The 57,671-nt window shown below is 40.9% G+C and carries 50 protein-coding genes, 1 tRNA gene and 1 pseudogene (1 of these 52 running past the window's edge); 19 read left to right on the top strand and 33 right to left on the bottom strand.

Translation table 11 applies throughout. The features are described from left to right. The 4 genes from HWQ40_RS05490 to HWQ40_RS05475 form a co-directional block, all read right to left on the bottom strand. On the bottom strand, nucleotides 1-824 hold part of the coding region annotated (locus tag HWQ40_RS05490) for a tetratricopeptide repeat protein (RefSeq protein ID WP_292775448.1) (this coding region is incomplete at its 3' end). 181 nt of the annotated region lie to the left of the window's left edge; 824 of 1,005 annotated nt are visible. 573 nt (nucleotides 825-1,397) lie between these two features. Then, on the bottom strand, nucleotides 1,398-2,033 hold the full coding sequence (locus HWQ40_RS05485; protein ID WP_292775447.1) for a restriction endonuclease subunit R: 636 nt from the start codon (nucleotides 2,031-2,033) through the stop codon (nucleotides 1,398-1,400). 140 nt (nucleotides 2,034-2,173) lie between these two features. Continuing rightward, nucleotides 2,174-3,697, bottom strand: a complete 1,524-nt coding sequence (locus tag HWQ40_RS05480; RefSeq protein WP_292775446.1) for a SulP family inorganic anion transporter — start codon at nucleotides 3,695-3,697, stop codon at nucleotides 2,174-2,176. Between the two features lie 465 nt (nucleotides 3,698-4,162). Beyond that, nucleotides 4,163-5,662, bottom strand: coding sequence for an ABC transporter permease subunit (locus tag HWQ40_RS05475; RefSeq protein WP_292775445.1), 1,500 nt, complete (start codon nucleotides 5,660-5,662; stop codon nucleotides 4,163-4,165). A 76-nt stretch (nucleotides 5,663-5,738) separates the two neighbouring features. On the opposite strand from HWQ40_RS05475, the gene HWQ40_RS05470 reads away from it, so the two are divergent. Next, nucleotides 5,739-6,494 carry an amino acid ABC transporter ATP-binding protein gene (locus HWQ40_RS05470; RefSeq protein WP_292775444.1) on the top strand — a complete coding sequence of 252 codons (756 nt, stop codon included), beginning with the start codon at nucleotides 5,739-5,741 and terminating at the stop codon, nucleotides 6,492-6,494. Nucleotides 6,495-6,620: 126 nt separating this feature from the next. Here the strand turns inward: HWQ40_RS05470 and HWQ40_RS05465 are convergent, their stop codons facing one another. After that, nucleotides 6,621-6,821 (bottom strand): hypothetical protein, encoded by a 201-nt coding sequence (locus tag HWQ40_RS05465; RefSeq protein WP_292775443.1) that lies wholly within the window; start codon nucleotides 6,819-6,821, stop codon nucleotides 6,621-6,623. 265 nt (nucleotides 6,822-7,086) lie between these two features. Beyond that, nucleotides 7,087-7,782 carry a lipoyl(octanoyl) transferase LipB gene (lipB, locus tag HWQ40_RS05460; protein ID WP_292775442.1) on the bottom strand — a complete coding sequence of 232 codons (696 nt, stop codon included), beginning with the start codon at nucleotides 7,780-7,782 and terminating at the stop codon, nucleotides 7,087-7,089. A gap of 620 nt (nucleotides 7,783-8,402) precedes the next feature. On the opposite strand from lipB, the gene raiA reads away from it, so the two are divergent. Beyond that, on the top strand, nucleotides 8,403-9,050 hold the full coding sequence (gene raiA / locus HWQ40_RS05455) for a ribosome-associated translation inhibitor RaiA (RefSeq protein ID WP_104909090.1): 648 nt from the start codon (nucleotides 8,403-8,405) through the stop codon (nucleotides 9,048-9,050). Between the two features lie 290 nt (nucleotides 9,051-9,340). On the opposite strand, the pseudogene HWQ40_RS05450 reads toward raiA, so the two are convergent. Continuing rightward, nucleotides 9,341-9,563 (bottom strand): annotated as a pseudogene (locus HWQ40_RS05450) (hypothetical protein); the annotation flags it as partial. Nucleotides 9,564-9,736: 173 nt separating this feature from the next. Between HWQ40_RS05450 and HWQ40_RS05445 the strand changes: the two are divergent. Then, complete coding sequence (locus tag HWQ40_RS05445; RefSeq protein ID WP_099099305.1) at nucleotides 9,737-9,928, top strand: hypothetical protein; 192 nt, start codon at nucleotides 9,737-9,739, stop codon at nucleotides 9,926-9,928. A gap of 248 nt (nucleotides 9,929-10,176) precedes the next feature. Here the strand turns inward: HWQ40_RS05445 and HWQ40_RS05440 are convergent, their stop codons facing one another. Next, nucleotides 10,177-11,034, bottom strand: coding sequence for a sulfurtransferase (locus HWQ40_RS05440; protein WP_292775441.1), 858 nt, complete (start codon nucleotides 11,032-11,034; stop codon nucleotides 10,177-10,179). A gap of 437 nt (nucleotides 11,035-11,471) precedes the next feature. Here HWQ40_RS05440 and HWQ40_RS05435 point away from each other — a divergent pair, with 437 nt between their 5' ends. Next, nucleotides 11,472-12,167: a DUF305 domain-containing protein gene (locus tag HWQ40_RS05435; RefSeq protein ID WP_292775440.1), complete on the top strand. Its 696-nt coding sequence runs from the start codon at nucleotides 11,472-11,474 to the stop codon at nucleotides 12,165-12,167. Nucleotides 12,168-12,378: 211 nt separating this feature from the next. Here HWQ40_RS05435 and HWQ40_RS05430 read toward each other — a convergent pair whose 3' ends face one another. From HWQ40_RS05430 to hpsL, 9 genes are all read right to left on the bottom strand, one after another. Beyond that, entirely contained in the window at nucleotides 12,379-12,963 is a 585-nt protein-coding gene (locus tag HWQ40_RS05430; protein ID WP_292775439.1) for a Uma2 family endonuclease, read from the bottom strand. Nucleotides 12,964-13,078: 115 nt separating this feature from the next. Next, the gene (locus HWQ40_RS05425) at nucleotides 13,079-13,717 is read right to left on the bottom strand and encodes a peroxiredoxin (protein ID WP_292775437.1); all 639 of its coding nucleotides are present in this window, start codon (nucleotides 13,715-13,717) and stop codon (nucleotides 13,079-13,081) included. A 159-nt stretch (nucleotides 13,718-13,876) separates the two neighbouring features. Next, nucleotides 13,877-14,224 (bottom strand): XisI protein, encoded by a 348-nt coding sequence (locus HWQ40_RS05420; protein ID WP_292775436.1) that lies wholly within the window; start codon nucleotides 14,222-14,224, stop codon nucleotides 13,877-13,879. Continuing rightward, nucleotides 14,212-14,631, bottom strand: a complete 420-nt coding sequence (locus HWQ40_RS05415; RefSeq protein ID WP_292775435.1) for a XisH family protein — start codon at nucleotides 14,629-14,631, stop codon at nucleotides 14,212-14,214. The genes HWQ40_RS05420 and HWQ40_RS05415 overlap by 13 nt, the downstream gene beginning before the upstream one ends. A gap of 58 nt (nucleotides 14,632-14,689) precedes the next feature. Further along, nucleotides 14,690-15,865 carry a hormogonium polysaccharide biosynthesis glycosyltransferase HpsP gene (gene hpsP, locus HWQ40_RS05410; protein WP_292775631.1) on the bottom strand — a complete coding sequence of 392 codons (1,176 nt, stop codon included), beginning with the start codon at nucleotides 15,863-15,865 and terminating at the stop codon, nucleotides 14,690-14,692. Nucleotides 15,866-15,886: 21 nt separating this feature from the next. Beyond that, entirely contained in the window at nucleotides 15,887-17,104 is a 1,218-nt protein-coding gene (gene hpsO / locus HWQ40_RS05405; protein ID WP_292775434.1) for a hormogonium polysaccharide biosynthesis glycosyltransferase HpsO, read from the bottom strand. Between the two features lie 81 nt (nucleotides 17,105-17,185). Beyond that, nucleotides 17,186-18,166: a hormogonium polysaccharide biosynthesis glycosyltransferase HpsN gene (gene hpsN, locus HWQ40_RS05400; protein ID WP_292775628.1), complete on the bottom strand. Its 981-nt coding sequence runs from the start codon at nucleotides 18,164-18,166 to the stop codon at nucleotides 17,186-17,188. A gap of 42 nt (nucleotides 18,167-18,208) precedes the next feature. Next, nucleotides 18,209-19,336, bottom strand: a complete 1,128-nt coding sequence (locus HWQ40_RS05395) for an acyltransferase (RefSeq protein ID WP_292775432.1) — start codon at nucleotides 19,334-19,336, stop codon at nucleotides 18,209-18,211. A gap of 362 nt (nucleotides 19,337-19,698) precedes the next feature. Further along, nucleotides 19,699-21,351 (bottom strand): hormogonium polysaccharide biosynthesis protein HpsL, encoded by a 1,653-nt coding sequence (gene hpsL, locus HWQ40_RS05390; protein ID WP_292775431.1) that lies wholly within the window; start codon nucleotides 21,349-21,351, stop codon nucleotides 19,699-19,701. 210 nt (nucleotides 21,352-21,561) lie between these two features. Between hpsL and HWQ40_RS05385 the strand changes: the two genes are divergently transcribed. Beyond that, nucleotides 21,562-21,756 carry a hypothetical protein gene (locus tag HWQ40_RS05385; RefSeq protein ID WP_292775429.1) on the top strand — a complete coding sequence of 65 codons (195 nt, stop codon included), beginning with the start codon at nucleotides 21,562-21,564 and terminating at the stop codon, nucleotides 21,754-21,756. Nucleotides 21,757-21,773: 17 nt separating this feature from the next. Here the strand turns inward: HWQ40_RS05385 and HWQ40_RS05380 are convergent, their stop codons facing one another. Next, nucleotides 21,774-22,550 (bottom strand): glycosyltransferase family A protein, encoded by a 777-nt coding sequence (locus HWQ40_RS05380; RefSeq protein ID WP_292775428.1) that lies wholly within the window; start codon nucleotides 22,548-22,550, stop codon nucleotides 21,774-21,776. A gap of 705 nt (nucleotides 22,551-23,255) precedes the next feature. Continuing rightward, entirely contained in the window at nucleotides 23,256-24,728 is a 1,473-nt protein-coding gene (glmM, locus tag HWQ40_RS05375) for a phosphoglucosamine mutase (protein ID WP_292775426.1), read from the bottom strand. Nucleotides 24,729-25,300: 572 nt separating this feature from the next. Here glmM and HWQ40_RS05370 point away from each other — a divergent pair. Beyond that, nucleotides 25,301-26,017 carry a heme oxygenase (biliverdin-producing) gene (locus HWQ40_RS05370; RefSeq protein ID WP_292775425.1) on the top strand — a complete coding sequence of 239 codons (717 nt, stop codon included), beginning with the start codon at nucleotides 25,301-25,303 and terminating at the stop codon, nucleotides 26,015-26,017. Here HWQ40_RS05370 and HWQ40_RS05365 read toward each other — a convergent pair. The 3 genes from HWQ40_RS05365 to HWQ40_RS05355 form a co-directional block, all read right to left on the bottom strand. Continuing rightward, complete coding sequence (locus tag HWQ40_RS05365) at nucleotides 26,004-26,210, bottom strand: hypothetical protein (RefSeq protein WP_292775424.1); 207 nt, start codon at nucleotides 26,208-26,210, stop codon at nucleotides 26,004-26,006. The two genes, HWQ40_RS05370 and HWQ40_RS05365, sit on opposite strands and share 14 nt — an antisense overlap. Before the next feature lie 134 nt (nucleotides 26,211-26,344). Then, nucleotides 26,345-28,363: a LysR family transcriptional regulator gene (locus HWQ40_RS05360; protein ID WP_292775423.1), complete on the bottom strand. Its 2,019-nt coding sequence runs from the start codon at nucleotides 28,361-28,363 to the stop codon at nucleotides 26,345-26,347. Between the two features lie 23 nt (nucleotides 28,364-28,386). Further along, nucleotides 28,387-29,436, bottom strand: a complete 1,050-nt coding sequence (locus HWQ40_RS05355) for an LLM class flavin-dependent oxidoreductase (protein ID WP_292775421.1) — start codon at nucleotides 29,434-29,436, stop codon at nucleotides 28,387-28,389. A gap of 773 nt (nucleotides 29,437-30,209) precedes the next feature. Between HWQ40_RS05355 and sfnG the strand changes: the two genes are divergently transcribed. The 3 genes from sfnG (at nucleotide 30,210) to HWQ40_RS05340 (ending at nucleotide 33,813) form a co-directional block, all read left to right on the top strand. Next, the gene (sfnG, locus tag HWQ40_RS05350) at nucleotides 30,210-31,307 is read left to right on the top strand and encodes a dimethylsulfone monooxygenase SfnG (protein ID WP_292775420.1); all 1,098 of its coding nucleotides are present in this window, start codon (nucleotides 30,210-30,212) and stop codon (nucleotides 31,305-31,307) included. Nucleotides 31,308-31,458: 151 nt separating this feature from the next. Beyond that, complete coding sequence (locus HWQ40_RS05345) at nucleotides 31,459-32,667, top strand: SfnB family sulfur acquisition oxidoreductase (RefSeq protein ID WP_292775419.1); 1,209 nt, start codon at nucleotides 31,459-31,461, stop codon at nucleotides 32,665-32,667. Between the two features lie 93 nt (nucleotides 32,668-32,760). Continuing rightward, complete coding sequence (locus tag HWQ40_RS05340) at nucleotides 32,761-33,813, top strand: hypothetical protein (RefSeq protein WP_292775418.1); 1,053 nt, start codon at nucleotides 32,761-32,763, stop codon at nucleotides 33,811-33,813. A 79-nt stretch (nucleotides 33,814-33,892) separates the two neighbouring features. On the opposite strand, the gene HWQ40_RS05335 is transcribed toward HWQ40_RS05340, so the two are convergent. Then, nucleotides 33,893-35,518, bottom strand: a complete 1,626-nt coding sequence (locus HWQ40_RS05335) for an iron uptake porin (RefSeq protein ID WP_292775416.1) — start codon at nucleotides 35,516-35,518, stop codon at nucleotides 33,893-33,895. Between the two features lie 653 nt (nucleotides 35,519-36,171). Between HWQ40_RS05335 and HWQ40_RS05330 the strand changes: the two genes are divergently transcribed. The 4 genes from HWQ40_RS05330 (at nucleotide 36,172) to HWQ40_RS05315 (ending at nucleotide 40,528) form a co-directional block, all read left to right on the top strand. Continuing rightward, complete coding sequence (locus tag HWQ40_RS05330; protein WP_292775415.1) at nucleotides 36,172-37,356, top strand: acyl-CoA dehydrogenase family protein; 1,185 nt, start codon at nucleotides 36,172-36,174, stop codon at nucleotides 37,354-37,356. A 13-nt stretch (nucleotides 37,357-37,369) separates the two neighbouring features. Continuing rightward, on the top strand, nucleotides 37,370-38,482 hold the full coding sequence (gene ssuD, locus HWQ40_RS05325; protein ID WP_292775413.1) for an FMNH2-dependent alkanesulfonate monooxygenase: 1,113 nt from the start codon (nucleotides 37,370-37,372) through the stop codon (nucleotides 38,480-38,482). Between the two features lie 498 nt (nucleotides 38,483-38,980). Next, nucleotides 38,981-40,021, top strand: coding sequence for a cobalamin biosynthesis protein CobW (gene cobW, locus HWQ40_RS05320; protein WP_292775411.1), 1,041 nt, complete (start codon nucleotides 38,981-38,983; stop codon nucleotides 40,019-40,021). A 33-nt stretch (nucleotides 40,022-40,054) separates the two neighbouring features. Further along, nucleotides 40,055-40,528 carry an ABA4-like family protein gene (locus tag HWQ40_RS05315; protein ID WP_292775409.1) on the top strand — a complete coding sequence of 158 codons (474 nt, stop codon included), beginning with the start codon at nucleotides 40,055-40,057 and terminating at the stop codon, nucleotides 40,526-40,528. A 92-nt stretch (nucleotides 40,529-40,620) separates the two neighbouring features. Here the strand turns inward: HWQ40_RS05315 and HWQ40_RS05310 are convergent, their stop codons facing one another. From HWQ40_RS05310 to HWQ40_RS05300, 3 genes are all read right to left on the bottom strand, one after another. After that, nucleotides 40,621-40,836, bottom strand: coding sequence for an acetyltransferase (locus HWQ40_RS05310; RefSeq protein ID WP_292731719.1), 216 nt, complete (start codon nucleotides 40,834-40,836; stop codon nucleotides 40,621-40,623). 279 nt (nucleotides 40,837-41,115) lie between these two features. Further along, on the bottom strand, nucleotides 41,116-41,424 hold the full coding sequence (locus HWQ40_RS05305) for a DUF3181 family protein (RefSeq protein WP_289799595.1): 309 nt from the start codon (nucleotides 41,422-41,424) through the stop codon (nucleotides 41,116-41,118). Nucleotides 41,425-41,543: 119 nt separating this feature from the next. Continuing rightward, nucleotides 41,544-41,801: a hypothetical protein gene (locus HWQ40_RS05300; protein ID WP_292775407.1), complete on the bottom strand. Its 258-nt coding sequence runs from the start codon at nucleotides 41,799-41,801 to the stop codon at nucleotides 41,544-41,546. A gap of 124 nt (nucleotides 41,802-41,925) precedes the next feature. On the opposite strand from HWQ40_RS05300, the gene HWQ40_RS05295 reads away from it, so the two are divergent. Next, nucleotides 41,926-42,618 carry a Uma2 family endonuclease gene (locus HWQ40_RS05295; protein ID WP_292775406.1) on the top strand — a complete coding sequence of 231 codons (693 nt, stop codon included), beginning with the start codon at nucleotides 41,926-41,928 and terminating at the stop codon, nucleotides 42,616-42,618. A 99-nt stretch (nucleotides 42,619-42,717) separates the two neighbouring features. On the opposite strand, the gene moaC is transcribed toward HWQ40_RS05295, so the two are convergent. Further along, nucleotides 42,718-43,227, bottom strand: a complete 510-nt coding sequence (moaC, locus tag HWQ40_RS05290; RefSeq protein WP_292775405.1) for a cyclic pyranopterin monophosphate synthase MoaC — start codon at nucleotides 43,225-43,227, stop codon at nucleotides 42,718-42,720. 34 nt (nucleotides 43,228-43,261) lie between these two features. Here moaC and HWQ40_RS05285 point away from each other — a divergent pair. Then, nucleotides 43,262-43,335: transfer RNA gene (locus HWQ40_RS05285), tRNA-Arg, on the top strand. A gap of 39 nt (nucleotides 43,336-43,374) precedes the next feature. Here HWQ40_RS05285 and HWQ40_RS05280 read toward each other — a convergent pair. From HWQ40_RS05280 to HWQ40_RS05270, 3 genes are all read right to left on the bottom strand, one after another. Next, entirely contained in the window at nucleotides 43,375-44,628 is a 1,254-nt protein-coding gene (locus tag HWQ40_RS05280; RefSeq protein WP_292775404.1) for an MFS transporter, read from the bottom strand. A gap of 156 nt (nucleotides 44,629-44,784) precedes the next feature. Then, nucleotides 44,785-45,798, bottom strand: a complete 1,014-nt coding sequence (locus HWQ40_RS05275) for a glycosyltransferase family 2 protein (protein WP_292775403.1) — start codon at nucleotides 45,796-45,798, stop codon at nucleotides 44,785-44,787. A 14-nt stretch (nucleotides 45,799-45,812) separates the two neighbouring features. After that, nucleotides 45,813-46,517 carry a C40 family peptidase gene (locus HWQ40_RS05270; RefSeq protein WP_292775402.1) on the bottom strand — a complete coding sequence of 235 codons (705 nt, stop codon included), beginning with the start codon at nucleotides 46,515-46,517 and terminating at the stop codon, nucleotides 45,813-45,815. 9 nt (nucleotides 46,518-46,526) lie between these two features. Between HWQ40_RS05270 and HWQ40_RS05265 the strand changes: the two genes are divergently transcribed. Then, nucleotides 46,527-47,459: a serine hydrolase gene (locus HWQ40_RS05265; protein ID WP_292775401.1), complete on the top strand. Its 933-nt coding sequence runs from the start codon at nucleotides 46,527-46,529 to the stop codon at nucleotides 47,457-47,459. Nucleotides 47,460-47,655: 196 nt separating this feature from the next. On the opposite strand, the gene HWQ40_RS05260 is transcribed toward HWQ40_RS05265, so the two are convergent. After that, on the bottom strand, nucleotides 47,656-49,212 hold the full coding sequence (locus HWQ40_RS05260; protein ID WP_292775400.1) for an NAD(P)-binding protein: 1,557 nt from the start codon (nucleotides 49,210-49,212) through the stop codon (nucleotides 47,656-47,658). Between the two features lie 149 nt (nucleotides 49,213-49,361). On the opposite strand from HWQ40_RS05260, the gene HWQ40_RS35565 reads away from it, so the two are divergent. Continuing rightward, nucleotides 49,362-49,490, top strand: coding sequence for a hypothetical protein (locus HWQ40_RS35565; protein ID WP_366933914.1), 129 nt, complete (start codon nucleotides 49,362-49,364; stop codon nucleotides 49,488-49,490). Between the two features lie 152 nt (nucleotides 49,491-49,642). On the opposite strand, the gene HWQ40_RS05255 is transcribed toward HWQ40_RS35565, so the two are convergent. Next, nucleotides 49,643-51,283: a metallophosphoesterase family protein gene (locus tag HWQ40_RS05255; protein ID WP_292775399.1), complete on the bottom strand. Its 1,641-nt coding sequence runs from the start codon at nucleotides 51,281-51,283 to the stop codon at nucleotides 49,643-49,645. Nucleotides 51,284-52,100: 817 nt separating this feature from the next. Further along, nucleotides 52,101-53,609: a DUF3131 domain-containing protein gene (locus HWQ40_RS05250; RefSeq protein WP_292775398.1), complete on the bottom strand. Its 1,509-nt coding sequence runs from the start codon at nucleotides 53,607-53,609 to the stop codon at nucleotides 52,101-52,103. A gap of 176 nt (nucleotides 53,610-53,785) precedes the next feature. Between HWQ40_RS05250 and HWQ40_RS05245 the strand changes: the two genes are divergently transcribed. Beyond that, nucleotides 53,786-54,361: a TIGR04376 family protein gene (locus HWQ40_RS05245; RefSeq protein ID WP_292775396.1), complete on the top strand. Its 576-nt coding sequence runs from the start codon at nucleotides 53,786-53,788 to the stop codon at nucleotides 54,359-54,361. Nucleotides 54,362-55,024: 663 nt separating this feature from the next. Beyond that, a partial coding sequence (locus HWQ40_RS05240; RefSeq protein ID WP_292775395.1) for a HEAT repeat domain-containing protein occupies nucleotides 55,025-57,671 on the top strand: 2,647 nt, incomplete at its 3' end.

The raw sequence follows: 57,671 nt of genomic DNA, 5'->3' as shown, positions 1-57,671 counted from the left end.
CCAGAATTGTCTTCTGGCAATGTTAGGGCTTTTTCGTAGGCGGTGATGGCGGCATCTAATTTTTTTTGGTCACTCAGGGTCAAGCCGAGATTATTGTAAGCATAAGTATAGTTGGGGTTGAGTTGAATTGCTTTTTGGTAGGCGGCAACTGCTGCATCTAATTTCTTCTGGTCACTCAGAACATTGCCAAGATTATAGTAAGCAGTAGCATCGTTGGGGTTGAGTTGAATCGCTTTTTGGTAGGTGGCAACTATCCCTTTTTGGTAGGCGGCAACTGCTGCATCTAATTTCTTCTGGTCACTCAGAACATTGCCGAGATTGTTGTAAGCATAAGCATAGTTAGGGTTGAGTTGAATTGCTTTTTGGTAGGCGGCAACTGCTGCATCTAATTTCTTCTGCTCCTTTAGGGCATTGCCGAGACCATTGTAAGCAATAGCCAAGTTAGGGTTAAGTTGCAAAGCTTTCTGATGAGATGCTAATGCCTCCTCTAATTTCCCTTGAGCATTTAGCACATTCCCTATACCCACGTAAGCTTCAGCATCATTAGGGTTGAGTTGTAACGCTTTCTGGTGAGCAGCTAATGCTTCCTCTAATTTCTCCTGTCGCCGCAAAGCATTTCCCAAATTGTTATAAGCTTTGCCATTATTGGGTTCAAGTTGTAAAACTTTACGCCAAATCGTTTCAGCTTGGGAGTTGTTACCCACTGTTTCGGCAGCGTTGCCTTGTTGAAATAGCTGTTCTATATTGTTTTGAGCAACTACAAACTGGGGTGTGGTAGCCAGAGATAGAGTTAAAAATAAAGTAGTAAATATACGGTTGTGCATAATAATGCTAATAGGTTCTCAGATTTTATCAGGACTCACGAAAAACTCGCCAAAAACCTGATGAATCTTTGAGACATACTCGTGAATGAGTCTTTGAACTCCATTAATGAGCCTTTGAACTGCATTAATGAGTCTTTAATACTCATGAACGAGTCTTTGATACTCGTGGACGAGTCTTTGATACTCGTGGACGAGCCTTTGATACTCGTGAACGAGTCTTTTATACTCGCGGACGAGTCTTTTATACTCGTGAACGAGTCTTTGATATTCGCGGACGAGTCTTTGATACTCGCCGATGAGCTTTTAATACTCGCGGACGAGTCTTTGATACTCGTGAACGAGTCTTTGATACTCGCGGACGAGTCTTTGATACTCGTGAACACGGTTTGTAGTTGAGTTCAATATAGACCTAACCCCCAGCCCCTTCCCTACTAGCGTTGGGGAGTAAGATTCAAAGCCTCTCTCCTTTTAGGAGAGAGGAATGGAAGTGAGGTCAAAGTTTATTACATACAAAAGCGATCGCTAAAAGAATTCTTACCATGCGATCGCACACATTAACAGTTAAATTCCCTTTTAAAGCTGACAAATTGCTTTTAAAATCTGTAGCAACTGACTTGAACGCTCTCTTTCCATTAAATTTAATTCTGGCAACAGATAATAAATAGGAGGATTTCCTTGTTCGATATAGACAAACTGATAACTTCTACCATTAGTCGTTAATCCCCAAACTGATTTTTGATTTTCTAAATTTTTATAAGCATACGTGAGTAGCTGAGGCAAACCTGTTGATATATCAACCTGGCTATTTTTAGATTCAATCAACAGTACCCAAAAATACGTTTGAGGTTTTGTATGTTTAGCTTTACTAATAGCTAAAATATCAAATCTACCTTTAATTTTTATATCTTCATCTTCAACTTCAATATCAGCAATATTCTCCTCCAAAACAATCTCTATTGGATAGCGATAAAAACTAGCTAATCTTAGTAAAGGCGCAATTGCAAGAAACTTAACCTGACCTTCAGAAACTTTGCCGGCTGTCAGGTAACGTCGAAAGTCATTTCTAATTTGCAGAAGTTCCTGCTGTTCTGCTTCTATAAGAGGTTTTAAAGATAAGTAGTTAGAAAATGAGTCATTGTACTGTTCTTGAAAGCCAAACAGACGTTGAACTTCTTCTAAGGATAAATTCCGAGCGTTGAGAATTGCCATATTTTTTTGGTTGATTCAGGTGCAACTCAATCCAAATTCCCCATATAAAACCTATCTTAACCCCTCGCTGATTACATGGAATACAAACAATTCGTAGGGTAGGATAGCTGTGCCACCCTACCGTGAGCATAGCTTGAGTGCTACAGAGTAAATGGTTTGCGATTACGATCTATCAGACGATCCCATTGCATAGTTAAAGTGCTTCCCATTTTTTCCTGTTGTTTTGCCCACACCGAAAGTAAATCTAGGCAAGAGTGATCTATATAAGCCAAATCTTGCATATAAACATGCAATTCACTTCCTGGAGGCACAAGTTCTAAAATATTTGCCAATTTTGGTAGCCTCACAAATGTTGCCGCACCTTGTAAATAAATGTCTATTCGCTGATTATCTTCGTGCTTAATAACTTGGATATTCAGCACAGACATTTTGTGAATTAGCAACATTCCTGTCAACAGAATACCAATTAAAACACCTGTGATTAGGTCAGTAACAACAATCCCTATTAAAGTAGCAGCAAATATTACCAGAGGAAAACGCCCATACTTTTTTAACTGGCGAATATGTTCTACTTCGATTAGTTTGTAACCAGTAACAACTAGAATTGCTGCAAGACTAGAAATGGGAATTATTTTGAGCAAGGTTGGGGCTGCAATTACTAAAATTAACAGCCATAACCCGTGAAGCATCGTTGATAATCTAGTTTTAGCACCAGCTTCTACGTTTACAGAACTGCGGGCTATCACTCCTGTCATCGGCAAAGCACCCAAGAACCCACATATAACATTGCCAATTCCTTGCGCCGTTAATTCGCGATCGAAATCGGTTCTTGTCCCGGTATGCAGTCGATCTACTGCTACGGCTGAAAGCAAACTTTCTGTACTAGCAATGAATGCAATCACGATCGCATCTAGCAAAACTGGTGCCTGAATTAGGCGTGGTAAGCTGGCAAGTGTTGGTAATTGAATTGCTTGTGCCAGATTTCCAGGTACATCAACATACTGAATCGGTAATCGATACACTGTAGCTATGACGGTGGCAATTACAACGCCAATAAGCGCACCAGGTATCAATTTTAAACTATTGGGCTTAAATTTTTCCCACAGCAGAAGACTGATAATAGTTATTACACCTATGAGTGCTGCAACGTGATGAACGCTACCATCAATAGGGAACAAAGCTTTGTAAATGCTGTTGGGAATAGAAATTAAATTTTCAATGCCGTGTATACGCGGTTGGTCGTCTAGCATGACATGAAATTGGGAAGCTAAGATTAATATCCCAATACCTGCAAGCATTCCATAGATGACAGCTGGTGACATGGCGCGAAACAGCTGGCCAAGTTTAAATATACCTGCGAGTAATTGGATTAAACCCGCTAGCAGCAGAATTGGCCCAACCATTTCAATGCCATATTCTTTAACTATTTCTGCAACAATCACAGCCAGCCCTGCTGCTGGGCCACTGACTAGCATTGGTGAACCGGAAACAGCACCAACAATAATTCCGCCTACTATTCCTGTAACTAAGCCGCGAGATGGTGGAAGTCCCGAAGCGATCGCAATACCCATACAAAGAGGAAGGGCGACAAGAAATACCACAAATGATGCCGGTACTTCACTAGTAAATGAGGATTTGTCTATGATTGCTTTCAAATTTCTCATTTGCTTCTCCTCTAATGAAAAGTTTTTAATTTTTGGCTGGCAAAGTGAACTGTTACAATCCAGCCGTAACTAGACTTGCATTGAATAGTTCAAACCTATTCACTGAGTTTTAATTGCAACTTAATTGTATTGATGTACTCAGCCCTCAAATAGCAAGCACGAAATCATTAAGTTAAATTGACTTAACGGTTATAGTTACTATTTACATTTCTTAATGATTACAAGTCAATCATAACAATAGTGTTATCTGATTGATATTACATAACTTTTTTATTGGTTTCGCCACAAAACATTAATTAAAATTAAACAATAAATTATAATTAGCCCAAAAAAGGTATAATAAGAAACCCATAATTTAAGTTTCTCAGGATCTTAACGCACAACTGCTAAGTATCCCAAAAATCAGCTTTACAAGTATATTTATTATCATTCTCTGGATTTTGAGAAATTATTTTTGAAAGTCTCTTAGCGCTTGATGGGATTCATCCAAGCTTCTAATCGGCTAAATACTTGGGAAGAAAGTAGCGTCAAACATAAATAAACCACCGCTACACCTGCGTAAATCTCAAAGGCGCGATAGTTATCAGCAACAATTAACTGTCCTTTACGTACTAATTCTTCAAACCCAATCACAGAAACTAAGCTAGTATCTTTCAATAAACTGATAAACTCATTACCCAAAGGTGGAATCATCCGCCGGAAAGCTTGGGGAAAAATTATATAACTCATAGTTTGCACAGAACTCAAACCTAATGATTTTGCTGCTTCTGCTTGTCCTGGTTCAATTGATTGAATTCCAGCACGTACGACTTCGGCAATGTATGCAGCGCTATTCAAACTTAAGGCAATTACCCCAGCACTTAGACGATCAAAAGAAAATGTCAAACCAAGTTCTTGTAAAATTGCTGGTAAACCAAAGTAAATCATAAAAATTTGCACCAGCAAAGGCGTTCCTCGAAAAAAATCTACATACGCCCTCGCCAACCAACGCACAGGTGCAATATGAGAAAGGCGAACAATACCAATTAAGGAACCGCCAATTAAACCAAATACTACAGAAAGTATCGTCAATTGCAACGTTATCAATGCACCCTGCAATAGACTTGGAAAAGCCTGCAAAACCACGTTAATTGAAGTTAATATTTTAGGTGCGCCAGCATTCGTTTGATTTTCAAATGGTGATTTAGCTGGTAGTGATGGTGGTTGAAGTTTAAACCATTTCTGGTAAATTTGGGCATAAGTGCCATTTTTCAGCACCCTATCCAAGCCATCATTTATCAATGTCAAATTCGGCGAGTTTTTAGCTGTAGCAATTCCATAAAACTCCTCCGTCAGCAATTTATGTACTACTTTAATTCCCTGAAGATTGCCCGTATTAATAGCATATACAGTCACAGGTGCATCATTAATTACTGCATCTACATTACCGTTGAGCAATTCTTGCAGGGCTATGGGTGCAGAATCAAAACTGCGAATTTGTACCCCAGGAATACTCTTAGCCTTTGCAGCCCCAGTTGTGCCAAGTTGTACAGCAATTTTTTTATTTTTGAGACTGTCAAAACCAGTAATATCTTGATTGTCTGCGCGAATTGCGATCGCTAACCCAGCCTTAAAATAAGGACGGGAAAAAGAAATCGTTTTCGCCCTCTCCTCAGTAATCGTAATCGAACTAATGGCGGCATCTACCGTTTTAGCTTGCAAAGCTGGGATAATGCCATCAAAAGGCAGACTTTGAAAATCAACTTTAAAGTTAGCAGAAGAAGCAATCGCATTCATCAAATCAATGGAAAACCCCTGCAACTCGCCACCTTTTCCTTGAAACTCAAAAGGTGGAAACGCTGGTTCCGTAGCAACCCGCAAAGTTTTCCCCGCGCTAGAGTTCACAGCACAGCTAATCAGTAATAAACAGCTAAAACCTACGAAGACACATAAATACAGCCAACGCATAAAATCAAATTTAGCCATATTATCTTCTCTCCTTCTGTGCCTCTGCGGTTTCTTAAAACATTACAATCAACTGTAGAGCAGCTTGACATAAGTAATGAACAATACCATCCCTGCGATTATTTTTGACAATATTGAAAAAAACTTTGGTTCCCTAAAAGTTCTCAAAGGAATTACCGGCGAAATCAACCGGGGAGAAGTCGTTGCAGTTATTGGTTCCTCCGGCTGTGGTAAAAGCACCCTACTACGTTGCTTCAACCGCCTAGAAACCATTGACAAAGGGCGTTTAATCATCAACGGAATTAACTTATCCCGACCCACTGTCAACTATAGCCAACTGCGGCAACTACGAACACAAGTAGGCATGGTTTTTCAACAGTTCAACCTGTTTCCCCATCTCAGCGTCTTAGAAAATATGACACTCGCACCACGTAAAGTCTTGGGTAAAACACCAAAAGAAAGCGCCCAACTAGCGAGATTATATTTAGAAAAAGTTGGTTTATCTGACAAAGCCTCTGCTTATCCCGAACAACTTTCTGGTGGACAAAAGCAACGAGTAGCGATCGCTCGTAGTTTATGTATGAATCCCCAAATCATGCTATTTGACGAACCCACCAGCGCCCTAGATCCTGAACTCGTTGGCGAAGTTCTGCAAGTGATGCAACAATTAGCCACAGAAGGTATGACAATGGTAGTTGTCACCCATGAAATGCAATTTGCAAAAGAAGTGGCCCATCAAGTGATATTTTTAGACAAAGGTATTGTGACAGAACAAGGCCCAGCCTATGAAGTGCTGACTAATCCCCAAAGCGATCGCCTACGTATTTTCCTAAGTCGCCTCAACGTTAGATAGTTAGGAGTTAGGAGTTATAAATTAAAAGCTTCTTTTGCACTCAGCACTGGCTCAACGCCCCGCTACCGCTAACATCACTCATCACTCATCACTGGCTCAACGCCCCGCTACCGCTAACAGCACTCTTTAAAGGTACTCGCGTAAAAAATCAAAGGGATCATCTTCCCAACAAGGTTCAGGTATTAGCCAAAATAAACTACTGTGGATATCAGCTTCAATTTCATCACCGTCGTCTCTATCAAATAGTTCTATCAAAGCTGTCCAATCACGTTCTCTGAGAGATGTTATCGATGGGGCATATACCTGGAGATTATTTGAGTAATTCACGCGCAAAGTTGTGCTTGACAGCCGTAAAAAGTTAGTATAGAAATTTAAAAATAATTAGATTCTAGCTTTGACAACCGCAGTTATACCAATTCAAAATTCAAAAAGTCTGATTGAATCTGGCTTTTCAGGTTTGTATCTATCACATTCTTTTTTCAAATCTGTATTAAATAGTTATTTTGATACTATTAAATATAGACTACTCTCATAAGTGTCTCACAATTTAAATAGGACTGCTATAGTATTTATTACATATTACAAGCGGAATTTACTCAGACCAGAAAAATCCTTGAGGCTGAGATTCTACTAATTCCACGCCAAAGACTTCCGCAAAAGATTGTGCTATGTAAGAACGCACTTCTTGGCAGGTGATACCTGGAATCCATTCGGCTAAACTGCCTACAGGTTTGTCAGAAATGCCGCAGGGTACAATGCGCTCAAAGCCTGTCATGTCTGGACAAATATTTAACGCAAAGCCGTGCATAGTAATCCAACGGCTGACTTTAATACCAATAGCCGCAATTTTTCGCCCTTGCAACCAAACGCCAGTAAAAGCCGGAATTCTTTCTCCTTGCAATCCATAAATTGCCAATACACGAATTATTACTTCTTCGAGTTGCCGTAAGTACCAATGGAGGTCTTTACGATAACGTTGCAGATTTAAAATTGGATAGCCCACCAGTTGACCGGGACAATGGTAAGTAACCTCGCCGCCTCGTTCAACTCGATGCACATCATACTGACCTTTGTCAATATCAAATTTGAGAAAGTCTGAGTTGCTTCCTTGTCCCAAAGTGTAGACAGGGGGATGTTCTAGCAAAATTAACACATCATCTAGACTGGGGTCGTGGATGCGCTCAGTCAGAAGCGATCGCTGCCATCCATGAGCTTCCAAGTAAGGCATTAATCCTTGGTTATATAGCAAACAAATGTTTTTGTGTGGTTTATTATTACTATGGATCATGCCAAAATTCAACTGTATAAAGAACTAAATATATTTCAAGTTAGAGGATTAAAATCAACAATTGTCAAGCTTTGCAAAGGATTTTAAAGGAAAGTCAAGGGAAGATGCATTAGAAAATACAAAGTGCTAGCTTGAATATATAACCTCAATAGGTTTTAGGAGGAATTCTCTGCAATAAGCATTATGCCAAGACAATAAGGAAGAATGTACTGGCTGATGACTTTAATACCATTGTTTGCATTTCAAACAGAATCAAACTTCCACAAAGCCTTCTATTCTTGAACAACAGCAAGCAAACCTCAATCGAACGCAGAAGGAGCAAATATCAACAGTTCTGTAAGCATTCCTTTAAAGGAAAAGGTACTCATAGGAGCTATAATTAGATTTCCTCACTCAAGAGTGCTAATTGGATATACAATTAGACATCAGCGCAGAGATGAGGAGGTAAATTAAGGGTATACTTGACAATTCCTCAGATGCAGTAAGCTGAGAGACAGCTTAACAGCAGTAGATACAATATAGTTCACAATTTGTTTTGGCGGGAGTAATAAACCTTACCGCAATTTCTTTTCATACAAAGCAAATTCACACATCCAAAATATTCAGCGGGAGAGTATTACATGAAGCTTGTCATCCACGGCAAAAATATTGAAATCACCGATGCGATTCGTGAGTATGTACATCAAAAAATTGAAAAAGCAGTTAGTCACTTTCAAAGCATTACAAATGAAGTGGATGTGCATCTTAGCGTCGCCCGGAATCCCCGAATTAATCCAAGACAAGCGGCTGAAGTAACTATTTATGCTAATGGTAGCGTTATTCGTGCCGAGGAAAGCAGCGAAAGTCTATATGCCAGCATTGACTTAGTTGCAGATAAAATTGCCCGTCAACTGCGGAAATATAAAGAACGGCGTCAAGACCACAAAACTCATACTCAACCAACAGAAGTAGTTATACCAGAGTCGATAGTAACAGATTTAATTGGCGATCGCACCGCTGAATTGCCCAACGAAGTCGTCCGCACCAAATATTTTTCCATGCCGCCGATGACCGTTGCAGAAGCCCTAGAACAACTGCAACTCGTGGGACACGACTTTTATATGTTCCACAATTCTGAAACTGGAGAGATTAATGTAATTTACGAACGTAACCACGGCGGTTATGGTGTTATCCATCCCCGCAATGGTAACGGAAATACTAACGGCAAAAATGGCAAGGCAAGCCACACTAATATAGTCATGCCGGAAAAGTCGCATTCGAGTAAATAGGGACTGGGGAATAGAGAGATGATGGGAGCAGGGGGAAAGTTGCAGTAAGTCTTTCCCCTCAGCCTCTTTCAATGCCCATTCCCTCATTTCGCAAACTGTTGCAAAGTTTTCAGATATTAGAAAATATTTTGACTTTACAGCTATTTTCAGGTAAATAGACCACGCGGTAGGGGCACAGCAATGCTGTGCCCCTACGATAGATGTGGTTCAAATACATGAAAATTGCTCAAACACTTCTTAATAAATATTTGGCATAGATGAGCTTTTGCCTCCAGAAATTACCTAATACGTGAGCCTTGGAGTAATGTGAAAATTTGCAGTTCGGCTGCTGGGTCGCCGTGGTATTCAAATAGTTGATATTGTCGCCCAGTCATCACAGCAAATTCATCCATGACTTTCTGGGTGATGTCTGCACAAGCTAGATAGTAAGGATTAACAGTTTCTCTAGTTTGGAAATTAGACATCAGAGTTTTGTGTTGTACCGCGCAAAACAGGTTTATTGGAGGATAGAGAGGGCTTCCGCAGTTAGCGATCGCGGATCGGCTGTATTGAGTATTCAAAATAGGTTAAACTGCGTGTAAAAGCTGGCAGAATATTAGTACCACTCCGCAATAAATCTTAATATATAGGTTAAGATAAGTGGATTTTGTCAGCATATATCAGATGACGTTAAGGAGCTAACTATCATGCAAAAAGAATATATGGAAATTTTAGAATCATTAATTAATAAATTGACATTATCCGCAATATTAGAAATGTTAGAGCGAATATGTCACAAAAAAGCGGAAAATCTGAGAACTCATTGGCAAGATGAGACTTCAGCAAAGCTTTGGGATAAAGCTGCTAGACAGATAGAACAGATAAATGTTGATGTTTGATTGAAGAAGAATTCAGAATTCAGGAGTCAGAATCAATGGGTAGGTGATTCAGACCTGCCACTTAATTATTGCACCACTAAATCGAACGCAAGTGCGTCTCTGAAAGAGAAGATTTAGTATGTGTTGTAAGGTTTATTCAGCGTTCGATTAAGTGCTCATGTATTTGCACTGTAGCGACGCAATAATGCTACTCACATTCTCAAGCCAATCTACTATAATTCTTAACCCAAGCGTATTGCTTTATACGCTCATTGCATGACTCTGCTATCAATTGGTAGTGCAAAATCACGAGACCATTCATTCCAAGAACCAAAATAATTTTTAGCAGAAATTCCCGCCTCTTCAAGGGCTATTAATGTATTCGCAGCTCTTGAACCCTTAAAGCAGTAAATGTACACAATAGACTCGGAAGTAATACCTACTGACTGACAAATTTCTCGGATTTCATCTGACGATCGGAACGTGGGAATTTCCGATTCAGAATTCATTAGATGATGCCATTCTAACCATACTGCGTTAGGGATTCTACCTTTGCGAGGACAAAAATCAGGATTGTAGGGAGAAGAACTCAACCCAAGCCATTCGTTGCGATCGCGCACATCTAATTTAATAATTGCTGGATTTTCAATTGCTTGCAACATCTCGGTGGTAGTCACCATTATGTCAGCGTTGGGATGCAATCTAAATATGCTGCTTTCACCCTTCGGTACTTCATCGGTAGTAGGTAATTCTGCCTTGAGCCATGCTCTATATCCTCCATGTAAAATAGATACCTGAGCGCAACCCAAATATTTCAGTAAGAAAGCTGCTCGACAAGATTGACCATAACCTTTATTTAAAGCATCTTCATAAACAATTAACTGTTCTGCACCAGATATTCCTACCCTGCTCATAATTTTTGCAAAATACTCTTGCAATTCCTTTAATCCTGCTGGGGAGGAATTCTCTAAAAGATAGGTAAAAAAATCTCTAATATTTATGGCTTGAGAAATATGAGAAATAGCATAATCTTCTTGACTTCGTGTATCGATAATGACAGTTTGTGAGGATTTTTTTGCTAACAGCGACGTGAGTTCTTGAGGAGAAATGAGGAGTTTTGTATTCACGCTTTCATGCTTCTGTTATTGTACCATTAGGCATTATCGTCCTTGGTAGATTTGCATTTTAGAATGTAAATTACAGAATAATGAATGTTAAATGTTACGAGATAACTTTTGTGGCTGGGTTGTTTTTAAGTAAGAATTCAGAGTTCAGAATTCAGAATTTAGAATTATACATAAATTTTAACTCGGTTAACTGGGCAACTCCGTAACCAACCATCACTCGGTTAAAATCGACCGCAGACTTAAAAGCACTTTCTAAACAGATGGTGTAATGAGCATTAGAGCTATTGCTAGCTTTTGACAATGTAGGTATTGGTGACAACATAGAAATGAGAAACAAGATCCCTGACTTCGTAAAAGTTGTTGGGGATCTTTAGATTTCATCTTAATTTCATTAGATCATTAGATCGTTAGAATTAGAAAACTGTTAGGTAAGATTTATGCAACTGCTATTTTTAAGGAATGGCTTTTTGGCGTTAACTTTTACTGCGATCGCTTCAGGCGGTGGGTTAATCACAGGCTGTACTAGTACTGCTTCCCAGAACCAAAGCCAAGCGCCAAAGGAAACCGCCACCAGTGCTAACGACAAGCAGATGATCAATCACGGTGGTGGCATGAATCACAGCATGGGAATGGATTTAGGCCCAGCCGATGCTAATTTTGATTTACGATTTATCGACGCTATGATACCGCACCATCAAGGGGCTGTGGAAATGGCGAATGTTGCGCAGCAGAAATCAAAACGTCCTGAAATCAAAAAACTAGCAGACAATATCATCAAATCGCAAAACTTAGAAATCACTCAGATGAAGCAGTGGCGACAAGCCTGGTATCCCAGTGGGGGAGACAAACCAATGGCTTACAACAGTCAAATGGGGCACATGATGGAGATGTCGTCTGACCAAATGAAAGGCATGATGATGAGTCAGGACTTAGGTGCAGCCGATGCTGAATTTGATCTGCGCTTTATCAATGCGATGATTCCTCACCATGAAGGGGCTGTAACAATGGCAAAAGATGCCTTAAATAAGTCTAAGCGCCCTGAAATCAAGAAATTAGCCCAAGAAATTGTTAAAGCCCAAGATATAGAGATTAAACAAATGCAACAGTGGCGAAAAGCTTGGTACAACAAGTAATTCGTAATTCGGGATAGGTGTTTTGGTTATTTCGGGAGCGATGTCTACGATGGTAACAGAGCGGCTGGTGAGCGGAGTCGAACCATGCCGTACCACTTCGTGGAAGTTTAGCATTACTGATGTAGGAACGCCCTTTTGCAGGAGCATGTATCGCCAATTTACCAGTTTAAATTGCTGTATCGTCGCCAGCCTAAATTTAAATAAAATTTTCTTACCAAACTTTACTCATATTCAACATAAACCCAGGCAATACCGACTCGCCGCTTACACTAGCAGGATTATCTAAACATTCCTCTGGCAATCCAGGACGATAAATATAAACTTGACGCTGCTTACGGTCAATTAACCAGCCTAACTGTATTCCTGGCTCATTCATATATTCCTCCATTTTTTCCTTCAAAGTCTGGAGGTTGTCACTAGGAGATTTGAGTTCGACTACAAAATCTGGACAAATGGGAGCAAACTTTCGCTGTTGTTCTGTTGAAAGAGCATTCCACCGTTCTAATTTAATCCAGGAAGCGTCTGGAGAGCGTTCTGCACCTGTTGATAACTTAAATCCGGTACTAGAGCTAAAAGTTATACCTGTACCATCTTGTTCCGACCACACCCATAACTGTCCTGAGATATTAACTTCTCGGTTTCCTGTCTCTGAACCAGTAGGAGGCATAATTACCAATTCTCCAAATTTATTTCGTTCAATGCGTAAATCACGGTTCACCTGACAGAACTCAAAAAATTGTTCGTCTGTCATTTGCATTGATGACGGAATTTGCAAAACCAAAGGGGATGAGAACATAAAGATTTCCTCCAGGTTCGGATGCTAGCCAACTGACTATATTCTCACGCAAAAAGCAAAGACGCCAAGATATAACTTTGCGCCTTTGCTTTTTTATCCGAAATCATTTTCAGATTTACTTGTTAGGCTGAGGAGTTAGCCGTAGATAGGGTTTAATTTCCTCATAACCTTTGGGGAATTTCTGTTTGAGTACTTCTGGATCTTTGAGTGAGGGGACAATTACGACATCCTCTCCATCTTTCCAGTCAGCTGGTGTCGCCACGCTGTAATTATCAGTCAATTGCAGAGAATCAATCACTCGCAAAAGTTCATCAAAGTTGCGTCCCGTACTGGGAGGATAGGTGAAAGAAAGACGGAGTTTCTTATTGGGGTCAATCACGAAAACCGATCGCACTGTCACAGCCGCATTAGCATTGGGGTGGATCATGTCGTACAGATCAGCAACCTTGCGATCTGCATCCGCCAAAATTGGGTAGTTAAGGGTGGTGCTTTGAGTTTCTTCAATGTCTCCCACCCAGCTTTTGTGAGATTCTACGTCATCAACGCTGAGTGCGATCGCTTTGACATTGCGCTTGTCAAATTCTGGTTTGAGCTTGGCAACTGTGCCAAGTTCTGTTGTACAAACAGGTGTAAAATCAGCAGGGTGAGAGAACAGCACAACCCAGCTGTCACCTGCCCATTGGTAAAAATCGATGTCGCCGTGTGTTGAGGCTTGCGTAAAGTTGGGTACTGTGTCACCTAGACGGAGAGCCATGAGAGATTCCCTGTAGTTAGAAAGGCATATATATTCTAGTATGCCATCATGACATAAAACCCCGATTTCCCAATCGGGCTTTAGCGGTTTGAAACAAAATTTTAAGTTGTCAACACTCTCAGATAAAGGACGAGCGGTGATAAACGTTCTCTAACTCTCTCATCCCACCCCATAATCACTCATTTCACGCATAAAAGGAGGATGGAACCCCAGCACAATATCTTGTTTTGGTACACCCAGCCTGACTAGATCGGCCGCAATATCATGTTCTGTTGAATTGTAGAAAATCCAGATTTTTTCATTCCGAATATCAAGATGCATTACACATTGATGAATCCAGCGCTTATGTTGCCAACCCAAATGCATGATTTGATAGTGATTTCGCTCCGTATCAAAAATAGTTTCAACTTCAATATCACCATAAGCAGGCTTATTTTGAGCATAGCCCATCAATAATTGCTGGACAGTTTGCTGATAGTTCATTAATTGATCTGTCAGATTTTCCATTGTACAATCTGCTCCAATTGAATATCGTAGATAAGCAGTTTTACGGTATTTTCTTGTAGCATTGAAGCGGGGAAATCAAGTTGAAAGAAGCTGTTATAGGTTAAATCAGGCACAGCTAGATAGAGGACGCGATCGGGTTCTTCACGACGCAGGGCCGCTCGGTAGTTAATGAACTGACCCAGTGCTGTATGAAACTGGGAAATTGCGGATGCACTAGCCAGAAAACTTTTGACTTCAACCGCAATTTTTTCATTCCCTCGCTCTGCTGCCAGTAACCGTTCTGCCCCTAAATCAATCTCCATATCAACACCGCCCACCTTTATTTGTAATGGATCGTGAGTAACATTCCACCCATCCTTGGTGAGAGATGTCTTAACAACTTGATGAAAGCGATCTTTAGCAGCCACAAGAGATGATTTATCTTACAATTTGCTACTTCAACCTATCACATTGCTCCCATGACACTTACAGTTTGTTCGTCAGAATTTTTTGGTAGGCTTGGATTGTTTGCCTAGCGATCGCATCCCAGCTAAAATTTTTTAATGCATATTTTTGGGCGTTTAATCCCCGTCGTTGGCGTTCTGCGGGATTTTGCAAAGCTTCTTGTAGTAACTCTACCAGTGCTTGAACATCTGTTGCACCTACCCAACCGGACTCACTATCACGTATCTGTTGGCAAATATGTACTTGGTCAGAAATGACTACGGGTACACCTGCAACCATCGCTTCAGCTACAGCAATCCCAAAATTTTCATAGTAGGAAGGTAAGACAAATAAATCAGCAGCTTGTAGTAAACTAACTTTTAACTCACCACTGACAAAGCCAGTGATTGTAGTGTGCGATCGTAATGGTGAATTTTGAATTTTGGATATTATCTTTTGTTCGTAATCTGGTTCTTGGGGATTAGTACCAGCTAAGACAAAATGAAAATTATAACCAACTGTTAACAGCTTCTCTAGCGCCGGAATCAACAAATTTAACCCTTTTTTTGGGTCAATTCGTGACATAAACAGTACCAAAGGTAGATCCTTTGGTAGTTCTAACTGACTACATACATTTTTAATAGAAGATTCAGGGGGAATCACACCCAAGGGAATCACCAAATCTGGTGTAGATACTCCAAATCGTTCTGATATTTTAGCTTCTTGGTCGCTGGTAAAATGAATTGCTGCGGCACTAGCTAAATTTTGACGTTCTATAATTGCTGCATAAAGCTGTTTTAATTGCTTTTTCTTCTGTAAATCAGCCGGATCGAGAGTACCCAAAGGACGGAAAATATAAGGTAGCTTTTGCTGACGACACACAATAGCAGCAGCACTAATTATTGGTGAGAATAAAGCATGAATATGTGCTATGTCAAACTCGTGAGCATGACGTTTTAGCCAGCTTAATAAATCTAGGGAAAATTTGTAGCGACGAAACGGTGCGCAACGAAAGTAAATTATTTCATAGCCATCTTGTTTAATTGGGCGATTTAAAGGGACATCCAGAGGTGTTTGACCATTATCACCATTACTATCAGTTGTGAGAATTGTAACTTCTACTCCCTCTTTTACTAACGCTGGAGCTAATCCTAGTACCATTTGACTAGGCCCGCCGTAAATTAGAGAAATTGAGGGAACAATTTGTAATATTTTAATTTTTTTTTCATTTGTCATCTTTCATTTGTCCTTCATTATTTGTCCTTTATTATTTACTAATGACCAATGACTAATGACTAACTCTTGATAAAACTCTAATTGCTGTTTAGCCAAAGCTTTATTTGTATATTGAATTATTGCTTTTTTATAACCCATTTCACCGAGAGTATGAGCAAAATCTGGTTTATCCATTAATTGAACTAAGCAATTAGCAAGAGCTTGAACATCACCTTCAGGAAATACTAAACCAGCATCACCAATTACATAGGGAATTTCCCCGGAATCAGAACCAATCACGGGAACTTTGCAAGCCATCGCTTCAATTAACACATGACCAAATTGCTCTTTCCAGCCAGCAGAAGTTAAGGTTTTAAACTTGTAAGTTGTTTCTGAAGGTAATACTAAAGTACTCATTAAATTGATATAACTTGCAACCTCATCATGGGGAACACTTTCTATCAAAATTAACCGTTCTTTAATATTGTTTTCTGCCGCAATTTTAATTAATTCACTTTGCAACTCTCCCCGTCCCAATAACAGTAATTTCCAAGGTTGATTTTTCAAAGTGGCTAAGGCTTGCAAAAGCGTTAACAAACCCTTTTCTTGCACAAAACGCCCTACAAAACCTACAACAAAATCCTCTTTTTCAATGCCCAACTTAGCTGCTAATTCGGGTTGAGCTTTGGGAGTAAATAAACTTTCATCTACACCCAGTTGTGGCATGACTTTAATTGCTCCTGTATATCCCCGTTGTCGCAAAATTTCTGCTCCATCTTGATTCCCAGAGATAATGCCGTGGCTGTGGTTGAGGTTATATTTTTCTAATAAAGAAACTGGTAGTTTCAGTTCATAAGGAAGATTCCACCAGGTAAAAAATACATTTTTTGCCTTGAGTCCTAATAGCTGATTTAAGGCAATCATTTGAGTATAAGCCAATGCTCTAGAACCTTGTTCAACTTGGATGATTTGGGGGCGAAATTGTTTTAATAAAGATATCAAATCAGCACCAAAGGTAAGGAGTCCCTGATGATTTTGACTAAAATTAGAAATTGGAACTATTCTAAATGTACCTTCATCACGGTATTCAGTTTCAATAATTCTGTTTTGTACACCGCCTGGTTTCCACCGCTTTGGGACTACAACTGTCACTTCAATATCAGGTTCTAGTTGAGATAAAGCGCGTAATTTCTCACAGTTGAGGTCTACGATATAAGTGTGACTAGCAACTAAGATTTTCATTGATATTTATTATTTGTCATTTGTCATTTGTCATTATTTTAAATAACTAATACCCAATCCCCAATCCCCAATGCCCAATAACTAAACTTGTTCATCCAATCGACTGTAAATTTGACCATCGTTCCATAGTGATTGGATGACAGTACCCAAGGCTTTGAAAAAACCCAAAGTGTAGAAAATAGCGCGAGTGGCAATTTTGATGGGGGAACCGCTTTTGTGACAAGGTGGGCGTCCGAGAACGTGACAGTCAAATAAACGACCATATAAGCGTAAAGCTTGAGTCACAGTCAGGTTTTTCAGCCCCAGTAAAAAATGGTTGTGGTAAAAGGTGAGTTGATATTTTAGCGATCGCATACTAATATCATGACAACCCCCTGTTTCTTCGCCTAAATGCACCAAATGGGCTTCTGGGTCGTACCAAATCTTATACCCAGTTTGTCGCAACCGCAAACAAAAATCTGACTCTTCGCGCACTGCACTCCCGCCAAACCTCTCATCAAACCTCAATCCATACTTAGTAAAAATTTCGCGGCGAAATGACATATTACAACCCCTCGCTGTTAGCACTTGTTGGGGTTTAATGGTATGTACTAAATCAATATGATACCAAGCAATTCCTGGGTCCATAGCTTCGGGAGGCAGATATTCAATCTGTAAATCTCCTCCAGAATCACCTAATTTCATTTTGTCAAAGACTCGACCGGCTACAGCCCCCACCTCTGGGTTTTGCACATAATTTTTCGCATGGGCTGCTAACAATCCAGGGGTTAACTGAACATCATCATCAATAAACAATATTATTTCACCAGATGAGCGCCGCACAGCATAATTCCGCGCCCCTGGCAAACTTGCCCAATCTAAGCGCAACCATTTAATTTTACCTGCCTCCAGCATCTCTTCTAGGTAGGCTTGAATTTCTGGTTGGTGTTTTGGAGTTTGGTCTACAACTAAAACTTCAAAATTTGGATAGTCCTGTTTTAAGACATCCACAATGCTATCGCGTAGCGGTTCCTCTCGTCCGTAGGTCGCGATAACTACAGAAATTAAAGGGTAATTCATAATTTTTTATCCTAACTTTATCTAAAGGGAATTGGGTGCGAAACACTAATTTTGCTTATTCATGACTGTTTCAAACATTTTCATGATAAATTGCTCTAATTTAATAAATGAAAATACATAAATTGACAGTAAAATACTCACTATCATTAAAGAAACCCCTATCTTCAAATAGTTATTTATCTGAATCACATAATTTAATTTAGGTAATAAAACAAAATACAAAGGTTGATGAATTAGATAAATTTGATAAGAATAAATTCCTAATATACTAATAAAGCTTAGTATCCTTCCAATTTTATCTATTTTCTCGATACGAGATAATAATGCTTGAATACCCAAAAAAAATAAAGGAGTAAACAGCATGTCTATACCTAACATATATATATATTTTAGTTTAAAAATAGTTAAGATAGCACAAATAATAATTCCTACACTAAAAAGAATACTTGCAACAATAAAATCTATTTTTCTAAAAATTTTATGCTCGGCATAGATAAATCCCCAATAAAGCCCCAAACAGAACTGAAATAAATAACTTCCTATAAAATTATTTTGTAAGAAAAACAAATAAGCTTTCGTATCATCACTTATCAAAAAGTAAAAAGCTAAGATTTTCGTTATTATTGCTCCTATCAGTCCTAAAACTAATATTCTACTAGGCTTATTTTTACAAAATAAAAATATTAATGGTGTAAGTAAATAAGCCTCTAAAATTACTGTAAAAAACCAAAAACCAGGATTAATTGATTGGAATCTAATCCCGGCTATACCTATAAATGATAAGAAAAAGTTGAGGTTTAAATTAATTTTAATATTAGCAAAAAAATAAAGTAAACAACTTAATATGAAAGCTAATATATAAGCAGGATATATCCTATACAAACGTTTAATTAGCCAGAATTTCCAGTTAGTTTTAGTTTTAATCTGCTCTATTTGATTTTTTTGTAACTTAGAGATTAGAGCATAACTTGTATTGAAACCAGCCATTAAAAAAAATATATCGACAGCAGCATATCCGAGCTTTGCTCCATTTCTATCTAAAATCGAAATTAGTTGCGATCGCTCAGGATAATTTTGAAAAAAATGAAATATGATAATTGCTAAAATTGCTAATCCTTTTGTCTGATCAATCCAATTAAATCTAGTTTGGCGTGTTTGATTATAAGTATTCATATATCTGATATATCTGATATCTTGGAGTTCATGTTCAGCTTGATATCCAGTAATTCGACCTTTACGGGCTGGTTATTCGCTAACACCTGCTGATAACTAGAAAGATATATGAATCCGGTTTTATTTATGAAAAAAACTAGCTATTGTAGGGTGTGTTAGACGGAACGTCGTAACGCACCAAATCCTTCTAAATGGTGCCGTACTCTCGGCGTTAGCACACCCTACGTGTCTTTTCAAAAATCAAATAGGAACCATATACCAGACTTAGCCACTAGGAGGATTTAGTAACCCTTGGTTAAGCTTAATATACAAGCAAGCTTCTGTCCATCAATAGCGTACTCAAGTATTTTCACTATGTCCAGTCAGCTTATTGGACGTTTTTGTTTTCTTGCTTGCTTAGGATATGCTTCTTCCTTCTCTTGTTTATCTAATATTGGCAATTTGAAAAGAACTCCTGCAAAAAACCAGTAATAGACAGCAACTGGATCAACATCTAGAGGATAGTAGTAGGTGTTGTAGCTAATAAATAATATAAACACCCACAAAGCTGCTCCGTAACTGCGGAAATTACGGTTCTTTATGGAGCGATAGGTTTTAAAGCCAATAATTGTTAAAGTTGTTACCAAACCGAAAAACCCTAGTACTCCAAAAATTCCAACTTCATAAAGTACTTTGGGGTAGTAGGTTTCCACAAGTTTAGTTTTACCCATTGCACGGGTAGAGTTAGTTGCTCGACCTAAGCCACTTCCCAATGGGCCGTCTACGTTTTTCCAATTCTCTTCAAATTGCTGGATGATAAAATCTTGAGGTGGTGAGGCGTCCCAGCGACCCGTAAAACTCTCGATTCTCTCTTGCACGAGAACAGGGTTAGTCACCATCGCAATTCCCAGAACTAGGGCAAGTCCTACGCCTATGGGGATAAATCGTTTCAGGTTGCCAATTTGTCCGGTGAGCAATAGCAAAATCCCGAAGCAGATTGGTACTAAAGCTAAAGCGATTCTCTGTCCAGAGATTACAGCATTGATAAAGACTGTCACTAAAGAACCTAAACCGATTATCCGCCATATTGGGGAGGGATCGGTGAAGCCGGTGGCAAAGGTAAAAAAGGTGCTAGAAATTAAGAACCATGCCCACTGCCAAGGAGCTACAAATGTCCCTGGTAGGCGAATAATCCCTTCTTCGGGACTATATACTAGCGCTCCACCAAAATAACACCGGGCTTCGAGTGTTGCTCTAAATAAGGCATCTCCTTCAAGACCTCTAGTGCCTTGACATACACCAGTTAGTAGTAATAGATATTGAATAAATCCCAGCCCGCAGCAAATCAGTGTAAGGACAATCTGGAGGCGCAGTAAAAATAGAAAATCGCGCTTATCGCGAATTAGATAGTAGGCACAACCAATCAGGGGGACATAGCCTAAAAATACTTTTAGTCCCAGAATTCCCATAGCTAATGGTATTTCTTGGGGTGCTTTTTCTAATAGTCCCACACTCTGCGGGTTAAATTGCTGTCCACCATTGACAAACAACAGTGTTAGCAGACTGCAACCCAAAACAATATAAAGTGGGATTTTAATGCCTTGGGGAATAATTATGGGTAACCCCTGTTTACGGCAAGTCTGCCAAAGTCCAATTAGTGCTGGAATGTAAAAGGCATCTTTAGCTAATTGGAGTATGGGACTATTGCCCAAGTAGTAGGTGACAGTACCTCCAATAGGTACGTAAATGATGAAGGCATATAGAGCTTGGCGCGGGTATTTGTAGGAAAGGGACATGACTATTATCCCTAACACACCAGGGACTGCTGCTTTAATTCCAGCTACAAAAAAAAGTAGAATGCCAACGAAGACACCGCTAAAAGTGGCGGTGGTGAGTAAACTAGTGAGTTCTTTACGTACTTGGGCAGATTTGCGCTTTTGGGCTAACTGTTCTTTAAGGCTAAGGGTAGAAGTTTCCTTTTTAGCCTGCTTTTTCGATTTTTTAGATTGCTGAGATTTTGATTTAAATTTTGGCATAGTGGCACTGTAGCCTATCAGCCTCGCAAAATACTCCATTATATAGGACTAATATTTGATTTTAAAATACATGTAGGGGAGCCAGTGCGTTGCGGTGAATCCAGCGCTGTAGGCGGGTTTCCCGCCGTAGGCGACTGGTGAACCCGAAGGGAGGTTCCTGACGCTCGAGTACTCGCTCTAAGCGTTGGCGCAGCCTCTCGTAGAGAAGCTATGCCGTTGGCGTTCGCGCAGCGTGTCGCAGACAAGCCTCTCGTTCGCGTTAGCGTCTCTGAAAGAGAAGAGAAGGCTTTACGCTGCGCTATCCGTTGTAGCAACTGGCGTTGTGTTAGCGCCGAAACTACGGCACAATTCCAAGCTTTTGGTGCGTTGCGCTTTGCTAACACACCATATAAGACTATTTATTAGATTTTTCCCAAAACAATTTACAATTCCGATACTTCACAAATCTCTCTGGATTGCTGTAATTTGTATAATCCGAATTCATCTCTCAATGATTGATTTAACAATTTACGATTAAAAATGTTAAATCTTAATCTTTTTGAATTGTCAAAAAGATTTTCTCCTGTTTCCAAAATATAAACTGCCCCTGGAAATGGTAATGATTTAATGGCTTTTGCTTTGCTCTTTAAAATATCTCTGACTTTAGCGTGGTCTATATAATATTTATAGTATCCGTAGCCACGATTATATTCTGCGGTTTCTGGCAAATCATTCAAATCATATCGAAGAATATTACAAGTACCGCACATTTTATAAAAATTGCTTCTCTTGATATATATGTAATTACTGCCTTCTTGATATTTATAACCTTTATTTATAAACCATCCATTAGAATCAGGGTGTTCTTGAACAAATTTGGCTAACTTTTCACTAACACAATCGTCAGCATCAACTGTCATAGTGTGAGTGGGAGAAAATTGACGAGCATAAACCAATCCTTTTAAGATTTTACGCCCTTTATCTGTATCTCCTTTGGCTTCAGGGGTAGGCTCATTTGGAGGTGAAAAATCAACTGTAATGTATGTAATATGAGGATGAGTGAATTCTATTTTGGGCTTTTCATGACAAACAACAATAACGTGAAAGTTAGGTGAGGTTTGATTGCAAACTGATTTAATGCATCTTTCAAATAATTGTGTAACACGCTCCCAGGAATTGGAAACTTGTGCACTTTTGAGTGGGATCACAAAAACAAGCACTGTATTTTATCAGAACAAACAGCTAGGAATCTCGAAGCAAACAATAACACGTTAAGACTAAATGTCATATCATGTCCGCAAATTAGTTGTAATTCCCACATAGGACTTACGCAAAAATCGCCAAAAAGTTTAATTTATCGAACCGCCATCTCTATGAGAGGCTTTCCTCGTTTCCAGTCTCTGACTGGGAATGCCTATTGGAGGTGGAGCCTCTGACATTGAGCCTCAATACTGTTCGGTTAAGGCAAGAGACCCGATGAATCGCCGTCTCTACAATAATCAGTCGTTTCGTCTTGACGGCGATTTATCGCATCTTTAGCGATCTAGAATTTTCATCAAAAAACCTTAACTGAACCGTATTGGGTTATTCGGGTTTAATAAGTAGGGCTTGCTGAATAAACATAAAACCTTGATAAATCAATGCCTTGAGTGGGATAAAAGGTGAATAAGGTGCAAGGAAAAAGACTTGATATCACAAAAAATCAATCACTTTTTCGGAAGAAAGAGATTTAGGGGTAGTTTGTAACTCCCCTCCTGCCTCCTGCCTCCTGCCTCCTGCCTCTTAGCCCTCACGAAAAGACTTTTTCAGCAAACCCTAAGTAATCACAATGTCACAGCTTCTACACATAACCAAGGGTGGTTAATTCGTAGAAGCTGTGATTAAACTTGGCGTTTTTTTAAAGCGGAGATGAGATATTAGCTAATTTAGTCCATCAGATGCTGCTGTACTTGTGAAACTAGTTCATTTGTCCAGTAGTTGGCTAGTTCGGCATTGGCTGCTTCCACCATTACTCTGATGACTGGTTCTGTGCCAGAGGCGCGAACCAAAATTCTGCCGGAATCGCCCATTGCAGCTTCAGCAAGAGCGATCGCTTGTTGCACAGATTGGCAATCTTGCCATCCCAAACGGCGATCGCGATCAACAACTCGCACGTTCCGCAACAATTGCGGATAGGTTTGGAAGCTTCGATCTACTAATTCGCTCAAGGGAACACCCGCCTCTCTCACCAAACATGCTATGTGTAATGCTGTTAACAAGCCATCTCCAGTTACGGCATAGTGACGGCAAAGAATATGCCCTGATTGTTCGCCACCTAACATTGCTCCAGTGCGCTGCATTTCGGCTTGCACGTATTGGTCGCCAACTGCGGTACGAATTAAGTTACCACCAATTTGCTGCCAAGCTTTCTCAAAGCCTAAGTTGGCCATGACTGTAGATACAATCAGGTTGTCTGGCAATTGTTGGTTTTGTTGTAAGTGGCATCCCCACAGGTAAAGAATGTAATCGCCGTTAACTTGCCTGCCGGTATTGTCTACTGCTAAGACGCGATCGGCATCGCCATCGAAGCCAAAGCCGATGTCGGCGTTGTGTTCTTGTACCGTTGCTGCCAGAATGTCTAGGTGCGTGGAACCACAGTTAACATTAATGCGATCGCCATCTGCCTCGTTATGCAAGCAGATTACCTCGGCTCCCATTTGGGTAAATACTGATGGTGCTAACCCAACTGCGGCTCCCCACGCCAAGTCTAAAACAATCTTCATTCCCTGAAGATTTAGGGCACCGTTCAAGGGTTTTTTCAACGCCGAGCTATAGTCTTCCACTAACTCGAAACGTGAGTAATGCCGTCCGCAATTACTGACTCTAGCGATCGGTGATATTTTGCCACGCAGTCCCGCTTCAATTTCTGCTTGCAATATTTGCGGTAACTTTCCACCATTGGCACCAAAAACCTTAATCCCATTGTCTTCTGGGGGATTGTGGCTGGCAGAAATCATCACTCCGCCAATGGCATCAGTGACGCTGGTAAGATAGGCAACGCCAGGAGTGGGACATAATCCCAAATACCAAACCTCTAACCCTGCTGCTGTTAACCCTGCACTCAAAGCCATTGCCAGCATATCGCTGGAGTTTCTAGAGTCCTGTCCGAGAATGACTGGCCCTACTTGAGTAGCATGGTTACGTAAAACAATCCCCGTCCAAAAACCAACTTGCAATGCTAGGGGGGCACTCAGTAATTCTCCCACTCGTCCGCGAATCCCATCTGTACCAAATAAGGGATTTGCTGGTAGTGGGATTAAATTCATTCCAAAACTGCTCTCAATCCCTTTGCCCAATCCCTCAACTTCGGAAGTAGAACCCCCAGAAATGCCTGATGTCCGAGTTATAGATGAAACCATATTTTTAAACACTCCACACAATCACACTGAAAAATAAATAGCACTTAAGACTTTATTCAGCAATTTTGACATGCTTTTTCTCTTTAGAAATTCATTGTAGATCGAGCTATCTTTACGTAATAATACTGAAATTTTCTTTATTTGATCGTAAATCTTTGATAAAGTCAGTATTGGTTTTTACGTTATCAGTAAAGTCTCCACATCTTAGCTAATTATTCCTTTTATGACTGCAACTTTCGTTTTGATTTTTATCTGTTTGAGTTCACACATTGCAATGCTACCAACCAAAAAGTGTGTAATAAAGATTACCCTGGTTTCATCACAAAAATTTTCACCCAAGCTGAGAATGAAAGCAAGATTCAGCTAAGAACAACAAAAAATCAAAATACCGAAATCTAAAATTCTGTTCTCTTAGCCTGGTTGCTGTGTAAAAAACGACAGAATCATTGCAGCTTAAAAAATTTTAATATAAATTCTCATCAAATAGTTTTAAGGTAACGTTTTAATGGCTTTTTTAGCCGTTAGTGAATCAAAACTCCGGCAGTAAACTTTTTAAAGTTGAGAAATTTAGCATGAGCAGCAATTTAGCAACCAAATTACGTGTAGGCACTAAAAAAGCCCACACAATGGCAGAAAATGTAGGTTTTGTCAAGTGCTTTTTAAAAGGAGTAGTGGAAAAAAACTCTTACCGGAAACTAGTTGCTAACTTCTACTTCGTCTACTCAGCGATGGAAGAGGAAATGGAAAAGCACCGCCAGCACCCAATAGTTTCTAAAATTAACTTTCCTCAGCTAAACCGCAAGCATAGCCTAGAGCAAGACCTAAGTTATTACTTTGGTGCAAACTGGAAAGAGCAAATCAAACTATCTCCCGCAGGTGAAGCTTATGTACAGCGCATCCGAGAAATATCTGCTACAGAACCGGAATTGTTAATCGCCCATTCATATACTCGTTACTTAGGTGACTTATCCGGGGGACAAATTCTCAAAAATATTGCTGTAACAGCGATGAATTTGTCTGATGGACAAGGCACAGCCTTTTATGAGTTTCCAGAAATTACTGATGAGAAGGCATTCAAAGCCAAATATCGGCAAATTTTGGATGAATTACCCCTTGACGAGGCGGCAAGCGATCGCATCGTTGATGAAGCTAACGCCGCCTTTGGCACGAACATGAAGCTGTTCCAGGAATTGGAAGGTAATTTGATCAAGGCGATCGGTGTAATGCTGTATAATAGTCTCACACGGCGTCGTACACGCGGTAGTACTGAACTCGTTACTGCTGAGTAATCATGTTGAGATTGCGGAGTATGGTGTGTGGAGTTATAAGTTCAGATAGCCTGATGAAGGATAATTCATAGGTGTTTCTGGCGAAAGAGCGATCGACGCTCAAAATATTTAGGGGCAATAGCCCTGTGACTGCTTTTGATTCGTGAAAGCAAGCATGGGGAGATTGCCCCTCAATTATGATTGAAGCAGTCAACTACCTCATATCATGTCCGGCTAATTAGTTATAATTCCCTTTCTCTATGCAGAAAGCCCAAAAACCCATCCCCTCTGCACCTCTGCGGTCTTAATGATAAGTCTTTAACCGGACATGATATCAGACCTGAATCATTACAGAACTTTTATGTGTCGGCTAAACTGTTCCTCAACAAAATAGCTGCTAGAAAATTCACTTGCAAAAGAAACCTGATGAAAGTGATAATCTAGATTTAGCAAATTATAGACAAGTCTTAAGAAATAATCATCTATCCAGAAATCTACATCAAATAGTGAAATACCATATTTTCCTTCTAACCTGCGATTTAAAGTTTTCAGTAACCAAGACCATTGAGGTTTCAGGGTCGGATCGATGCGGTTCCCAAATACAGGATTAAAAAACTGATTTACTTGAGTTGTTCTCACATCAATCACTTTAGTTAATAAATCTGCTGCCTTGATTGGAGATGAATTAAACCAATAGTTAGCAACCACTAAATCATGTAAATAAGCAAGTACAATTTTAGGATTTTCTTTAATGAACTGCGAACGACAAACAATTCCTCTGATTGATGGAATTCTTAAACTAATTGTTTGAGATAGAGCCAGCTTTCTCACAAAAGCATAAGCTTCTAAAATTGAGGCAAAAGTGTGACAACATACGTAAGCATCTATAGTTTTATTTGCCAAACTCTTACTTGCTCTACGAGGATCTTCATTCACTAATCTGCAATCTTTACTGACATCCATATCATAGAGGTCAAAAAGAGTAATGATGAACCTATGGGCATTTGAACCAAATAAGGTAGAAATTCGTTTACCTTTTAGATCCTGGATAATGTTTATAGAAGAATCTTTATGCAAAACAATATTTATATCTTGACCCAAAAGATTATACGAAGCAATCCCAATTAATTTAGAACCAAAACTTAAATCATCAAAGAATTGGCTACCATTATTCAATAGAGAAATATCATCTAAAATACAAATATCTAGTTCTCCCCGCTTCATCTGTCGGTTCATTTGTTCCCCAGAAGCAAAGGGCAGAATTTGTAACTCGAAATCTCGATTAATTTCAATATTTTTGAAAAGAGCCTGTTCAAGTGATGATGCTCTCTGTAAATCAGAAATATACTTAGTTCCATATCCAGCAATAAACTGTCCTATGGAATCTCTCTGAATACCTATCCTAAGAATATTTCCTTCTTTGGGAGAACAGCTACCTAAAAACAGATTTACGTTGGGCAAACTTTCTAAGTTATCTGGATCTAGCCTAAAACTTCTTACCAAACCCTCTGCGGATATTAACAATTCACTAAAGCGAGGAACATGTAGATAAATTCCATATTCATTGATATCTTGAATCGGAAAAGTTAGGACTTGGTATTGAGATATTATATCAGTTTGACAAAAGTCGGGTAAAATCGTTATCTTTTGATTTTTTGAAGCGTAGTTTAGTACATCTTGATAGCTGTGTAGCACCTGTACACCACTTAATTTGTTCATCAAAAATTCATTTTTAGATAGTTCCTGATGAACCTCATCTAAAAGCACAACATCAGCCAGATCAATATCATTTATTTTAACTAAGCTATGCTCATTGAGATATTTACTTGCCCCAAAGGATACCAACAGCATTTTATGAGTTTTTAATCTAGTGCAGTGGTGTTCTTCTTTGTATCCAGCACAACTGTTGAGCAAAAGATCCATTTCTAGGAGTTGAGAATTGGAAAAAAATCTGCTATTTTTAACCGCAATCTCTTTAAGATTTCTACCTGGGAAACAAAGCTGAAATCGCTGCAAATATTGTTTGAGCCAGACTTCTAAAATTAAACTAGTAGCTCCCAATATCAAATCTTCGCCCTCAGCGCTAAATGTTGCCTGAAATTCTTCTTGCAGATTTTCTACAGTTTCTACTAAATTAAGTGTCTGGGAAATTAATTTCTTGCCTTTATTAGTCAAGCAGATAGAGCCAGGGGAGCGATTTAGGAGAATTACTCCGAAACAATCCTCTATTTGTTTGACTTTTTTACTAATTAGTGCTTGACTATAACCTAGTTTTTGTGCTGCTTTAGAGAAGCTACCACAGTCATCTACTGCTTTTAAGATTTTGAGGTGATTTAGGGTAATATCTTCGAGTTTAATCTTATTCATGCTAGGTAAGGCAAGATTTTTAATTACAAGGTAATTAAGCTACTCTGTTGTCTATATTCGGAAATAACTAGTTTGTGGAAGCGAATAGTGTCTTCCAACATAGATTCAAATTTCAGTACTATTAAGTCAACGCCAACGGCTTCGTATTCTTTCAGGCGGTTAATAACAGTATAGCGATCGCCAACCAGTTGAGCAGATAAACCGAGATTGGCTTCAATGGTTTGACTGATATCTAATTTGTTGTGGGCAACTACGTTAGGATCGATTTGCTCTTGAAAGTACTCGATCTGCTGCCAATCGGCAGAACGATAAATCGCTTCTAATCTGGCTTCGGCTAGGGCGGTATGTTCACCAACGATCGCAAACGCACTCATTGCTACTTTAATCTGACGCCCGTAGCGATCGCTAGCCAATCTTTTCACTTTCTGCACCAATGCTGCCGTTTTTTCTGGTTCATCAGCGTTGATAAATAGATAATCTCCCTGACGAGCCGCTAGGTTAATCGCCCGGTCTGATTCCCCAGCAATGAAAATCGGTGGTGTTAGTGTCGGCTGATCTGCGAGAATACCACCCTTAATAGTGTAGTATTTGCCAACATAATTAAAGCCTTCGACTGTCCACAACCCCTTGATTACATCAATGTACTCTTCTAATCGGGCGTAGCGATCGCTGTGAGGTAGCCAGATATCTCCATAGCTTTCTACTTCTAACTTCCACCAACCTGCAATACCACTAAGAGCAAATCTGCCGTTACTAAGCTGATTTTGAATGTTTGCACTCAAATTGGCAACTACCGCAGGCAGTTTAAAACCAGGTTGTACAGCCGCAACAATCTTGATATTCTTGGTGTTCAAACTTGCTAAAGCTGCTGTAATCCAAGCGTCAGCAACATTATAGTTAGGCCCATGAACTGCATTTAAGTAATGTTCAGGAATGTAATAGAAGTCATAACCTAACTCGTCTGCCTGAACTGCCAGCTTTACCAAATCTTGTGTGGATAAATTAGCTTCATGGTTGACAACCCGCAACCATCCACCACAGACCGGCGACCAAATTCCAAACTGAAGTGGCATAAATGTTTTTCCTGTACTTTTTTTTACGAGGCATTAGCTAAACTACGGTAACTACATCTTTTTACCGTGATTTAGTAGTTCACACTACCACATTTATTTCTGCTGTGTATAGTTGCAGATGACAGATGAGAAGCATTTATTTATCACGATATGGAATAGTATCGATACTTTGTCGAGTCCTGATTCCTGATTGCTCTGACTGAATCAGGATAATAGCCAACAAGTATAAAAAATAATTAAATACTCAGGAAAATTGGGCAATATTCCATTTTGGAATATGGAAATGGAATTTAAGTATATCGAGTCACGACATCAGAAAAATTGTTGTGATAAAGTCTAATCCATTCAGAACTACGGTAGTGCGATCGGCTTATGGTATATTACGACCATAAGAACCTGAAATTGTCTACTTGTAAACTCAGAGTAGTTTCCAACCGCTCTCAAGCTTTCGATTTTGACTAAAATTTTGCTCTATCAAATTTTAGCTGATTTGTTAGTTATGACAAATTCGGCCTTGTTACATCACTTGCAAACTTAGTTGAAGGATGCAGGAGGCAGGAACAGAAGGCAGGAGTATCCCACGCTTTCAAACGTGAGATTGAAGCAAGGATATTTTATATTTCACGCTCAAGTCTCGTATCAGTGTCTTCTTTTTAAACTGGGTTTTTGACCCAGAAATAAAGTTTTCATTCATACTTCTTTCCTCCTGCCTCCTGCCTTCTGCCTCCTGCCTTCTCCTATAACCAAGCAACTTCAATTACAAACACACAATTATGGTAGATATTAAGTTCGCGTACTGGATTCCCAACGTCAGCGGTGGGTTAGTTGTTAGTAAAATTCCCCAACGCACAGATTGGACTTACGAATATAATGCTCAACTAGCTCAGACGGCTGAAGAAGTTGGATTTGAATATGCTCTAGCACAAGCCAGATTTATCGCTAGCTATGGCGCTGAGTACCAGCTAGAGGCACTTACAACTGTTTCCGCTCTGGCTCCTGTCACCAAGAAATTGAAATTGATTGCAGCAGTTCACCCTGGATTGTGGCATCCGGGAGTAGTTGCCAAAATTGGTGCTAGCATTGATTTTCTCTCTAACGGCCGGTTTGCTCTGAATGTAGTTAGTGGTTGGTTCAAAGATGAATTCACTATATATGGTGAACATTGGTTAGAGCATGACGAACGCTATCGTCGTTCAGAAGAATTTATCCGCGTTCTCAAGGGTTTGTGGACTGAGGATGAATTTCACTTTAAGGGCGACTTTTACCGCATTAATGGCGGTTGGGTGAAGCCTAAACCAATTAATCAGAATCCCCACCCGGAGATATTCCAAGGTGGTAACTCCAAAGCAGCCAGGCGTATGGCTGGCCGCGTCTCTGATTGGTATTTCATGAATGGCAACACCATAGAAGGGGTGAAAGAGCAGATTGCAGAGGTGTCTGAATTAGCTCGTCAAGAAGGACGCACAATTAAGTTTGGTTTGAATTCCTTTATCATCGTGCGAGATACGGAAGCAGAAGCCCATGAAGTATTGCGCGATATTATTGCCCAAGCTGATGTAGAAGCCGTGAAAGGATTTGGCGAAGCGGTGAAACAGGCGGGATCTTCTACTCGTGAAGGTCAGGGAATGTGGGCGAATTCCAATTTTGAAGACTTGGTGCAGTATAACGATGGCTTCCGATCGGGCTTGATTGGCACGGCTGAACAAGTAGCTGAAAAGATTCGCCAGTTCCATGAAGCGGGAGTTGATCTAATTCTCGGTGGCTTCTTACACTACACAGATGATTTGCCTGCTTTTGGTAAGACAGTAATACCGATTGTGCGCGAACTTGAAGCCCATCGTCGGACAGCTGATGAGTTGGTTGTGGTTTAGATTAACAGCAACATACTTTGTAGGGGCGGGTTTTGTGGATTGAAGCTGTTCTAGATAACATCCCCAGTCCCCAGATCAAAGACAAATATTTCGCATTGTTTCATAGTAGTGGCGATTATGAGTCACTTAATCACAATCAAGGAGTTTTACCATGACATCAGTAATTAATACTGACCAGAAGGCGCATATTATTCGGGATGACAAAGAAGCGATCGCGATCGCTCACGAACTAGCAGCTGAGTTTGCTAAGGGAGACTCAGAGCGCGATCAAGAGCGGCGTTTGCCTGCTGAAGAGGTAGAAAAGTTTTCCCAGAGTGGATTGTGGGGAATTACAGTCCCGAAAGAGTATGGCGGTGCTTTTGTATCAAGTGCCACCCTGGCAGAAGTAGTTAAAATCATCTCCGAAGCTGATTCTAGCCTCGGTCAAATTCCCCAAAACCACCTCTACATGGTGGAAGCAGTCCGGTTGGATGGTACAGATGAGCAGAAGAAGTTCTTCTTTGATTTGGTTCTACAAGGTAAGCGCTTTGGTAACGCCTTTTCGGAAATTGGCACTAAGTCTGTCAACGATGTGCAGACAAAATTAACACCAGATGGATCTGACTTCTTACTCAACGGACGCAAATACTACTCTGCTGGGGCACTATTGGCACATTGGGTTCCTGTCATTGCCAGTAATCCAGATGGTAAGACAGTGGTGGCATTTGTCGAAAGAGATGCCGAAGGATTAACCCTACTTGATGATTGGACGAGCTTCGGACAGCGGACCACTGCTAGCGGCACTACCATTATTGAAAATGTGAAAGTTAAGGCAGAACATGTGATTCCGCACTATTTAGCCTTTGAAAGAGCTACTCCAATGGGTGCGATCGCGCAAATCATCCAAGCCGCCGTAGACGTGGGAATTGCTAAAGCCGCAGTCCGTGACACCATCCACTTCGTTCGCAAGCATACCCGCCCTTGGGTTGACAGCAATTTAGAAAAAGGTTACGAAGACCCTTTGACACTGTACAACTTAGGCAATGTCCAAATTCAGGTTCACGCTTCTGAAGCATTGCTGCGTCGTGCAGGCGAATTTCTTGACATCGCCAACGAGTCAGGCTTAGAAGAACCCAAGGTAGTTGAAGCATCGATCGCAGTTGCTGAAGCCAAAGCCTTAGCCACCGAAGCAGCATTACTAGCTACCAACAAATTGTTTGAACTAGCAGGTACTAAGTCCACATTGGAGGAATTCAACTACAATCGCCACTGGCGAAATGCCCGCGCTCACACACTCCACGATCCCGTGCGTTGGAAATACTACGCTGTTGGTAACTACTTCCTCAATGGTGTCTATCCCCCGCGCCATCCTTGGTTGTAATTGCAGCATTCTCTACTGGGGTGAAGCTTTCAGAATTAACATTTTCCAGAATGCTTTACCCCTGATAAATCCAACATTCTTTAAGTTGATATTATGAGCGTTGCAAACCCAACCCAGAGGCGGAGCATTTGGAAAAACCAGCCATTTAAGGGACTGCTTTTCATTGCTATAATTGCTGTCATTAGCTATCTTTTTGAACTCATATTTGGTCAAATTATTCAGCTGAATGTGGGCACAAAGTTGACTTACATCACGATATGCTTCGTCTGGTGGTGGCATCTAGGTTTTTCGCTCAACGGCTATCCAGGTTCTCGTTTTTCTCCTACCCGATTTGGACGAGGAACAGTAAATTTAGTAGTGCTATTGGCGCTAGTTTACATAACTGGAGAAGTTTGGAAATTAATCTCTGCAAAACCAATTCTTACTGATACACCTGTTGGCTTATGGGGACAAACAGCAATCATTGCCGCCGCCGCCAGTTTGTTCTTCTTTGACAACACGATTGTCACCACTGACGAAGTACGTAACTGGCATCCAGTGAGCGGCTTTCTCAATATCTTTTTTGCCATCTTCTTTATTGCCCCTGCCCTCACCTTTTTGCCACAAATGTGGGGACTTCAACCTTTTTACATCCCTTGGTATTGGTATCCTTGCTCGACAGTGTTCGGTAGTTTCTTTGAACGTTGGCCTTTAAACAAACTAGAACTAGGAATGCCACGTTTAGGTTTACTACATACAGGTATTATTTTGTTACTCACTCTGATTACAGAATTGTTCCTAAAACAGCTAGGACTAGATTTGTTTACAACAACGACAGGACCAACCTTTGCAGCTATTTGGACAACTGTTGGTTTAGGATTTGTTTGGCAATTCAATATGTGGCCTTTCACAGAGTTATCGCAGCCCACAAAAGGCATAGTTGCATCTGTTGCTAGCTTAATAATTTCGGTCTTATTCTACCTGGTGACAGTATCCCTGGTAGGTCAGGAAAATATTATCCAAGGGCTTTACTGGTGGTTTAATATCCTTTGGGTTCAAGTATTCTTAATGGCTCCGGGACTATACGACGGAATTAGTCTTTGGCAGGATGTACAGCCACTAGTTGAAGAACAACAACCCCTGACCTTGAATCGTGAAGGGCGTTAAAATAATTCGTAATTCGTAGTTAAGAATTACGAATTATTTGAATCAGCAACGCCAAAACTTGTAACGTTGCTGAGATTATCTAAAAGGTAAAGGTTGTTCTCACAGTGCCAATTACAGCATCCTGATTGTCATTGTTTTGAGCAGGAGCCGTGAGCCAAATTACGCCAGGGGTGATGGCAATGTTATCTGTAAGCTGATACTTGTAAAAGCCTTCAATATGTAAGGATAAATCGTTCGCAGGTGCAGGATTCCCACCCCGATAAGGCTCTGCACCCACAACAATACCACCAAGGTTTCCTTGCTTACCTAAATCTGGGAATGCCAATCCCAGAGCATAGTACCAAATATCTGCACTACCATTACCTGCCAGATTTTTGGCGTTAGTGTAGCCAAAGAACCCATTGACTGCAAATCGAGGACTAAATTTATAAAAAGCTTCTACCCCGTAGGAGTTGGTAATCATCCGCTGAAATGGGGTATTGGCTTGTTCTGTTCCGACAAGTGTAAAACCACTACCCAGGTCAAATATTCCTCCCCGATTTTGGTAGGCATTTATGTATGTCAAACCAATACCAGAGTTCTTGTTGGGGTTCCATGCTATTTGTCCAAATGCGCTGTATTGACCATTAAAAAAACCGCTATCTGGCTGAGGATTGGCATGATCTCCTGCTAAGTAACCCAAGCTCAATACCAATTGGTCATTGAGTTTGTAATTGATTCCTCCACCAGCGCCACCACCAATTCTATAGATAGGACTAGAAGAGGCAAATTCTGTCAAAGCGCGACCACCACCTGTGGCACTATCTAAATAGGGACTGAGAGTGGGAATGTAATCAAAAAATACTCCGTTTACTGCTCCTATATAGGCCTCTATTTTGTCTCCAATCGGGAAGTAATAAGAGAGCCAATCGAGAGAAGTATTGTTGTTACCTGGAGACAGATTAAAGGTTTGAAGTCCTTCTGCTGTACCGTCTGGTAGCCTTAAGGTACTGGCGTTTCCAGAAGTTAAACGGACGTATAGACTATCTCTACCTGTAAAACTACTTTTGAAAACGAGGCGGACTCTATCTTGAAAAACTGTGTTGCTACCATTAACTGAGCCACTGAAGGCATTTGTGACGGCAAAGATGGCTTCTCCTACTAGCTTTGTTGTTGTAGAAAACTGATTGGCTTCTAGTTCCGCAGTCCGAGCTTCTAAACTATCAACGCGACCTCGTAAAGTTGCTAGTTCAGTAGTAAATTCTTCTTGCAGTCTTTGTAGGGTAGTTAAGTCTTCTTTGGTAACTAAGTCAGATGTAGCTGTTGCAATTAGCTCGTTAATCCGAGATAAACAAGCATTTAAGCCTGCTGCAAATTCATAGCGAGTAATGGCGCGGTTTCCTCGATAAGTACTATTTGGATAACCTGCAATACATCCATAACGCTCAACTAAAGACTGGAGTGCGCCAAATGCCCAATCTGTTGGCTGTACATCTGAAAACTGAGATACAGATGTTACCTGAGACATACTGTTTGTCTCTTGGACACTTACATTACTATTTATTGGAGGAATTTTAGGGGTTTGTGTGATGCTTGTTTCCGAAAAATTAGTCCCAGTCACAGTAACTAAATTCCTGTCCTCAGCATAAGCTGATGTACTGGCTAGTAAAGTAGTCCCCAAAATCATCGATTCCATAAATAAATTATGAAATGAACGATTGAACATTTCTATCACTCCTCATATTTTTGGTTGCAAAAATCTAATGTAAGTAATCAGCATTTCGGTGATTTGTCAAGCTGGAAGTTCATGATTAGCCAAGATAAATGTTGAATTACTCTAACGCGCGAAAGTTTTCACCAATATCGCTAAACTTCCAGATATATCAGTGAGTTTCTAGCGTTTTAATCTGCATATTTCAGTGTAGACAAGACTTGTTTTCACAAAAATAAAAGCCTTCCAGAAGCTGCTCTATTTGCTTAGATAATGTCTATCTATCTGTAAAAATAATATTGCACTTTTACAGAATAGTCTTAATTTTTCGCCGATTAGCTAGAAACTACTATTTACCTATCGGGTTAAAGTTGATTAGTGAGTTTAGTTTAATAATATTGCATATATGGTTTATAAAAACAAGCAAATTAAAAAAAATATCAAAAAATAAATTTTTACTTTGCTTTCAATAAAATATGTTTTTATGCTGTACTAACGGTCTATAAAATTAGAAAAAATATTTTTATTTACACTTGATTTACTGGATAGTATATGTAATACTAGTTTTATCGTAAAAAGATAGTCCTAAAAACTTATTCTGAATCTATTTATTTTATAAAAATTATATTTAATACTCAAAAAAATATTTGCAGGAGAAGTTGCAAAATATGCAATTAATCAAAACTAAAGAGTCTCAAAATTATCTTGATATAGCTAAGTCTTTAGCAAAGGAATTTGCTGCTACTGCTGTAGCACGAGATGCAAAAGGGGGAACACCAAAGCATGAACGCGATCGCTTGCGCCAAAGCAACTTGCTGAAACTGATCGTACCCACAGAGTACGGCGGTTTAGGAGAAAGCTGGATTACCGTTCTGCAAATTACCCGCGAGTTTGCCAAGGTTGATAGTTCTATTGCTCACGTCTTTTCTTACCATCATCTAGGTGTAGTAGTTCCTCACATCTTTGGTTCGGTAGAGCAGAAACAGCGATATTATTCAGAAACTATTCACAACAATTGGTTTTGGTGCAATGCCCTCAACCCTTTAGATAAAAGAACTATTTTGACACCGGAAAGTAATTATTTCCGTCTTAACGGCATCAAAAGCTTTTGCTCTGGCTCCCACGATTCGGATATATTACCGATCACTGCTACTGATCAAGAAACTGGTGAATTGAGTATTTTGGTAATTCCCACCCAAAGGCAAGGCGTTACTGTTCATCATGATTGGGATAATATGGGGCAACGCCAAACAGACAGTGGTAGTGTGACATTTGAAAATGTGCTGGTGTACCCTGACGAAATTCTTGGTAGTAGAGATAAACCCAGTCATCCCTTCAGTACTATTCGCGCCTGCTTAACTCAATTGAATCTTGCTAATATCTACTTGGGAATTGCACAAGGAGCATTTGAAGCTGCTAAAACGTATACTGGCACTAACACAAAACCTTGGCTGACATCAGGTGTAGAAAGTGCAACCCAAGATCGACACATTATCCAGCATTACGGCAATATATGGGTTGATCTTCAGGCAACCACTTGTCTGGTTGACCAGGCAGGAGAATTACTACAAACAGCTTGGGAGCAGGAATGGTCACTCACCGCAGAACAACGGGGAGAATGTGCGCTGTTTATCGCTACAGCCAAAGTCGTCGCGACTAGAGTCGGCTTAGACATCACCAACCGCATCTTTGAAGTTATGGGCGCACGCGCTACTAATGCCAAATATGGTTTTGACCGCTATTGGCGTAATCTCCGCACGTTCACTCTCCACGATCCAGTGGATTACAAAATCCAAGATATAGGAAATTGGGCGTTAAACGATCAACTGCCAAAACCCAACTTTTACTCTTAGAAGGACAAGACTGATGCAGCTATTATGGTTTATCCCAACCCACGGCGACGGACGTTACTTGGGAACCGCGACAGGCGGGCGGGCAGTGAATTTTGCCTATCTGCGGCAAATAGCTCAAGCCGTGGATGATCTTGGTTTTACAGGGGCGTTACTACCTACAGGTCGCTCTTGTGAAGATGCTTGGATTGTAGCATCAACATTAGTGTCACTAACGCGACAAATGCGTTTTTTGGTGGCAATTCGTCCGGGATTAGTATCGCCGGGAGTGGCGGCACGGATGGCGGCGACTTTTGATCGCCTCTCTGGCGGACGCTTACTAATTAATGTGGTGACAGGTGGTGATCCAGTGGAGTTGGCAGGAGATGGGTTGCATTTGGATCACGACCAGCGTTATGAATTAACAGATGAATTTTTGACAGTATGGCGAGCGATCTCTAGTGGTGAATTAGCCAATTTCCAAGGCGACTATCTGAATATTCAAGATGGGAAGCTACTGTTTCCCCCAGTACAAAAGCCCCATCCACCATTGTGGTTTGGTGGTTCATCGCCCATTGCCCAAAATATTGCCGCTAAACACGTAGATGTATACTTAACTTGGGGCGAAGCACCCGCGCAAGTAGCAGAGAAGATTGCAACCGTTCGGAGATTGGCAGAAGCAGAAGGTAGGACTTTACAGTTTGGCATTCGCTTACATGTAATTGTGCGGGAAACTGAAAGTGAAGCTTGGGATGCAGCCAATCAATTGATTCGGTATGTCGATGATGAAGCGATATCCAAAGCTCAAAAAGCTTATGCCCGGATGGATTCAGTTGGACAACGGCGAATGACTCAACTGCATCATGGCGATCGTGAAGCATTAGAGATTAGCCCAAATCTGTGGGCTGGGGTGGGTTTGGTGCGGGGTGGTGCAGGAACTGCCCTAGTAGGCGATCCCCAAACTGTTGCTAACAGAATCTTGGAATATGCTTCTTTAGGTATTGATTCCTTTATTCTCTCCGGTTATCCTCACCTAGAAGAAGCTTATCGAGTCGCCGAACTACTATTTTCCTATCTGCCATTGGATAATCTGCCACAAGTCGAACAGCAACACGTCTTAAGTCCATTTGGCGAGATTGTCGCTAATTAGATGCCTAAGGCAGGAAGTCACCCCCCTGACCAAACAAAAAAAGGATACAAGTCCCTGAATTTATTTATAGAAAAGAAAAAATGCAAAGCAACATTAATTCAAGCCCCCAGATTTATCCGTGGGGTCTTCAATTTTAAATTTTGAATTTTGAATTTTGAATTCCCCGCAGGGGTGTTAGATAGGATATCTGCCAGCTTGGTGTAAGCATAACTGTTTTTGGCATCCCGTTCAATGAAACTCCGTCAAATATTAGCGGCTTCTTCATAATTTTTCACTTCTTCGGCAGACGTCGCTTTTTGTTCCAACTCCTCTACCGTTTGTGCCACCTGATTTGAAGAGTTAAAGCCAAACCTAAACTCAACAATAACGGCAATATTTTCAGGTTTACCATAGACTTTCAGCTTAAAATAACTAAGTCAATCTTCAAACCAAGCTTAATCTCAGTATTTAAGTTTGTAACCCCTAAAACTTACCATACTGGGTAAATCAGGCAAAAATATGGCTACGAAAATTCCTGTCACAGTGATCACAGGCTTCTTAGGTAGTGGAAAAACCAGCCTAATTCGCCACCTGCTACAAAACAACCAAGGACGGCGCATTGCCGTTTTAGTCAATGAATTTGGCGAACTCGGTATTGACGGCGAATTATTGAAATCCTGTCAAATTTGTCCCGAAGATGGTGAGGGTGACACTAATATCTTTGAATTAACCAACGGCTGCTTATGCTGCACCGTGCAGGAAGAGTTTTACCCGACGATGCAAGAGTTAATTAAGCGGCGAGATAGCATCGACTGCATTTTGATTGAAACCTCTGGTTTAGCTTTGCCGAAACCACTAATAAAAGCTTTTCGTTGGCAGGAAATTCGCAACGCCGCCACTGTGGATGCCGTGATTACGTTAGTAGATTGTGCGGCGGTAGCAGCCGGGATATTTGCTAGCGATCCAGAAGCGATCGCAGCCCAGCGACAAGCAGATGATAATCTAGAACACGAAACACCCTTGCAAGAACTGTTTGAAGACCAACTTGCTTGTGCAGACTTGGTAGTGTTAAATAAAATTGACTTGGTAGATGCCCAGACAAAAGCCAGAGTTGAGGACTTGATTAAGCAAGAGTTGCCCAGAGTGGTGAAGATTGTCGAGAGCGACCGTTCTCAACTAGACGCATCTATATTATTAGGATTCCAAGGCGCAGTCGAAGACAATTTAGATTCTCGTCCTAGTCATCATGATACTGAAGAAGACCACAATCACGACGAAGAAATTACTTCAGCTAATCTAATTTTGGATCGTGCATTTGACCCAGAAAAGCTGCAACAGCAGTTGCAAACATTGGTACAACAACAAGAAATTTACCGGATTAAAGGCTTTGTAGCAGTGCCAAATAAATCCATGCGCCTAGTGATGCAAGGCGTAGGAAACCGATTTGATAAATTTTACGATCGCCCCTGGAAACCAGAAGAGGCTAGGCAAACGCGCTTAGTTTTCATCGGACGTGATTTGAAGTCTTCAGAAATTGAATCACAGCTTGTAGCTTTATAAGTCTTAAACCCTCACCCTTCAATTTACATAGATATGACGATTTCTCAACTATTTAACGTTGCCAACCTTTTCGTATTGCCATTTTGGGCGTTGATGATTTTATTGCCTAACTGGAAAGTTACACGACAGATAATGTCATCATATTTACCCTTTGTGCTCTTAGCTGGGGCATATTTGTATTTATTTATCAACAGCATTACCCCAGAAAATGCTCAAGCTTTATCGAATCCTCAATTAGCTGATATTGCACGGTTTTTTGCAGATGAAACAGCTGCGGCAACAGGTTGGATTCATTTTTTAGTGATGGATTTATTTGTCGGTCGCTGGATTTATTGGGAAGGACAGAAAACAGGTGTTTGGACAATTCACTCTCTGGCTTTATCTTTGTTCGCTGGGCCTTTGGGATTACTGTCTCACATTTTAACTGACTGGATTACTAAGAGATTTTTCCCAAAGTTTCAGCAGAATGAAAAGGCAACATTAGCAGAACAAGAAGTAATCAACTAGCACATAGTAATAGGGGCGCACAGATGTATGCCCCTACTATTGATAATTGCTAATAGTTTACTTCGATTAGCAATTATCTGATTTTAAAATCATTAACCGTTGCCGTGTCTATAGTCAGCATCTATCCAGCAGCGTGGTAGAACTTCACCTGAAGGAAAAACGAGATTTTGTTTTTTAAAAGTTTCAGGTTGCTGTTCTTCTTGACCTTCTTGGTCTTTTGCCTGAACAACATCAGTATTCGGGTCAATTAATTCCTGAATTTCAACAATTTTTACCAATTCGCCACTATCTTTGACTTGTAAAAGCATAGAAATTGCCTCAATAAATTTGCATGAAGTCGGCAGTGATTCTCAAGATATACTCACTCACCTCTCAACCGATTTAGAAGGTCGAGATTCCTTAACTGTTAAAGGACATTTTTACCAAATATAAACACATAAATTACACTAAATTCATCTATGTGTCTGTGTGGTTTTTATCTTTATAAGATTGACACAAGAAATTAATCCTCAATTCAGCATTTCAAGTCTAATCAGGGAATACTGACCGAGAAAATTGTCTAATTCAAATAATCTTGGTTGTAGAGATTAGATTTCGCGTTGATATTTTTCTAAAATATCAACTAATGTTACTTGGCATTGCAGTGGCAGTAAATCACTCAAAGGAAGTTCGCTTCTACCACCACCAATTTTTACTGTAATTGATTTCAAGACTTTTAAAACTTGATCTTCACTTACATTGTTGGAAGTAATTAAAGGATACAACTGTTCAGCAACAAGGGTGTGCAGTTTGGCATTAGATAAATAAAGATGCCATTTGGCAATGTCTATGTAGACATTTTCGCCAATTTCAGCTGCTAGGGCTTCCAGTAGTTCTGTGGTGTTAGTCTTTGCCATAAAAATAACCCTACGTTAAGAAAGAGTGCGAAATCTCAGGCTTTTTTACATTATCGTTCAATTAATAGGCTGATTCTACTACCACAGGTTACAATCGCCCCAGCATCAGCAGTCCGTCTTCAGGTGGATTTAGGTGGAGTTTCGCTGTAATTAGCGATCGCACTAATATAAATCAGATGCACTAATACTATTCCTGTCCAACTTGCAGTCAACAACGGCAGCCAGTCCCAGGTAGTGCTTTTCAAGATGTGAAAAAACCATAAGCCAGAATTAATCATAGCAGCGATCGCTACATGCATGGCAAAATTCATCCGGTCATCAATCTTGCGGTAATCAGGGTCTTTGCGATCGGGTTTGCGAGGCCAACGAGGAGGCATAAATATTTGTTACAGATTTAAATACACCCTACTCATTCTAAGGTTTTTGGTGCAGTCGTTGCTATTAGACTTCTAGAAACAGTCATAATTAAATTGGAAGTTAAGAGCCGCTGGGTTAAATCCGATGACGATCTTTGAGCAAATAGACCCCGATCTCCTCTATCCAGATAGCGACGGCAAACCAATGGCAGACAATACAGAGCAATATCGTTGGATTGTCTTGATTAAGGAGAATTTAGAGATTCTGTTTGCTAATAATGACAATGTTTTGATTGCAGGAGATTTGCTCTGGTATCCCGTCCGTTCTCGGCTGATTACACCGACTGCACCTGATGTGATGGTTGTCTTCGGTAGACCAAAGGGAAAACGTCGTTCCTATCGTCAGTGGCAAGAAGATAATATTCCACCACAAGTAGTCTTTGAGATTCTTTCTTATAGTAATGATACCAAGGAGATGGAGCGTAAGCTGGAATTTTACGATACTTATGGTGTTGAAGAATACTACTTATACGACCCTGAAAGTTTTCAACTAGATGCCTGGGTGCGGCAAAACAACCATTTGAATAAGCTATGGCAAATGGATGGTTGGTTCAGTCCTCGCTTAGGAATTAGATTTCAAACGGGCCTTGGAGAGTTAGTAATTTACCGTCCAGATGGACAGAGATTTTTGAATTCCTTGGAACTCAATCAACGGGTAGAACAGGCTGAGTTATTGCTAGAACAAGAACGTCAACGCGCTGAACAAGAACGCCAACGCGCTGAACAGTTAGCAGCATATTTGCGTAATCTCGGCATTGATCCTGATAATCTTCCATAACTGGGGACTGGGGAGCAGGGAACAGGGAAAAATTCCTCTCCTCTGCACCCTTCCCCCTGCCCCTCTGCCTCTTGTGTCAATACCCCAAAATAGTGTAGATTATTGCTCTGTCGGTGAATAATCTGCTGATTTCCCGCCACTCTTACTAATTAAACAAATTGATTCAATTTGAATCGACTTTTCTAAGGCTTTTGCCATATCGTATAAAGTCAGGGCAGCTACAGAAACGGCAGTTAAGGCTTCCATCTCTACACCCGTTTCAGCTTTGGTTTTGACTGTGGCTTGAATTTGATAACCCGGTAGTTGGGGATTGGGTATGATCTCCACTGCGATTTTTTGCAAAGGCAACGGATGACACAGGGGAATTAAAGTGGCTGTTTGCTTGGCTGCCATAATTCCAGCCAATCTTGCAGTTGCCAACACATCCCCTTTTGGGACATTTCCGGCTTGAATAGCAGCGAAAGTGGCTGGCAGCATTCGCACCTTAGCCGCTGCTACTGCTTGGCGAATGGTGGGTGCTTTATCAGATACATCCACCATCTGTGCCTGTCCTTGGCGATCTAGATGGGTTAAGTTGGCAAAATTAGCTGGAAAATTATCTTGTGCCATTTGGTTAGAACGTGTTAATATAGATTGTCGGTGAGGGCGTGTAGCTCAGTGGACTAGAGCACGTGGCTACGGACCACGGTGTCGGGGGTTCGAATCCCTCCTCGCCCGTTTTCAAAAAGTTAAGAGTTGAAAGTTAGGAGTGAGGAGTTAAATTTCATCACTCCTAAGTTTTAAGTTTTTCAAGGCGTAGGCATCTGGAGCTAGACCTAGTGCAAAGCGCAGTGAGTTGGATAGGTTTTTGCTCGAATGGGTGAGGAAGAGGACAAGTGCTAGAGAAGTGATCGCAGCACCGTAGCCAAACATATCGCGGTAGCCTACAAGTTCTGCGATAATACCCAAAAGAGGAGCAGCGATCGCAATTCCCAGATCAAGTCCAGCTATGCATATAGCAAAAATTTTCCCCCGTTCTTGCGGCAGCGAGCGGTCTGCCATCATGGTAATCATCATCGAGAACAGTGTACCACCACCAGCACCTTCAGCGATCGCAGCCAGTAAGAAAACGATCGCACTGTCAGCCTGCCACAGCAGTATTAACGCCAAAACGTAGCAAAAAATACCAAAGGTAATAAACAAACCGCGCCCGAAGCGATCGCTTGCCTTACCAGCAAACACCCTGATAGTAAAACTAGAAATTGCCGCAGCTGTAAAAAATAGTCCGCCATTGAAGTCCACTTCAGTGGATTTGAGGAACAACGATACAAAGGTATGTACAGCACCAAGGGACAAACCAACCAGCAACATAACTATAGTTGGAACTCTCACCCGTGGACTGGCCAAAATTTGCCAAAATTTGTGATCCTCTCCCTCTGTCTGCTCCTGCGTTTGCACTGGCGGATTTGTAACTTGTAAAATCCCCAAGAGGGCGACAAAACCCAATTCCGCGGATAACAGAAATAACATCCCGTAACCACTTGTCGCTTCTAAATACCCACCCAAGGCAGGGCCAATTGCTAAACCAATGGGAGTTGCTAGGGTCATGTACCCAATGATTTCACCACGAGTCTTGGCAGGTGCTAAATCTGCGACTAAGGCACTGTAGCCAGTGCCAAAAGCAGCAACACTAATGCCGTGAAAAATCCGCACCAGGATCAACAGCCCAATTGATTGGGTTGCCAAGTAACCAAAGGGTGCGATCGCAGCTACGATCGTACCAATCAACAAAACAATTTTGCGACCGCGTTCATCGGCTAATCGTCCCAGCATTGGGCGAGATAGCAATAACCCAATGGCGAAACTGCCCATCACAAGACCAATTTCTTGCTTGCTTGCGCCCACATCATCGATGTAAAGCGGTAGAGTTGGTAAGAGCGAAGACAGGCTCGACCAGAATAATAAACCTGCCGTAAATAAAATCAGCAGGTTGCGCCGCAGTTGGGCGTCAAAGGTATTAAATGCTTTCAAGGTAGATGCAATTTAACTAGTTTTTTGTCATTTGTCATTTGTCATTTGTCATTTGTCCTTTGTCTAGAGTCAACCAATATTTACTCTTAATTATTTGCTAATGACTAATACTTCGACTACGCTCAGTACAAGTGACCAATGACTACTATTGTTACGTTACTTAACATTTTTTGCTACCACCTCTCGCACGCGATAGATAGGCCGTCCTTGGGATTCGTGGTATGTACGCATGAGCAATTCTGCTAAAAGTCCGAAGCAAAACAGCTGCACTCCCGTTAGTAGCAGCAGAACTGCTAAAATCAGCAAAGGGCGATTGCCAATCATCTCACCTAAAGCTAATTTGACGAAAGTCAAGTAAATTCCGATCGCAGTGCCCGAAAACATTGAAATCAAGCCCAACAGCCCAAAAACGTGCATCGGACGGGTGAGGAATTTTTTCATAAACAGAATGGTTAACAAATCCATCAATACCCGGAATGTCCGCCAAATTCCATATTTACTACGACCAAAGCGGCGGGCGTGATGACGTACAGGTATTTCGGTAATTCTAGCTCCTTCGATGTACGCCAAAGCAGGTAAAAATCGGTGTAATTCCCCGTAGAGGTTCATATCTGCCAAAAGTTCGGGACGATAAGCTTTCAGCGAACAGCCATAGTCATGAATATTCACGCTAGTGGTGCGGCGAATTAGCCAATTGGCAATTTTAGAAGGAAGTAAACGATTTACAGCCCCATCTTGGCGTTTTTGCCGCCAACCACTCACCAAATCATAACCCTCATCCAGCTTTGCTAATAACATCGGGATATCAGCTGGATCATTCTGGAGATCGGCATCTAAAGTAACGATCGCTTTACCGACTGCATAATAAAATCCAGCAGCCATCGCCGCAGTTTGTCCGTAGTTGCGACGCAAAATCACTGCCTTTAAATCAGTGCGGATTTGCGCCTCTTTCTTGAGCAAATCCCCAGAACCATCTGTAGAACCATCATCCACACAAATGATTTCATAATTTATCTGACTAGAGGATAAAGTAGAGGCGATCGCTTCTAATAAAAGTGGCAAACTTTCCACCTCGTCATGTATCGGCACCACCACCGAAACATCTGGAACAATTGTTGAAATCGCCCCATTCTCCTCACTACTCCTTTCGGAAACCAACCCACTCCTCATAAGCCTCAGCGTCCTCAGCGTCTCTGTGGTTCGTAACTCTTAAAAACTCTACCAGCACCTCGCAGCTGTTGATAGTACGACTGACTAACCGTATCTCCCTGTTCCGAGAGAATATCAATTCCGATCCCATTCCGTCCCTGCTCTTTCCCAGAACTATGGATATAATAACCATCCGCCAAATAAAGCCCGACATGGGTGGCTTTTTGGCTAGTTCCAAAAAATACCAGATCCCCAGCTACTAATTCTGCAATTGTAATTGGTTGAGTGAATCCTTCCTGTTGATAGGCATCTCTAGGTAGCCAAATACCCAACGAAGCAAACGCCGCCTGTATTAACCCAGAACAGTCATAATTTGGCCCAACCGTACCACCCCAAAGGTAATAATTTGATTGTTGCATCGCTTTTTGGGTAAAGGCGATAATCTCTGCTAGGAGTTTTTTAATCTCCGATTCAGAAAATGTTGCAGCCTGATAAGGTACAGTAGCAGATTGTAATGAATCAAAATCTGAAAGGTATACCCATCCTGGATAGTCATCTTCACATAAATACACCTCAACCGCCAAATTTTGATGATTTGATGTTACCCACAAATGTCTTCCAGATGCAGCTTGAGTTGCTAAACGCGTACATTCAGGAGAATCATATAAATTCAGGTCAGCTAAACACTGATACTCCCCTGATTTTGGATTTTGGATTTTGGATTTTAGATTAAAGGACATTATCAGAGAATGATTTTTTTTAATAAAGACGAACAACTCGAAAATCTTGGGTTAGGCATTTTAGATGCAACTTGGGCAGCATTTGGAACCTTAGCACGTAACCAAATTGCCTTGACTTGGGTTGTTTACGATCCACCAGTGCGAGTAAATACTGGTGGGGCGCTGACTCCCAACGCTTTTTGGGATCACTCAGTTCGTGGTTTCACTTATCGCGGTGTTGAGCGGATTTATCCTGCCAGTGTAGTCAAGCTATTTTACCTGGTGGCGGTAAACGAATGGCTAGAAAAAGGCATGAGTCAAACCTCCAAGGAGTTGGAGCGAGCTTTGCAGGATATGATTGTCGATTCTAGTAACGATGCTACCAGCTTAGTTGTAGATATTTTGAGTGGCACTACATCAGGCCCAGAATTACCAATCGGCCCCTTTGAAACCTGGAAATATCAGCGTAATATTATTAACCGCTATTACCAGTCTTTGGGTTGGGAAGAAATGGACACAATAAACGTCTGTCAAAAAACTTGGGGTGATGGCCCTTATGGGCGGGAACGGGCATTTGTAGGAGAATTACTAGAAAATCGTAATATGTTGACCACAAATGCGATCGCTAGGTTACTGCATAGTATTGTAGGTGGAGTAGCGGTTTCAAGTGCGCGATCGCAAGCCATGATGGCTTTACTGAAACGCCCTCTCAACGATATATCCCCTGATGCCGAGGAAAATCAGGTAACAGGTTTTTTAGGCGGTGGACTGACTGAAAATGCTCAAATTTGGTCAAAAGCAGGTTGGACAAGTCAAGTTCGCCATGATGCTGCGTATATTGAGTTACCAGAACAGCGTCCTTACCTCTTAGTGGTATTTACTGAAGGGAAAGCCCAAGCTAAGAGTCGGGATATTTTACCCTTTGTTTCTAAACTAGTTGCCGAAGCGATCGCTAGTCTATGATCTACTCTCCTTCTCTACGAGAAGCTACGCATTCGTGTAGCGTTCCGTTCGCGCAGCCTCTGGTAGAGAAGAGAAGGAAAGGCAGTTCGTTAAAGAGGTAACTTTTACGGAGTTCAACCACTCATTAATGACGAATTCTGCCTCTTCTGTAGTAGATACACTAACCTATATTTTTGTCAAGACTAATTTAGAGACATTAGCCTAGACGTGTAATAGATTTAGTCTCCGCCAAATAGGTAATATTAAGATTTTCTTTTGTTACTATTTGATCCCAAAGATCGCCCCAACCTTTTTTCAATGCGGTAACAACGGGTTTATTTTCTACACCCAAATTATCGAGCAAAATCGTTTGGATAACGATAGGTGTGATCCAGATTAAGCCATAATAAGCGGGGATGGCTGTCATCACACCATACCCCTGCACAGAATAGATATACTCCATCATGCCCACAAGGCTAAGTAGTTTGTTGTCTTCCAAGAACTGATAAAACGTTTTATTCAGCAATGCCATTGGTGGCTTTGCTGGCATCGGCTTTTGTAAACCCATGATCTCGTAATGAAGGATATTGTATCTGGCAAGGTCAAAAGCAATTCTAAGTTGTATCAACCTTGAATCATAATCTTGGGGGCGACCTAGTAAGGCTTTAGCTTTCAAAACGATATATTCGGGTTGTGTAACAAGGGGAGCCACATGAAAAGAATCTGGAAATTCGCCTTTGGTGAGAATCCCTCTAAAATCCTGATCATTTCCAACGAAATCAATTTGGTCGTTGTCCACAAAAAATTCCTTCAGTTCCTCGATCATGTGATAGTAGGAAGGCGATAAATAACATGTGCCTAACTCACAGACTGTCTTCTCATCTGAGCCGCTTGGATAAGGGCCGTCTTCAGTAATGGTATGGGTTTTTCCACAGTATCGGTCGGTTGATTCCAGAATTTCTATATTCGTGTATCCCAATCTCTTTAGCCTAACGGCAAATAAGAGACCACTAACACCAGCACCCAGAATTACAATCGGCGCGTCTGAATCACTTGGCAAGGCTTTTTTTGCACTGTCCACAGAATTCAGCATTAATGCGGCGTAATCCCAGCAATGCAAGACCGATTCAAAGCAAGTGAATCCATGCACATACAAGGTCTTATTGTGTCCCTGCAAATTCAGAAGCTTCCAAGGGAAGCCCTCCTTCAAGTCTTCATTAGAGAAGTGATCAAAGTAAGGTGTAGTGACGGTTTCCACTACCTCGTAGTTGAGAGAGAATGGCCACCAGTCGCTGTTCTGCAAGTCCTGTTTAAGTTTTTTCTCAAACTCACTGGCGGGCCATGGGGTCTTAGTTTCGCCTACCAATTGATAGACAGTCACCAAGTTATGTGTCATTTGACTCGCACGCTGAGGTCCAAATTGCTTGGCGGATTCGTTACGATATGCATAGACAGTTCCGTTCATCTCCTCCAATAGTTTCGGACCAAATATGACAGGATATGTTTTTGTCTGGGAAGATGAATTATTGACCTCGACTTTGAGTAGCGATGTATGGAATGTGAAATTTCTCAACTTGTCAAAGATAGTGCGTTCTTCAGGCGTGTAATCACAAATTTTAGACAAGTTCCTGGGGTCACAAGCTATGACAAGTAATTCACAGTTTTTTTCAATAATGGATTCGCCATTACCGTTGATTGTGTATTTGAGGCGGACTGGGTTCAAACGTGAGGACGAAGAAGGCGTTACGTCGTTGCTGTTTCTTAGCTGTACCATTGCTGTTTAAATGCTATATATTAACTGTGCGATTTAATACCTGGTTTGAATTTTACATTATCAAATCAAACTACACAAGCAAGCTAAGAATAAGAGAGCGATTTTTTTTCGGGGGAGATGGGGGATATGCAATGCAGTAAGATGACCCAATGTCCGATTCTGAGCAACTTGTAATCTACCAGCTTCATATTTTTATCCTGGGCATCAGTCCAATGATTTGGCGTAGGGTCAAAATCCGCAGTGACAGCACAATCGCCGATTTGCACTACATTACCTAGATAGCAATGGGGTGGACAGATTCCGACTTACATCGCTTTGTAATCCACAGCAAGCAGTACGGGATTGCTCTTTGTTGGTGGAATGGGGTTTTCTGACGACCATAGAGTTGTCAAATTATCAGATTTTGGCTGGCGAATGCGAGATGACCCTACTATTTCAATTTAAATTCATCAAATTTCAATACTTCCGAATCAGGCTTGCGAGTATCAAAGCGATAACTACTTATCGTACCCGTCCCCGTATCAAAGATACTGAAAACCGTAATATCATTACTCGCAATATAAGGCATTGGCTTTGCATCTTCACCAAGCATTGGGGCAATTGTTGGCACTATCGGTTCTAACCCATTAGGATCGCCAAGCTTAACATAATCCTCTTGATATCCAATTGGCACTTCTCGCTTTCTATCACCCCAAGCAGCGCCATAAGTATTACCTACATTAGATGTTTCTAGAAAGTGCATTCCACTGGAACTAACAAAGCGGTTCCACAAATGGGAATGCCCATAGAATACCAATTGCACATTAGCTGCTTCAAGTATTGGGACAACATCGCGGATAATATAATCTGCGTCTTTAGGGTACTCGTAACGCACTGCTTTGATATTGCCGCTATCCCGTTCAATTATCTGTACTGGTTCTGTATAAGCAGGAACTATATTATCACCCAGAGTGTGGGGTGGATGATGGAACATCACAACTTTGTATTTTGCTTGTTGAAACTCAGGGCTGTTAAGTTCCGACTCTAGCCAATTATATTGCTTGCTGCCTTTAGCAATTGGCTCATAAATCACCTGTCCATAACCCCAATTTTCAGGATTATTTAAATCCTTTTCAGCTTCTCGATATCTACCCTTATGCTTTCCATTTAAGCTGGGAGTCCGCCACATATTCGTAGCGTACAGTACCACCAAACGCGCATCACCAAAACTAACTGCATAATACCTTTTTCCACCCTCTTTACTTTTTGGTAAAGAGAAAATCTCTTCGTAGGTATTAGTATTAAAAGAATTATCGATTAAAGATTTATCTGGGTAGATTTTTTGAGCAACAACACGGGGAATTGTATCATCAAATTCATCATTTAAACTTCCCGTCCTGGCAAAGCGCCCCATCACCTCATGATTGCCAATGCAAGTAAACATGGGTGCATGTTGAATTATTTGTCCACCAGTGTAGGTTGTCTTAACACCGTCGTGCGTCATTTCATATTTAGCATGACCTTGTAAACCAGGAAACAAAGCACCACCAACATTATCATCAAACCATTCTGAGGCGCGATCGCTAACGTTTACCAAATCACCGGCAAACCACACGCCATCAACCCGTCCAACTGTTTCTACCACCTTTTGCAGATTTGCCGCTGTCATCGGTTTTAATTGATGATCTGAGGTAAGTAGAATTTTTAGTGGTGTATCTGATTTGGGAGTAGCTGCAAGGCTAAAAACATCACTGTCAACACTCTCGCCGTCTTCTTGCACACTCGTGACACGATAGTTAACCCGCACACCAGGAGTTAACCCAGTTACCTCAGCCTCATGTCGCCAAATGTCTCGCTGGACGGGTTTTTGATAAACTTGTCCGTCTTTGGTTTGGTTTGCAACTCTTGAGTGTTGGTCTTCACGTATGCGACTGAGTTTGGTAGTATTTGCCTTAGCAGCTTGTTTAAGATTTTCGCCGTAGCTTACTGTGTGATTAACACCAGCAAATTCAGTAAACCAAACTACTCGTACTGAAGTTGCAGTTGGCAGTTGCAAAAATGGGTCGGTGAGTAGTTGGGGTGCTGATGTCATAATTGTTTGCCCAAATGAACGCAGACCTACCAAAGTAAAGCATATAACAAGCACAAGCATAGCTACTAAGGAAATTTTTCGGCTGCGTAAGCGTTTGAGCATGAGTAATATCATGTCTGCTTGATTACTTATCAAACCTGAAGAACCCCACCCCGCCAAAGCTACGCTTTGTCTCCCCTCCCCGCTTGCGGGGAGGGGATTAAGGGGTGGGGTGCAATGACTGTGGGAATCATAACTAATTATGCGGACATGATATAACATACCAAATTTTTTAGGGTATTCACCGACTGAACGCATTTTATTATGAAATATGGCGAACACCCTTGAGGAATAGCAACTTATACCAATTCAAAAAATACTTACGACACATAACCCCACCCGGGCTGACGCGCACCTTCCCCTTGTAAAGGCTACAGTGTACACACAACTGATTAACCAAGGTTTTACCCCACCCTAACCCTCCCCTTGCAAAGGCTACGGTGTACACACAAGTCGGAAATAGTAGTCTGTCAAGGAATAATTGACGAGTATATTCGTCTGTAGAGACGGCGATTTATCGCGTCTTGTTAACGAGCCAGTCTTTTAGACGCGATAAATCGCGTCTCTACATGAGGGCTTTCTGGCTGATCCCAATGGGGTAAAACTGGATTTGACTTGTGTGTACGCCGCGCCGTAGCCTTATAAAGGGGAGGGAACGAAATTTCCTATTTCCCCCCTTTTAGAAAGGGGGATTGATGGGGGTAATTTGACTTGTGTCTATACCGTAGCTTTACTGAGGGCAAGGTTGGAGAGGGTATTATCACTAACATGATATAACTTACGGTCTTTTTATAGTCTTCTCAGTTGACTTATGACTCTTGACTCCTGCCCAAACAGTAAGTGGTTGCCCAACTTGCTTATACAGTAAGCTCTCCAGAATTACACCATTATTGTTAGCGGTGAGAGTTTTATTGGGCTGATGCAGAGACTCATAAAAGCCGTTGTACCAGCCTTCTTTAGACTGAAGGTTGCCTTGAACGAAATCAAATAACTTGCGGGTATAAGCAGTGTTATAAAGTACATGCCAGCCGATCGCAGCTTTGGCACTGAGGAATCGCAAATTGTTGTGCTGTTCTCTGGTATCTGCAATGGTTGCCCAAGGTTCTCCGTTGACAAATAGGCTATTGTAAACAAAGTATGGCGGGCGATCTAAGTTATCTTCAGTGACGGCAGTTAATTGTTTTGTGGCTTCATAACGTGCTGCTTGAGCAGCTAAAATCCGATCGGCATAAGCTTTAGGCAAAGCTTGAAACCCAGTTTCGATACCATCTAAGATATAGGGTTCGCTAAGAACGTAGTTATTGGCTCCAGAGTTTTTATAGTCCCGTTTGTCGTAAGGAATTCCCTGTCCGTAAAGATCGACAAAGGCAGTATGGGACTGATAATCTAAGGCTTTGTTAACATCCAAGCCCCAAAGCTTCAAACCATAAGCAGCATAATTCTCATAGCCTAAGCGACCCTCTTGATTGTACTGTTCTATGCCTTTGATAACGGCAGTACCGTACATTTGGCCATTTGTGGTCAGACGCTTGACTTGCCAATGTTTCCAAACTGCTGCTGTTTGCGATCGCATTTCGGGATACTTTGCCTCGACAATCTTCAACCAGATTGCCATTCTTCCTAAATCAATAGCTGACCATCCAATTTCTTCCCGTTTTTCTAGTTGACCATAATTAACAGGTACGAGAGTTTTCGCATTGTAAACTTTGTTGGGGAGTTCTCCTTTATACAAAGGCATTGATGCCAGTGTATTCAACATTTTGCTCATTTTGGCTGCAAATTCAGCCGCAGGCACGATATTGAGTTCTCTAGCACTGACTAAGGCTGCGATCGCTGCTGTCTGATCCCACATACTTATAGAGGCAAAGCCATCAACAGAATTAATCAAGCCAGTTTCATCGTTCCAGTTGTGCTGGAAGTATGACCAAGCCTGACGGGCCGTTGTCGTTTCTTCTGGGGTCAGTTTTCCAACTCCAGGAGCAGTATAGGGAATTATGGCTACTGTTAATTGGTTCTTAGGAATGGGTTGACCCGGCAAAACTACGGATTTAGCATCAAGACTGGCAACTATTTCAGCTTCTTTCGCATCAGAGACAGGGGGTTGGGTTTTCTGTGGTTGGGAAGCAGTTGGGGATGTTGATGATATTTCAGGTTTTTTTATAGAAGTCTGGGAAAGTTGCTTAGACCAAACATTTAAAATTGCGATCGCGATCGCAGCGGTAACGATTCCTCCTACAGAAGCTAGTATGGACAAGCTCTTAGGTGGTGGTTGAAAATCAGAACTCATACTGATTAAAGCCTTATTTTGTAAGTCAGGGTTGTTTGCGTAGTTTCACCAAATACATTCTTCCCAACTTTGAAATCTAACTAACACCCAGAAGTTCACCCGATGGGAACTATTAAAATTTACATTCCGCCCACTACAATAAAGTAGTCACGCACCCGATCTCTGGAGTTCTAGCAGTGGGATTATTTGATGATTTGAGTCGGTTTCTAGAAAACCGTTTAGAAGAATTCTTGCGTAACAATCCACATTTGGAGTTAGAGGCGCTGCTAGAACAGCTGCGTGAGCAAGAAGAAGACACATTAAAGCTGATCGCAGATTTAAAATTACAAGAAAAGCGATCGCAAGAAGAAATTCTCTCCACCGCGCAAGAAATTCAGCGTTGGCATATCCGCATTCAAAAAGCCAAAAACGCCAATAGAGAGGATTTGGCGGCGGCGGCGGGTGAGCGAGAAGCAGCCCTGTTGCGCGAAGGAAATCAGCGCTGGGGACACATGCAAGGGCTGAAAGAACGCATTAACCAATCTCAGGAACTACTGCAAAAAATTCAGCAGCGGCGACAGGAGGTACAAGCTAAAGCCGCCGAAGCACAGACAGTCCGTGCTAAAGCCCAAACCCAGCAGCGTTTTGAAACCAGTGGCTGGTCGAATCAGACTAGCAGTTATTCGAGTGGTTTTGATGACTTAGAAGAGAAGTTCCGTAGCTGGGAAACTCAGGATGAATTAGAACAAATGAAGCGGAATATGCAGAAGTAGCGCGTATTGGCTAAAATACGCCGAAATAACAAATGCGTACGCCGAAATAACAAATGCGTACGCCGAAATAACAAATAAGTTCGCCGAAATAACAAATGAGTTCGCCGAAATAACAAATGAGTTCGCCGAAGTAACAAATGAGTTCGCCGAAGTAACAAATGAGTTCGCCGAAATAACAAATGCGTACGCCGAAATAACAAATGAGTTCGCCGAAATAGCAAATGAGTTCGCCGAAATAGCAAATGCGTAGGCGCAGCCAACCGTAGGCATCGCCAGAAATAGCTTACTCACTTGGTTTTTCGCGTTAGTTTTACCCCACCCTAACCCTCCCCTTGGAAAGGGGAGGGAACAAGATTTCTTATTTCCCCACTTTACAAGGGGGGTAATAATGTGATTAAAATCACAGCCAACTATTTTTTATACAACCTCTTAAGCTGAGTGAGCACTAAAAACGAAAAATCAAAGTTTTCAGGCACATTTCACAAGAAGAATTAGGGATTTTTAGAATAGTAGGATAGGTTAATTGCTGTTGCTTATGGAAAAAAGCAACAGTTGCAGGCAAATCAGGATTACCCCGTCCCTGAATCGGTTGTAAAATTCGCGCAGCAACTGACAAAGCTAATAAGCGTGTAGTATGTATATTAACTATATATACCAAGCAATATGAGTGTAGAGTTATTAACTATTGCTGGCTCAGTAGGAAAAGCAGTATTTCCAGAAATTGTTAAGAAAATCAATAGTGAATTAAATCCTACAGACTTAGAAAAAGCTTTGAAAGCAGGTGTACAATCCGCCCAAGAGTGGGATGCTAATCAAGATTCTGATAAGCATTTATTTTTTCGTTGTACTCCAAAGGATGCGAGAGAACTTTTAGAGAGGTTTTTCAAAGATACAGGAGTTCAAGAAGAATTACAGAAGCCTTTTACAGAGAAAACAACCCCAAATCTACAAGTTTTAATTCAAATATTCCACAGAATTAAATCAGAAAAGCCAAACTTAGAGTTTCGCAATGAGAGTATTGAACATTGGCTGAAAAAGTTTGCAGATGCTTATTTTGAACACACTAATACATATTTAAAGTTTCAAATTGCTAAATCAGATTATCTCAAACAACTACTAGGCTATTTTGATGGTGTTGAATTTGTCGGCATAAAGGTAAAAACAAAAGAAGAAGAAAAATTTGCTAAACTACCACAAATTTTTGTGATGCCTAATGTAGTTGAGCAGGTAAAAGAAAATACAGGCAATAAATTTGTTATGTTAGGAGAACCAGGAATTGGTAAAACAGCTTTTATGAATTACCTTGTCAACTACCAACCCCAGCAAAATTTACTTTGGGAACAACAAAGTAGTGGCAAGAAATTCTCAGCCCAAGAACTGCTGAAAGAAAATACACGCAATAAATTTGTTGTGTTGGGAGAACCAGGAATTGGTAAAACAACTTTGATGAGTTATTTTGCTGTGATGCTGGCTGAACAGCAGACTGAAAAACTCGGTTTATCAGCAGACTTAGAGTTACTGCCAATTTTGATTAGAATTAGAGACTTAGGCAAAGCTTCAAGGAAGAATCTTTTAGAATATGTACGCAATTTTGCCAATAGTATTCATGTTAAAGAATTGCCCAAAGGTTTCTTTGAACATTGGTTAGAAGATGGTAGAGCGTTAATATTACTTGATGGCTTAGATGAAATTGCTAAACCAAGCGATCGCCATGAATTTGTAAAGATAATTCACAGCTTTCTCGGACAATATTCTCAAAATCGGGCAATTATAACTTCGCGTCCAGCAGGTTATAGTCGCGAGTTTTTTGGTACAGATGAATTCCCTCATTATCAGCTAGAAAAATTTGATGATAGTCAAATTGATTTATTTATTCAGCAATGGTATAACAGCAGACTGCCAAACAACCCAGAAAAAGCACAAGAGCGTCAAGAAAGTTTAAAAAAAGCATTAGCAGCACAAGAACGCATTAAATTATTAGCAGGCAATCCTTTACTACTGACAATTATTGCTTTGATTCATCGCTATGACGCACATTTGCCCAGACAGCGATATAAACTCTATGAACAGGCAGTTGATACGCTATTGATTAACTGGGATGTAAACAAGGGTATTGAGTCTTGGAAGCTGAATTATATTCAATTGGATGATATCAAAATATTGATGCAACGCCTAGCTTATTGGATTCATTCTCAAGGTGAAACTGGCGATAAAGAAGGTGGGACGCTGATTGAGAGAGATGAGTTAATTACGCAATTAAGCGAATATATTCGTGAATGTAATTATCAAGTTCAGAAACATCAAGCTCAAGAGGAAGCCAAACGTTTAGTTGACCATATTACAGAACGCTGTGGTTTGTTAAACGAACAAGGTCAAGATAGATATGCCTTTGTGCATAAGACGTTTCAGGAATATTTGGCAGGAGAAGAAATACGCGATCGCCAATCAGGAGACTTTAACGAAGTACTAAATTACATTCGAGATTATCTACACAATTCCCATTGGCGAGAGGTGTTGTTGCTGTTAATAGCTCAACAAAATCCAAAGAACTCCAAAAGAATTATTGATGAAATTCTGCAACAAGAAACTCCTTATGAAGAATGGCTGCACCGCAATCTTTTTTTTGCAGGGACTTGTTTATCTGAAGATTTAAAATTATCTGATGGTAATTTGATTACAGATATTTTGCAGAGATTAGTTGAGCTTGAAGTTAGCAATTCTCGCTTAGTAGGTGAGAAAGTTAAATCACAAGTTTTTCAAATTCTTTGCAATTTAAATGAAACCCAGTTTCAAGCTCAAGCACTACAACTGTTGAAAGCATCAACAAATTTGATAGATGAATGGCGACTGCGAGAATATCGGGCAGCTTTAGGTGAACAACAGGAAGTATTGGCAGAACTGCTGGGTTTACTCAAAGGTGAGAGTGTGGGTTACTCTGTTGCTCAAGCATTGGGCAAGTTGGGCAACGCCTCGCCACAGGTAGTTGAAGCACTGCTGGGTTTACTCAAAGATAAGAGTCAGAGTGTGCGTGACTCTGCTGCTGTTGCATTGGGCAAGTTGGGCAATGCCTCGCCACAGGTAGTTGAAGCACTGCTGGGTTTACTCAAAGATAAGAGTCAGAGTGTGCGTGACTCTGCTGCTGTTGCATTGGGCAAGTTGGGCAACGCCTCGCCACAGGTAGTTGAAGCACTGCTGGGTTTACTCAAAGATGAGAGTGAGAGTGTGCGTTACTTTGCTGTTGTTGCATTGGGCAACTTGGGCAACGCCTCGCCACAGGTAGTTGAAGCACTGCTGGGTTTACTCAAAGATG

Origin of the sequence: Nostoc sp. NMS9 (assembly GCF_017114995.1) — a bacterium.
Classification (GTDB): domain Bacteria; phylum Cyanobacteriota; class Cyanobacteriia; order Cyanobacteriales; family Nostocaceae; genus Nostoc.
Note: the sequence above shows the minus strand (reverse complement) of the source record. Positions and strands in the feature narration are given on the sequence as shown.

Excerpts from the sequence above, each read along its gene's own strand:
- HWQ40_RS05430 (WP_292775439.1), bottom strand. The coding sequence starts at position 12,963 with ATGTTCTCATCCCCTTTGGTTTTGCAAATTCCGTCATCAATGCAAATG.
- lipB (WP_292775442.1), bottom strand. The coding sequence starts at position 7,782 with ATGATCCATAGTAATAATAAACCACACAAAAACATTTGTTTGCTATAT.
- HWQ40_RS05310 (WP_292731719.1), bottom strand. The coding sequence starts at position 40,836 with ATGCTTTTACAAGTCAAAGATAGTGGCGAATTGGTAAAAATTGTTGAA.
- HWQ40_RS05360 (WP_292775423.1), bottom strand. The coding sequence starts at position 28,363 with ATGAATAAGATTAAACTCGAAGATATTACCCTAAATCACCTCAAAATC.
- HWQ40_RS05345 (WP_292775419.1), top strand. The coding sequence starts at position 31,459 with ATGACATCAGTAATTAATACTGACCAGAAGGCGCATATTATTCGGGAT.
- HWQ40_RS05435 (WP_292775440.1), top strand. The coding sequence starts at position 11,472 with ATGCAACTGCTATTTTTAAGGAATGGCTTTTTGGCGTTAACTTTTACT.
- glmM (WP_292775426.1), bottom strand. The coding sequence starts at position 24,728 with ATGGTTTCATCTATAACTCGGACATCAGGCATTTCTGGGGGTTCTACT.
- HWQ40_RS05445 (WP_099099305.1), top strand. The coding sequence starts at position 9,737 with ATGCAAAAAGAATATATGGAAATTTTAGAATCATTAATTAATAAATTG.
- HWQ40_RS05485 (WP_292775447.1), bottom strand. The coding sequence starts at position 2,033 with ATGGCAATTCTCAACGCTCGGAATTTATCCTTAGAAGAAGTTCAACGT.
- HWQ40_RS05250 (WP_292775398.1), bottom strand. The coding sequence starts at position 53,609 with ATGAGTTCTGATTTTCAACCACCACCTAAGAGCTTGTCCATACTAGCT.
- HWQ40_RS05355 (WP_292775421.1), bottom strand. The coding sequence starts at position 29,436 with ATGCCACTTCAGTTTGGAATTTGGTCGCCGGTCTGTGGTGGATGGTTG.
- HWQ40_RS05265 (WP_292775401.1), top strand. The coding sequence starts at position 46,527 with ATGATTTTTTTTAATAAAGACGAACAACTCGAAAATCTTGGGTTAGGC.
- HWQ40_RS05475 (WP_292775445.1), bottom strand. The coding sequence starts at position 5,662 with ATGGCTAAATTTGATTTTATGCGTTGGCTGTATTTATGTGTCTTCGTA.
- HWQ40_RS05305 (WP_289799595.1), bottom strand. The coding sequence starts at position 41,424 with ATGGCAAAGACTAACACCACAGAACTACTGGAAGCCCTAGCAGCTGAA.
- HWQ40_RS35565 (WP_366933914.1), top strand. The coding sequence starts at position 49,362 with ATGTCCGATTCTGAGCAACTTGTAATCTACCAGCTTCATATTTTTATC.
- HWQ40_RS05315 (WP_292775409.1), top strand. The coding sequence starts at position 40,055 with ATGACGATTTCTCAACTATTTAACGTTGCCAACCTTTTCGTATTGCCA.
- cobW (WP_292775411.1), top strand. The coding sequence starts at position 38,981 with ATGGCTACGAAAATTCCTGTCACAGTGATCACAGGCTTCTTAGGTAGT.
- HWQ40_RS05270 (WP_292775402.1), bottom strand. The coding sequence starts at position 46,517 with ATGTCCTTTAATCTAAAATCCAAAATCCAAAATCCAAAATCAGGGGAG.
- HWQ40_RS05255 (WP_292775399.1), bottom strand. The coding sequence starts at position 51,283 with ATGACATCAGCACCCCAACTACTCACCGACCCATTTTTGCAACTGCCA.
- HWQ40_RS05425 (WP_292775437.1), bottom strand. The coding sequence starts at position 13,717 with ATGGCTCTCCGTCTAGGTGACACAGTACCCAACTTTACGCAAGCCTCA.
- raiA (WP_104909090.1), top strand. The coding sequence starts at position 8,403 with ATGAAGCTTGTCATCCACGGCAAAAATATTGAAATCACCGATGCGATT.
- moaC (WP_292775405.1), bottom strand. The coding sequence starts at position 43,227 with ATGGCACAAGATAATTTTCCAGCTAATTTTGCCAACTTAACCCATCTA.
- hpsL (WP_292775431.1), bottom strand. The coding sequence starts at position 21,351 with ATGCCAAAATTTAAATCAAAATCTCAGCAATCTAAAAAATCGAAAAAG.
- HWQ40_RS05335 (WP_292775416.1), bottom strand. The coding sequence starts at position 35,518 with ATGTTCAATCGTTCATTTCATAATTTATTTATGGAATCGATGATTTTG.
- HWQ40_RS05275 (WP_292775403.1), bottom strand. The coding sequence starts at position 45,798 with ATGAGGAGTGGGTTGGTTTCCGAAAGGAGTAGTGAGGAGAATGGGGCG.
- HWQ40_RS05480 (WP_292775446.1), bottom strand. The coding sequence starts at position 3,697 with ATGAGAAATTTGAAAGCAATCATAGACAAATCCTCATTTACTAGTGAA.
- HWQ40_RS05260 (WP_292775400.1), bottom strand. The coding sequence starts at position 49,212 with ATGGTACAGCTAAGAAACAGCAACGACGTAACGCCTTCTTCGTCCTCA.
- HWQ40_RS05470 (WP_292775444.1), top strand. The coding sequence starts at position 5,739 with ATGAACAATACCATCCCTGCGATTATTTTTGACAATATTGAAAAAAAC.
- sfnG (WP_292775420.1), top strand. The coding sequence starts at position 30,210 with ATGGTAGATATTAAGTTCGCGTACTGGATTCCCAACGTCAGCGGTGGG.
- HWQ40_RS05330 (WP_292775415.1), top strand. The coding sequence starts at position 36,172 with ATGCAATTAATCAAAACTAAAGAGTCTCAAAATTATCTTGATATAGCT.
- HWQ40_RS05370 (WP_292775425.1), top strand. The coding sequence starts at position 25,301 with ATGAGCAGCAATTTAGCAACCAAATTACGTGTAGGCACTAAAAAAGCC.
- hpsO (WP_292775434.1), bottom strand. The coding sequence starts at position 17,104 with ATGAAAATCTTAGTTGCTAGTCACACTTATATCGTAGACCTCAACTGT.
- HWQ40_RS05385 (WP_292775429.1), top strand. The coding sequence starts at position 21,562 with ATGCCGTTGGCGTTCGCGCAGCGTGTCGCAGACAAGCCTCTCGTTCGC.
- HWQ40_RS05420 (WP_292775436.1), bottom strand. The coding sequence starts at position 14,224 with ATGGAAAATCTGACAGATCAATTAATGAACTATCAGCAAACTGTCCAG.
- ssuD (WP_292775413.1), top strand. The coding sequence starts at position 37,370 with ATGCAGCTATTATGGTTTATCCCAACCCACGGCGACGGACGTTACTTG.
- HWQ40_RS05295 (WP_292775406.1), top strand. The coding sequence starts at position 41,926 with ATGACGATCTTTGAGCAAATAGACCCCGATCTCCTCTATCCAGATAGC.
- HWQ40_RS05300 (WP_292775407.1), bottom strand. The coding sequence starts at position 41,801 with ATGCCTCCTCGTTGGCCTCGCAAACCCGATCGCAAAGACCCTGATTAC.
- HWQ40_RS05395 (WP_292775432.1), bottom strand. The coding sequence starts at position 19,336 with ATGAATACTTATAATCAAACACGCCAAACTAGATTTAATTGGATTGAT.
- HWQ40_RS05340 (WP_292775418.1), top strand. The coding sequence starts at position 32,761 with ATGAGCGTTGCAAACCCAACCCAGAGGCGGAGCATTTGGAAAAACCAG.